We start from the raw sequence: 56,045 nt of genomic DNA on the forward strand, positions 1-56,045 counted from the left end.
TGCAAAAAATGGCACTTTTTGCAGTTTGGTGGTTCAAGCGCCTATTTATCAAACAAAACGCCCCGCATAAGCGGGGGCGTCAACGAGCAGGGGTGCGGATTTGCTACCTTTTTGACCAGAATTCCCGGGCAAAGGCGCGTACCTTTTCCCAATCGGTGAATTCGACGTCCTTGCTGGTATCCGTACTGCCGCCGGTGATCGTCATGATCAGCTGGATGATGTGGGTCTGCCACCAGTTGTAGCGGGAATATCGCAGTGCGCCGGCAAATACCCCCAGCGTCTTCGGCTTCCACGGCGAGAGACGCAGAAACTTCTTCATATAGGCATTGGTCTGCGGTGTCTGCTTCTCCGGCTTGCGCGCCGTCAGGTTGACACAGAAGAAGGCTGCGTTGGCCACTTCCAGCTGTTCATGGTGTGCATGTATAAAGCTGAGCAGGCTGGGGTGGAAGTTGCCATAGCGGATGGAGGCGCCGATCAATACCTTGGCATACTTGCTGAGATTGCACATCGGCAGGGTGTGCAGATCCTGCATCACCACTTCGCATCCTGATATCTCCTCCAGCATGACATCCACAATTTTCCGCGTTTGCCCGTCCCGGGAAGAATAAAGCACCAAAATCTTGTCCATACCAACCTCAACTACGCCAGAATGCAGGAGTAAACAGTACCAGAAGTGTGAATATTTCCAATCGACCAAACAGCATGGCAACCACCAGGATCCACTGTGCCGTCGCCGAGATATTGCCAAAGTTGCTGGAAACCTCACCCAACCCGGGCCCCACGTTGGTGAAGGCGGCCGCCACCGCAGTGAACGCTGTCACCTCGTTCAACCCTGTCATCAGCAACAACAGCATGAAGATGAAGAACAGGATGATGTAGGTGGCGAAGTAACCCCACACCGCCTCGACGATCCGCTCCGGCACCGCGCGCCGCCCCAGCTTCAGGGTATAGATGGCCCGTGGGTGCACCAGTCGCTTGAGCTCGCGCATCCCCTGCAGGAACAGGATCATGAAGCGCATCACCTTGATGCCGCCCCCCGTGCTGCCGGCACAACAGCCAATAAAGGCCGAGAACATCAGCAACATGGGCAGGAAGGAGGGCCAGTCGGCATAGCTGGTCGTGCTGTAACCCGTGGTCGTGCCAAGGGAGACCGCCTGGAACAGGCCGTGGTTGAGCGCCTCCTGCCAGGTGGCGTAGTGACCATGGAACAGCAGGGAGACGAAGCAGATCAGCACCAGCACGCCCTGGATGGCCAGGAACACCTTCAATTCGGAGTCCCGCAGATAGCTGCTCAACCGCACGGGCTTGTGGGCGAACACCATGAAATGCAGGGCGAAGTTGACGCTGGCCAGCAGCAGGAACAGCACGGTGATCAGGTTGATGACCGGGCTGTTGAAGAAACCTATGCTGGCATCGTGGGTCGAGAAGCCTCCCACCGACAAGGTGGAGAAGGAGTGGCAGATGGCATCGAACAGCGTCATCCCCGCCATCCAGTACGCCAGGGCACAGAGGGTGGTCAGCAACAGGTAGATGAACCAGAGTGCCTTGGCCGTCTCTGCGATGCGCGGGGTCACCTTGTTGTCCTTGACCGGCCCCGGGATCTCGGCGCGATAGAGCTGCATGCCCCCGATACCCAGCAACGGCAGAACGGCCACGGCCAGCACTATGATCCCCATGCCCCCCAGCCATTGCAGCAGCTGGCGGTAGAACAGAAACGCCTTGGGCAGATCGTCCAGCCCGGTCAGCACTGTCGCACCTGTGGTCGTCAAGCCGGAGAATGATTCGAAGAAGGCCTCTGAGACCGACATATTCGGCACGTCGCTGATGATGAAGGGGACGGCCCCTACGCTGCCCAGCACCACCCAGAACAGCACCACTATGAGGAAGCCTTCCTTGGATCTGAGGTCTTTCTTCTGATGGCGATTGGGGAACCAGAGCAGGGTACCGAGCAGGAGGGCGATGAAGAAGGAGTTCACAAACTCGGCACCGCCACCATCGCGATACCCAAAAGCGACTATCGCTGGCAGCAACATGGTCGAGCTGAACAGCGCAACCAGCAGACCAACGATACGAATGATGCTCAGAATCTGCATTCCGGCTCCCCCTTCAGGCTAAAAGAGCGGTGGATTCTAGCCATCTAAGGGGCGAAGAGATACCCGGCCGTGGGTTCGATCTGTCATTTCCTGATCCACCTGACTCCAGATGGCCGCATCCCAGGCCACCTGAAGACGGACCTGCTGACCATAATCGGCGGCCAGCAACTGACCCTGATGGGCCGAGATCAGAGCTTCCACCGCCCCCATGTCGCCATAGTCGCAGCAGATCAGGGAAGGGGTTTGCTGGCGCTTGATGCGGGTCTCGAGCCGTTTGAGTGCAGCCCCCACCCCGCCGCCATAGGCCTTGACCAGACCGCCGGTTCCGAGCAGGACGCCACCGTAGTAACGCACCACCACGGCCGCGACCTCGCCAATGCCAGCCCCCATCAGCTGGGCCAGCATGGGCTTGCCCGCAGTGCCAGAGGGTTCACCGTCATCGCTGAAGCCATAGACCTGACTGTCTTGCGGAGCCCCGGCGACGAAGGCCCAGCAATGGTGCCGGGCCGTCGGGTGCTGCCGCTTCACCTCGCCGATCCAGGCCTTGGCGGCCTCGACCGTCGGCGCATGGGCTATCAGGGTGATGAAGCGACTCTTCTTGATCTCCTCGCAAAGCTCCAGCGGCGCGGCCGGTATGGCATAGTCTGCGGCCATCAGAGCCCTGCTTGCCTGGTGAGGTTCTCCACCCCGTCCCCATGCAGGACGACGTTGTCCTCGATCCGGATGCCGCCGAACGGACGCAGCGCCTCGACCTTGTTCCAGTTGACCCGCTTGCCCTGCTCGCTCTGACGCAGCGGCTCCAGCAGACTGTCGATGAAGTAGAGGCCGGGTTCTATGGTGAACACCTGCCCCACCTCCATCACCCGGGTGCAGCGCAGGTAGGGAAACTGTTCGGGCGCCGCCAGGTGGGTACCCCGCTCATCCTGCATGAAGCCACCGGCATCGTGCACCTGCAGACCGAGGAAGTGCCCCAGGCCATGGGGGAAGAACACATTGGTGACACCGGTGTGGATCATCTCGTCAACCGACATGTCCACCAGCTCGGTAGCCTGCAGCAAGCGCGCCAGTCTGTGGTGCATCTGCAGATGCAGCTCGCTGTAACGGCGACCGGGTTTGATCTCCGCGATGATCTCCTGCTGCTGCACATCCAGCGCCGCGATGAGATCGGCAAACTCGCCCCGGCGCCAGGCCCAGGTGCGGGTAATGTCGGAGGCATAGCCGTGATAATCCGCCCCAGCATCGATCAGGAAGGAGTGGCGCTCCGCATCCGGCACACGCTGGGTCGACAGATGGGTGTAATGGAGGATGGCCGCGTTGCGGTTGATGGCGACGATATTGCCATAGGGTGCCTCATTGGCCCCCTGCCCGACCGCCTTCATGTAGGCCAGGTTGATCTCGAACTCGCTCGCCCCCGCCATGAAGGAGTCCTTGGCCGCGATGTGGCCACGCACCCCGAGTCGATTCGCCGCCCGCAGACACTCCAGCTCATAGGGCGTCTTGTAGGCACGGTGGTAGTGCAGGTAATTGAGCACCGCCTCCGGATTGGGCTGCCCCAATCCCACCAGCTGGGCCACTTCCAGATGGCCGCCCAGATAGGCCCACTCCTGCTTGTCGGCTGGCAAGTGATCCGCCACCTGCTCCGGCTTGGTCAGGAAGCGGATGTCGAAGAAGTCGACCCAGAAGGCATTGGGCAGGTCCGCCACCTTGTGCCAGAAATCCACCGGCCGGTAGAACAGCAGCACCGGTTTGTTCACGCCGTCCACCAGCAGCCAGCAGTGAGGATTGTCCAGTACCGGCAACCAGGCCTTGAAGTGAGGATTGACCTTGAAGGGGTAATCCTGATCGTCGAGGAAGATGCGGTGGGTCTGGCCGGAGTGGATGGCCAGTCCGCTGAGCCCCTGTTGTTGCAGAATGTCGCGGGTGCGCTGCTGCAGGGTGTCGAGGTGCTGGGCAAAAAGTTGGCTGTAGCTGCTCATGGCGTCCTGCTCCGAGGTGAATGTGATAGCAGCATAACACCAAGCTCGGGGCGGCTCGACCCGTCAAGCTGCCGCTTCGTGAGGTAACGCATACGTTACAAAGTGTTTGTTATCAACAGAAAACCAACCATTAACAAATCAAAAACAATTCAATACACTGCCGGTAGACAGTAGATATCAGCAGTCAGGAACGATTCATGCAAAACCTTTGTCTGTGGACACCGGATCAGGACAGGATGCAGCACTCCAACCTCCATAGGTTCATGGCCGAGGTCAACCACTTCCACGGCCTGCAACTGCGCAGCTACACCGACCTCTATCAATGGTCGGTGGAGAAGACCACCCGTTTCTGGCCGCTGGTGTGGCAGCACTGCGGCGTCAAGGGAGAACTGGGCGACATAGTGGCGGAGAACCGCCAGGAGATGCAGCGTGCTCGCTGGTTCCCCGACAGCCGGCTCAACTTCGCCGAGAACCTGTTGCGCCGCCAGGACGAGAGCCCGGCCATCATCTCCCGTCTCGAAGGGGGCGAGAGCCAGACCCTGAGCTGGCATGAGCTCGGCGATCAGGTTGCCCGACTGGCCCAGTGGCTGCGCAGCCAGGGCATAGGCCGTGGCGACGTGGTCGCCGCCTACCTGCCCAACATACCGCACACAGTGGTCGCCATGCTGGCCGCCACCAGCCTGGGCGCTATCTGGACTTCCACCAGTCCCGACTTCGGTGAAGCCAGCGTGGTGGAGCGCTTCGGCCAGACCCGGCCCCGGGTACTGTTCGCGGTGGATGGCTACCGCTATGGCGGCAAGGCCATCGACATTCAGGCCAAGGTCGCCAGCGTGGTGAGCCAGTTAGACAGCATAGAGCAGACGGTGATGATCCCCCTGCTGGGCAACCCCTTGCAGCTCGGTCACGACTGGCATCAGGTGCTGGCGAGCCAGCCCGGGGCCCAGCTCGCCTTCGAGTCCATGGCCTTCAACGACCCGCTCTACATCCTCTACTCCTCCGGCACTACCGGCAAACCCAAGTGCATAGTCCACGGCATAGGCGGCACCCTGTTGCAGCACCTGAAAGAGCACCAGCTGCACTGCGACATCAAGCCGGGGGAACGGGTGTTCTACTTCACCACCTGTGGCTGGATGATGTGGAACTGGCTGGTGAGCGCCCTCGCCTCCGGCGCCACCCTGGTGCTCTATGACGGCTCCCCCTTCTACCCGGACGGCAACGCGCTCTGGGATCTCGCCCGGGATGAAGAGGTCTCACTCTTTGGTACCTCCGCCAAGTATCTGGATGCCCTGCACAAGCAGGGTTATACCCCCATCACCACCCACCAGCTGCCAGCCCTGCGGCTTATCTGCAGCACCGGATCTGTGCTCTCGCCGGAGGGGTTTGACTATGTCTATCAGGGGATCAAACAGGATGTGCAGCTGAGCTCCATCTCCGGCGGCACCGACATCTGCTCCTGCTTCGTCATCGGCAACCCCTTGAGCCCCGTCTATCGCGGCGAGAGCCAGGGCCGCGGCCTTGGCCTCGCGGTGCAGGTGTTCAACGAGGCCGGCCAACCGGTACAGGGGGAGAAGGGAGAGCTGGTCTGCACCAAGCCCTTCCCGGCCCAGCCCATCTACTTCTGGGGCGACGAGAACGGCGACAAGTACCACGCCGCCTACTTCGAGCGGTTCGACAACATCTGGTGCCACGGGGACTGGATAGAGCTGACCCCGACCGGCGGCATCCTCTTCTACGGCCGATCCGATGCTACCCTCAACCCGGGGGGCGTGCGCATCGGCACCAGCGAAATCTACCGCTACGTGGAGCAGCTGGACGAGGTGGAGGAGAGCATCGTCATAGGCCAGCAGTGGCAGCAGGACGAGCGGGTGGTGCTCTTCGTCAAGCTCAAGCCCGGCCTGAAACTGGACGAGCCCCTGCGCGAGCGCATTCGCCAGCAAGTAAGGCAGCACAGCACCGCCCGCCACGTGCCCGCCCGCATACTGCAGGTGGATGCAATCCCCCGCACCAAGTCCGGCAAGATAGTCGAGCTGGCGGTGCGGGAGGTGGTGCACAACAGGCCGGTCAACAACACCCATGCCCTCGCCGATCCCGAGGTGCTGAATCAGTATCGCAACAGGCCCGAGCTGGCCAGTTGATAAAGGACTCATATCAAGAGCAGGCGCCACAAGGCGCCTCTCTTTTGCCCGTTTTGTGATGAGGAGCTTTTACTTGATAACTGTTAAACAAATGTTTTAAATAGGTGTTGAAAATGTCTCCTTTTGGATCAATAGTGAGCCTCGCCCCCTGCTGGGGAGAAAGGAGCAAAGCCCCCCACCGCGTGGGAACAAGGAGACACTCTCATGATCTACCAAGGCGAAACCCTGTCGGTCAGCTACCTCGAACACGGCATTGCCGAGCTGAGGTTTGATGCCCCGGGTTCAGTCAACAAGCTGGATCGCGCTACCCTGCTCTCGCTGAGCGAAGCGATCGCCGCATTAAAACAAGAACGTGAACTAAAAGGTCTGATCCTCACCTCCGGCAAAGACGCCTTTATCGTCGGCGCCGACATCACCGAATTCCTGGAACTGTTCGATCTGCCGCAAGAAGATCTGCTCGGCTGGCTGAAAAAGGCCAACGACATCTTCAGCGCCATCGAAGATCTGCCGGTGCCGACCCTGTCCGCCATCAAGGGCCACGCCCTGGGCGGCGGCTGCGAGACCATACTCTCCACCGATTTCCGTCTGGCCGACACCACCGCCAAGATCGGCCTGCCCGAGACCAAACTCGGCATCATGCCGGGCTTTGGCGGCACAGTCCGTCTGCCGCGCCTGATCGGTGCCGACAACGCGCTCGAGTGGATCACCACCGGCAAGGATTACCGTGCCGATGATGCCCTCAAGGTAGGCGCCATCGACGCCGTGGTCGCCCCCGCTGCACTGCAGAGCGCCGCCGTACAGATGATGAAAGACGCCATCGCGGGCAAGCTGGACTGGCAGAGCCGTCGCGCCGCCAAGAAGGCCCCGCTGCGTCTCTCCAAGCTGGAAGCCATGATGAGCTTCACCACCGCCGCCGGCATGGTTGCCGCCGTGGCGGGCAAGCACTATCCGGCGCCCATGACCGCAGTCAAAACCGTCGAGGCCGCCGCCGGCATGAGCCGCGACGAGGCGCTCAACGTCGAGGCGCAAGGTTTCATCAAGCTGGCCAAGACCGACGTGGCCAAGGCGCTGGTCGGCATCTTCCTCAACGATCAGCACATCAAGGCGCTGGCCAAGAAGGCGGCCAAGCAGGCTGCCAAGGCCACCAGCCACGCCGCCGTACTGGGTGCCGGCATCATGGGGGGCGGCATCGCCTACCAGTCTGCCAGCAAGGGCATTCCGGCGGTGATGAAGGATATCAACGAGAAGGCGCTGGCACTTGGCATGGGCGAAGCCACCAAGCTGCTCAACGGCCAGCTCGAGAAGGGCCGCATCGACGGCATCAAGATGGGCCAGGTGCTCTCCGCCATCACCCCTACCCTGAGCTACGACAGCGTGAAGGGCGTGGATCTGGTGGTCGAAGCCGTGGTCGAGAACCCGAAAGTGAAGGCCGCCGTGCTGGGCGAAGTGGAAGCCGTTATCGGTGACGACGCCGTGCTCGCCAGCAACACCTCCACCATTCCCATCTCCCTGCTGGCCAAGGGGCTGAAGCGCCCCGAGAACTTCTGCGGCATGCACTTCTTCAACCCGGTGCACCGCATGCCCCTGGTGGAGATCATCCGCGGCGAGCAGACCAGCGATGACACCATAAACCGCGTGGTGGCCTACGCCGCCGCCATGGGCAAGTCCCCGGTGGTGGTCAACGACTGCCCGGGCTTCTTCGTCAACCGCGTGCTCTTCCCCTACTTCTTCGGCTTCAACAAGCTGGTCGCCGATGGCGCCGACTTTGCCGCCGTCGACAAGGTGATGGAGAAAGAGTTCGGCTGGCCCATGGGCCCCGCCTATCTGCTGGACGTGGTCGGCATCGACACCGGCCACCACGCCGGTGACGTGATGGCGCAGGGCTTCCCGGCGCGCATGAGCAAGGAAGGCCGTACCGCCATCGACGTGATGTACGAAGTGAGCCGCTTCGGTCAGAAGAATGGCAAGGGCTTCTACGCCTACGAGCAGGACAAGAAGGGCAAACCGAAGAAGGTAGCCGATGTGGCCGCTTACGAGCTGCTGGCCCCCATTGCCAAGCCGAAACAGGATTTCGACAAGGACGCCATCATCGCCCGCATGATGATCCCGATGATCAACGAGGTGGTGCTCTGTCTGGAAGAGGGCATAGTCGCCACGCCGGCCGAAGCCGACATAGCGCTGGTCTACGGCCTGGGCTTCCCTCCCTTCCGCGGCGGCGTATTCCGCTATCTGGACACCATTGGCCTGGATCGCTACGTGGCCATGGCCGACCAGTATGCCGACTTGGGCCCGCTCTACCGCGTCAGCGACAAGCTGCGTGAGATGGCCGCCCAGGGCCAAACCTTCTACTGATTGCGGAAAGGAGATCCATTCATGAAAGACGTAGTCATTGTCGACTGTATCCGGACCCCCATGGGCCGGTCCAAGGGCGGCGCCTTCCGCAACGTGCGTGCAGAAGATCTGTCCGCGCACCTGATGAGCTCCATCCTGTTGCGCAACCCCAACCTCGACCCTAACGAGATCGAGGACATCTACTGGGGCTGCGTGCAGCAGACCCTGGAGCAGGGCTTCAACATAGCCCGCAACGCCGCCCTGCTGGCCGGTATTCCGAAGCAGGTCGGCGCCGTCACCGTCAACCGTCTGTGCGGATCCTCCATGCAGGCGCTGCATGACGCCTCCCGCGCCATTCAGGTGGGTGATGGGGACATCTTCATCATCGGCGGGGTCGAGCACATGGGCCACGTGCCCATGAGCCACGGGGTGGACTTCCACCCCGGCATGGCCAAGTCGGTGGCGAAAGCCTCCGGCATGATGGGGCTGACCGCCGAGATGCTGGGCAAGCTGTACGGCATCAGCCGTCAGCAGCAGGACGAGTTTGCCGCCCGCTCCCACCGCCGCGCCTATGCCGCGACCGTGGAAGGACGCTTTGCCAGGGAGATCGTCGGGCTGGAAGGCCACGACGCCAGCGGCGCCCGCTTCTTCTACGACTACGACGAGGTGATCCGCCCGGAGACCACGGTCGATACCCTGAGCCAGCTGCGCCCTGTGTTCGACCCGGTCAACGGCACTGTCACCGCCGGCACCTCCTCGGCCCTGTCCGACGGCGCCGCCGCCATGCTGGTGATGAGCGCGGATCGCGCCAAGGCGCTGGGCCTCACCCCCCGTGCCCGGGTGCGCGCCATGGCCATCGCCGGCTGTGACGCCGCCATCATGGGTTACGGCCCTGTGCCGGCCACCCAGAAGGCGCTCAAGCGTGCCGGTCTGACCGTGGGCGACATCGATCTGTTCGAGCTGAACGAGGCCTTCGCCGCCCAGTCCCTACCCTGCGTCAAGGATCTGGGGCTGCAGGATCTGGTGGACGAGAAGGTGAACCTGAACGGCGGCGCCATCGCCCTGGGCCACCCCCTCGGCTGCTCCGGTGCCCGTATCTCCACCACCCTGATCAACCTGATGGAAGAGAAGGATGCCACCCTGGGGGTCGCCACCATGTGCATCGGCCTGGGCCAGGGCATAGCCACTGTGTTCGAGCGGGTGTGATCTAAGCGGCTCACACCAAGCGTGAGCCTGCATTGTCATTTTGGGGTCGGCCCGTCCGGCCCATTGTCGAGTCTGTGGAGCGCGCCACACGGGGTGCGCTCCTGCCGTCGGAATCTGCGTGTTGGCCGGCCCGTTTGGGTCGGCCTTTTTTATTCCGTTATCCCGATCAGGGCCGATTCGGGGGCTATATTGCCCATAACTTCACATTAGAGGGGGGCCTTGCTTGCTTTTTGCTCCCCCGACAGGTTCAATCTGCACAAAAAAATGGGTGGATGCACATACATATGTCAACGAGCAAACAACTGCTTATCGTCGACGACGATCAGGAGATCCGCGAGCTGCTCAACGAATACCTGACCCGGGCGGGTTTTCAGGTACTGACGGCGGCCGAGGGCAACGAGATGCGCCAGCAACTCGCCCTGCACAGCCCGGACCTTATCATTCTCGATATCATGATGCCCGGCGACGACGGCTTTACCCTGTGCCAGCAGATCCGTCGCGACTCCCAGGTGCCCATCATCATGCTGACCGCTGCCTCCGATGAGGCGGATCGGGTGATCGGCCTCGAACTCGGTGCCGACGACTACATCGCCAAGCCGTTCAGCCCGCGCGAGCTGCAGGCCCGCATCAAGGCGCTGCTGCGCCGTGCCGAATTCCGCCAGCCGGAGAAAGAAAAAGAGCCGAGCCGCCGCCTGCGCTTCGCCGACTGGACCCTGGACACCTTGAGCCACCAGCTGACCCACGACGACGGCAGTCTGCTGGATCTCTCCGGCAGCGACGCCCTGCTGCTCGGCATGTTCCTGCAACAGCCCGGCGTGGTGCTGGACAGGGACACCATCTCCGATGCCACCCGGGGCCGCGAGAGCCTGCCCATGGAGCGCGGCATCGATGTGCAGATCAGCCGTCTGCGCCAGAAGCTGGGTGACAACGGCAAGAGCCCGCGCATCATCAAGACCATACGCGGCAGCGGCTATATGCTGATCGCGGAAGTGTACGAGATCCCGTGAAAGATGAAAGGCAAACAACGCGGCTCCGCCCTGGCGACGGCATGCTGACTGACAAGAGGCACGAGATCCCATGAGAGGTCGGCGATTCTGGCAGGCACTGGTACCCCGCTCCCTGCTGTCGCGGATGCTGCTGCTGTTGCTGCTCGCCATCCTGCTCTCCCAGACCATACTCACCGGCATCTGGATGCAGCAGATCCAGAAACGGGAGCTGGAGGGCATGCTCAGCACCACCCGCAACCTGGCGCTCTCCGCCGCCTCCACCGTCAACTTCTTCAAGTCTCTGCCGCTGCAGTACCGCCACATCGCCCTGGACCAGCTGCGCAACATGGGAGGCAGCCGCTTCTTCGTCTCCCTGAATGAAGAAGAGATCCACATCAGCGCCATCCCGGACAGCGAGCGCAAGACGCTGGTGCTGAAGGAGGTGCAGGAGGTGCTGACCCGCAAGCTCTCCGACGCCATGGCCATCAAGGTGGACTTCTCGCGGCCCGAGGAGCTGCACGTCTTCAACAACGACACCCTGCTGGCAGACCTGCCCTCCTCCTGGGCCCGCTACACCCTGTCGCTGGAGCCCATCAATCCGCCGGTGCTGGTGACCCAGATCGAGATAGAGCCGGGTGAGTGGCTCTATCTGGCGGCCCTGCTGCCAGCCCCCTACATGACGCTGGATGACACCGTCATGCCGAGCAACCAGGTGCGCTTCATCGCCCTGATGACTGTCTTCCTCTGCTTCTTCACCTTCATGCTGGTGCGCTGGCAGACCCGGCCCCTGCGCCGCCTCGCCAAGGCGGCGGTCAACCTTGGCAAGGACATCGACCAGCCCTCCCTCAAGGAGGAGGGTGCCTCAGAGATAGTGGCGGCGACCCGCGCCTTCAACATCATGCAGCAGCGCATCCGCCGCTTCATAGACGATCGGGAGCGGCTGTTCAGCTCCATCTCCCACGATCTCAAGACCCCCATCACCCGGCTGCGGCTGCGGGTCGAGCTGCTCGACGACGAAGCCCAGATAGCCAAGTTCAACAAGGATCTGGACGAGCTGGAGCTGATGGTGAAGGGGGCGCTGCAGACGGTGAAAGAGACCGACATTCACGAGAACCTCGAGCTCATCGACATCAATGCCCTGCTGGAGCAGATGGCGGAGGCCATGAACCTGCATGAGGATCTGCTCACCATAGAGGGGCACTGCAAGTGGCCCTATCGCGGCAAGCTGCTGGCCCTCAAGCGCTGCATCGGCAACCTGGTGGACAACGGCATCAAGTACGGCCGCCGGGTGCGCGTCATCCTGATGGATGACGAGGAGATGCTGATCCTCTTCATCATGGACGAGGGTCCCGGCCTGCCGGAGGATCAGTTCGAGCGCATCTTCGAGCCCTACTACCGCCTCAGTACGGATTCCTCCGGAACCGGGCTGGGTCTTGGCATAGCCCGCAACATAGCCCACGCCCACGGCGGCGATCTGGTGCTGGAAAATCGCCCCCAGGGCGGCCTGCAGGCCACCCTCTCCCTACCAAGGCAGTAAAGCTTATGAAGTGGTTGTCGTTCTCTGTCATCGCCCTGCTGTCTCTGCCCGTCGGCGCCTCCCAGCGCGTCGGGATGCTGCACGGATGGCGTGCGGTCGGCACCGGCCACTCTCCTTCAATCAAGGCAGTCACAGTATGAAGTTGTTCCCGTTTGCCATTGTCGCCCTGCTCTCCCTGCCCGTCGCAGCCTCCCAGGTGGAGGTGTTGCACTGGTGGACATCCGGCGGCGAGGCCAAGGCGGTGGAAGTGCTCAAGTCGGAATGGGCCGAGCAGGGCAACCAGTGGAACGACTTCGCGGTGCAGGGCGGCGGCGGCAAGAGCGCCATGACGGTGCTGAAAAGCCGGGCGCTGGCGGCCAATCCGCCGGAGGCGGCGCACCTCAAGGGCTATGAGCTGCACGAGTGGGCCAGCCTGGGTTTCCTGCGCGACCTCAGCCCCATGGCCGATCACCTGGGCTGGTACCCGCAACTCTCACCCATGGTCCGTGACACCCTCAGCCAGAACGGCGCCCTGATGGCAGTGCCCACCGGCATCCACAGGGTCAACTGGCTGTGGCTCAACCGCAAGCTGTTCGAGCGGCTGGGGCTGACGCCCCCCACCGACTGGGCCCAGTTCGTGGCGGTGGCGGAGCAGCTCAAGGCGCAGGGCGTCACCCCGCTGGCCATCGGCAACGAGCCCTGGCAGCTGGCGGTACTGTTCGAGACGGTGGCACTCGGTGAAGGGGGCAAGGCCTTCTATCGCAAGGCCTTCCTGGAGCAGGACAGCGCCACCCTGACCGGCCCCGACATGGTGCGGGTGCTGACCCGCTTCCAGCAGCTGCGCGCCTATGTGCCGGAAAAATACGCCGGCCTGAAGTGGCACCAGGCCACCAACCTGCTGGAGAGCGGCGGCGCCGCCATGCAGATCATGGGGGACTGGGTGAAGGGGGAGCTGAGCGCCGGCAACTACAGACCCGGAGAGGACATCGACTGCCTGCCAAGCCCGGGAAGCCAAGGCCTCTTCAGCTACAACCTGGACTCCATCGCCATGTTCAAGCAGCGGGATCCGGCCCAGCTGCAAGCCCAGGGCGAGCTGGCCCGCCTGCTGATGACGCCACGGTTCCAGGAGGAGTTCAACCGGGTGAAGGGCTCAATCCCAGCCCTCACCCAGCCTGACATGAGCAAGTTCGATCGCTGCGCCATCCGCTCCTACCATGACTTCCAGCGGGCGGAGCGGGACGGCAACCTGCTGCCCAGCATGGCGGAGGGCATGGCCGTGCCGACCAACATGCGCCAGGGGATCATGGATGTGCTGAGCAGCTTCTTCAACGACCCCAGGGCCAATCCCGAGCAGACGGCGCAGCAGCTGGAGCGGGCCATGCGCTCGACCCGCTCCGGCGCGGAACAGAAATGACAAAGGCGGACATCGTCCGCCTTTGTGGGTGAATCGTCATCCGATTCAGGATTGATCGTTCTCGTCCTCATCCTCGTCGTAGTAGTCGCTGAGCTCGATCCAGAGCCCCAGCCCTATCATCACCATGGACCCGAACCAGGTGCCGGTGTTTCCGATCGGGCTGCCCAGCACTATCATGGCGAACGACAGGAACCCCATGCCTGCGTAGGCTTGCAATCTGCCGTAGGAGACCTGCATATTCACACCTCCTTGTTGAATATGGTTCAATTTTTATATTACTCATCGGGCAAGGTCTGGATAGAGCAGGATCACACTTTGGTTACATATGCTGCTCGAAGACCCTGAGATTTGATTATTTTTTCGCCTTGAGTATCATTGGCAGCTGAATTGGTTGAAGGTTGATTATTGATGAGTGCTTTATTCTGCGACGCAACTCATGAGTTGGACGCAATCGGGCTTCGTTTCCCCGAACCCGTGACGATAGCGCGCAAGAAGGTGCGGCTGAAGGTTGATTATTCATGAGTACTTTATTCTGCAATGCGACTCACGAGTTGGACGCAATCGGGCTTCGTTGCCCCGAGCCTGTGATGATGGTGCGCAAGAAAGTGCGGCTGATGGCCGAAGGCGAGACCCTGCTGGTCAGTGCCGACGACCCTTCCACCACCCGCGACATCCCGAGTTTCTGCCGCTTCATGGATCACACCCTGATCGCCAGCGAGACAGAGCAGGCCCCCTATCGCTATCTGATCCGCAAGGGTCAATAAGCCCCCCCTCCCCAGGAGCGCACCATGACGATTACCCGAATCGGCACCACGGCCCGCTGGTCTGATGTTGTCATCCACAACGGCACCCTCTACGTGGTGGAAGTCCCCGCCACCGACGAGGCCGACATTCACCAGCAGACCCGCGAAGTGCTGACCAGCCTGCAACGCCTGCTGGAAGCCAACGGTTCCGGGGTCGACAAGATCCTGATGGCCAACATCTATCTCAAGGACATTGGCGACATAGCCGCCTTCAACGCCCAGTGGGACGCCTGGATACCGGCCGGTACAGCGCCCGTTCGCGCCTGCGTGCAGGCCCGCCTGGCCCACGAAGGCTACAAGGTGGAAGTGCAGCTGACCGCGGCGGTCTGAGTCGCCCGCCCAGCCTGAGATAGCAAAAGGCCCCGCCATCACTGGCGGGGCCTTTTCGTTACCACAAACCAGGCGACTTAGGCAGTCGGGGTCAGGGTAATGGTCACCCGACGGTTCTGGGCCTTGCCTTCGGCGGTGCTGTTGGTGGCAACCGGCTGATCCGGGCCCACACCGCTGGTGGAGATGCGGCTGCCGGTCACGCCCTGACCTATCAACTGGGCGGCGACGGCATCGGCGCGCTGGGCGGAGAGCTTCATGTTCAGCTCGCGGGAGCCGGTGCTGTCGGTGTGACCGACCACGTTCAGGCGGGTCTTGTCGAACTCGGCCACCACCATGGCCACGCCGGACAGGGTGTTGGCACCGGCGGCTTTGAGCTGGGCGCTGGAGCTGTCGAAGGTGACGTTGTTCGGCATGTTGAGGATCAGCTGGTCGCCGTTGCGGGTCACGCTGACGCCGGTGCCCTGCAGCTTCTCGCGCAGCTTGGCTTCCTGCACGTCCATGTAGTAACCGATACCGCCGCCCAGGGCGGCGCCAGCGGCCACGCCGGTCAGTATGCCCTTCTTACGATCACCCTTGCTGGAGGAGAGCGCGCCCACGGCAGCGCCGGTGGCGGCACCGGCCAGTGCGCCCCAGGCACCCTTGGAGGTCTGGGATTCACCGGTATAGGGGTTGGTGGTGCAGCCAGTGATGGCGATGGTCAGGGCAAGTGCAGGAACCAGTTTCTTGAAATGCATGAAAAAACCTCTGAAAAAGAACGACTCTAGCCGATGGCCGCGCATTCTAACCCAGAGAGGCGCCAGAGTGTGACGCGCGCATTGCGGATATGAACAAGGGGGCCAAAGCCCCCCTGTGTCATGCCGTGAACGGCATGAGTACTGCCTGCCCGGGCAGGCCGGACATCAATATTTGATGTCACGCGCCTCGTCACGCCCTTCCTGCTTGTTGTCGCGATGCTCCTGACGGCAATCGGCATTGCCCACCAGGCCTTCGCGGCACTCCTGCTTGGCGTCGCGGGATTCCTGACGGGTATCCTGACGCACATCGCGCGCCTCGCGGCGCTCCTGGGCCTGTTTGGTTGCCTGTGCAGGCAGGGCAGCCAACAAGGCGGTGGCTGCAAGCAGCGCGAATACGGTCTTCTTCATGGTGGCTCCTTGGCTAAATGAAATACACCGGCTTGGGATGTCTGAATTATACACTGGGGTCAAGATCACCGCGGGACGGGCCCGGCATGGCGACCCGACAGGGAGGCCGCTTGTCGGGATCAATATTTGACGTCGCGAGCCTCGTCGCGGTTCTCTTGCTTGTTGTCGCGGTTGTCCTGACGGCAATCGGCATTGCCGACCAGGCCCTCACGGCACTCCTGCTTGGCGTCACGGGATTCCTGACGACCGTCCTGGCGGATGTCGCGGGCGTCCTGGCGCTGCTCACCCTGATTGGTGGCTTGAGCCGGCACGGCGGCGAACAGGGTGCAGGCGGTCAGCAGGACGGCGCTCAGGCGGGATACGGAAATAGTCATAAGGACTCCAATGTAAGTTAATGCGGCAACCTGGTTCGGCTGCCGTCATGGAAGATGGGGCCGGCGAGCCCCTGCTCTCGAATCAATATTTGATATCGCGAGCCGCGTCGCGCGCCTCTTGCTTGTTGTGGCGGTGTTCCTGTCGGCAGTCGGCGTTACCCAGGAACTCCTCCTGGCGGCAATCCCGCTTCTGTTCGCGGGACTCCTGACGGACATCCTGACGCAGATCCCGAGCCTGTCGGCGCTGCTGGGCTTGTTCGGTTGCCTGGGCCGGCAGGGCCACCGACAGGGTACAGCCGACCAGCAAGGCTGACAGCAAGGCGCTGCGAGCCGAGTGAGGAGTTGAAAAGTTCATAACGAGGCTCCCTGGTTGATCGAGCTGAGGTCTGTGGTACTGGATCAGTATTTGACGTCGCGGGACTTCTCACGCACGTCCTGTTTCACTTCACGCTTGTCCTGACGGCACTCGTAGTTGTCCTTATTGTTGGCCTGACGACAATCTACCTTGGCCTCATGGATCTCGGGACGGACTTCCTGACGCACGTCGCGGGCATCCTGGCGATCGGCCGCCTGGGCGGGCAGGGTCGCCAGCAGGGAGCAACCCGCCAGGATCAGGGTGCCGAGGGTGCGGTGACGAAATGAATTCAGTGACATGGGACTGCCTCGTTGATGGGGACTTCGATTTGGATACAGCAATCTTGAACAGGAATGACTGTATCCCGGCTGTACCAGGCGCCGAAAAGCGGGCCCCAGGCCCCGCTGGCAGGGGGCCTGTCGGCGCGGGCTTCGAGATGATCGTTCACCAGGCCCAGGGCCCGCATGGCGGCGCGGCAGAGGAGGCTGCCGGCCAAGGTGAAACCGAGTCGCTGGAGCGCCTTCACCCTGGCGTCAGATCCTGGCGAGATGGTCGCTGCCTTCAAGGCCAGAAAGGAAGAAGGGAGGCTGTGGCCTCCCTTCTTGTTCCGCTCCCGATTTAGCCTTGCTGGCAGGCGGCGTGACAGGGGCAGGTCACCAGATGATCGTTCACCATGCCCACCGCCTGCATGAAGGCGTAGCAGATGGTGCTGCCGACGAACGTAAAACCCAGCTTCTTGAGCGCCTTGGCCATGGCATCAGACTCTGGCGAGGTGGCGGGAATATCGCCGTTGCCCTGGCGCTGATTGACCACGGGGGCGCCGCCGACGAAGCCCCACAGATAATCGACAAAGTCGACGCCTTCGGCCTCCAGCGCCAGATAGGCGCGAGCGTTTTTGATGATCGACTGCACCTTGAGCCGGTTGCGGATGATGCCGGTATCCTGCATCAGCCGCTCCACGTCCTGTTCGTCGAACTGCGCAATGCGTACCGGATCGAAGTCCGCATAGGCGCGGTAATAGCTGTCGGTGCGCTTCAAAATGGTGATCCAGGAGAGCCCCGCCTGCTGGCCATCGAGGCAGAGCTTGGCAAACAGCTCGCGGGAGTCGCGCACCGGCCGCCCCCACTGATTGTCATGGTATTCGATATATTCCGGGTCCTTGGTCACCCAGGCGCAGCGCAGTTCCATTCCTCGTCTCCTGTTATTTTTCTCTGTCCGACTCTCTGTCCGACAAGGGGATTTCATCGGCGATATGACGGTGCTTCCATCCCGGGCCAACCAGGCCCGGCGTAGCCCCGCCCCATGAATCCCCTACAATTTCGCCTATTATCCGACCATGCCAGACGGTATACTCCTTCGGTTCACATTCAGCAAATCTTGCTCTGATTTCACTTCGCGCGAAAAACACTATGCAAAAATTCGATGTCAAAACCTTTCAGGGCCTGATCCTGCAGCTGCAGGACTATTGGTCCCGCCAGGGCTGTACCATCATTCAGCCGCTGGATATGGAAGTGGGTGCCGGTACCTCCCACCCCATGACCTGCCTGCGCGCCCTGGGCCCGGAGCCCATCGCCTGCGCCTACGTGCAACCGTCCCGCCGTCCCACCGACGGCCGCTACGGTGAGAACCCGAACCGCCTGCAGCACTATTACCAGTTCCAGGTGATCATCAAGCCGTCCCCCGACAACATCCAGGAACTCTACCTCGGCTCCCTGAAAGAGCTGGGCATGGATCCCGAGATCCACGACATCCGCTTCGTGGAAGACAACTGGGAAAACCCGACTCTGGGTGCCTGGGGTCTGGGCTGGGAAGTCTGGCTCAACGGCATGGAAGTGACTCAATTCACCTACTTCCAGCAGGTTGGCGGCCTCGAGTGCAAGCCGGTCACCGGCGAGATCACCTATGGTCTCGAGCGTCTGGCCATGTACATCCAGGGCGTGGACAGCGTCTATGACCTGGTCTGGTCCGATGGCCCCCTGGGCAAGACCACCTACGGCGACGTCTTCCACCAGAACGAGGTGGAGCAATCTACCTACAACTTCGAGCACGCCGATGTGGACTTCCTGTTCCACTGCTTCGAGCAGTACGAGAAGGAAGCCCAGCACCTGCTGGCACTGGAAAAACCACTGCCCCTGCCCGCCTATGAGCGCATCCTCAAGGCCGCGCACTCCTTCAACCTGCTGGATGCCCGCAAGGCCATCTCGGTCACCGAGCGTCAGCGCTACATCCTGCGCATTCGCACCCTGACCAAGGCCGTGGCCGAGGCTTACTACGCCTCCCGCGAGGCGCTGGGCTTCCCCATGTGTCAGCGCACTGAGAACAAGCAAGGTTAAGGAACGGACATGGCACAACATACATTTCTGGTAGAGATCGGCACCGCCGAGCTGCCACCCAAGGCGCTGCGCTCCCTGGCCGAAGCCTTTGCCGATAACTTCAAAGCCGAGCTGACCAAGGCCGATCTGGCCTTCGGCGACGTCGAATGGTTCGCCTCACCGCGCCGTCTGGCGCTGAAGGTGAGCAACCTGGCCGGCGAGCAGCCGAGCAAGAGCGTCGAGAAGCGCGGCCCGGCCGTGTCCCAGGCGTTCGATGCCGATGGCAAGCCGACCAAGGCCGCCGAAGGCTGGGCCCGTGGCAACGGCATCACGGTGGAACAGGCCGAGCGTCTGGTCACCGACAAGGGGGAGTGGCTGGTTCACACCGCCAAGGTCGAAGGTCGTCCGGCGCGCGAGCTGCTGGGTGAACTGGTTAGCCAGGCTCTGGCCAAGCTGCCCATCCCCAAGATGATGCGCTGGGGCGACAAGAGCATCCAGTTCGTGCGTCCGGTCTTCACCGTGACCCTGCTGCTGGATGGCGAGCTGGTTCTTGCTCACATTCTGGGTATCGACTCTGCCCGCACCCTGCGCGGTCACCGCTTTATGGGCGAGAGCGAGATCACCATCGACAACGCCAGCCAGTACCCGCAGATCCTGCTGGAGCGCGGCATGGTGATGGCCGATTTTATGGCCCGCAAGGCCAAGATCAAGGCTGACGTCGAAGCGGCCGCGGCCGCCTTCGGTGGGGTCGCCGATCTGGACGATGCCCTGCTGGAAGAAGTCACCGCCCTGGTCGAATGGCCGGTGGTGCTGACCGCCAACTTCGAAGAGAAGTTCCTGGCCGTGCCGGCCGAGGCGCTGGTGCACACCATGAAGGGCGACCAGAAGTACTTCCCGGTCTACGACAAGAGCGGCAAGCTGCTGCCGAAGTTCATCTTCGTCACCAACATAGAGTCCAAGGACCCGAGCCAGATCATCAGCGGCAACGAGAAGGTGGTTCGCCCCCGTCTGTCTGACGCCGAGTTCTTCTTCAAGACCGATCTGAAGCAGACCCTGGCCTCCCGCCTGCCGCGCCTCGAGACAGTGCTGTTCCAGCAGCAGCTCGGCACCGTCAAGGCCAAGGTCGAGCGCATCGAGACCGTCGCCGGCTTTATCGCCGAGCGCATCGGCGCCGACGTGGCTCAGGCCAAGCGCGCCGGCCTGCTCTCCAAGTGCGACCTCATGACCAACATGGTCGGCGAGTTCGCCAGCACCCAGGGTGTCATGGGGATGCACTACGCCCGTCACGACGGCGAAGACGAAGTGGTGGCCGTGGCCCTGAACGAGCAGTACATGCCGCGCTTCGCCGGTGATGCCCTGCCGTCCGCTCTGGAAGCCTGCGCCGTGGCGCTGGCGGACAAGCTCGACACCCTGGCCGGCATCTTCGGCATCGGCATGCTGCCCAAAGGCGACAAGGATCCCTTCGCCCTGCGCCGCGCCGCCATCGGTGCCCTGCGCATCATGACCGAGAAGCAGCTGGACCTGGATCTGGTTGAACTGGTGGAAGAAGCGGTACGCGTCTACGGCGACAAGCTGACCAACAAGACCGTCGTCACCGACGTGGTCGACTTCATGCTGGGCCGCTTCCGCGCCGCCTATCAGGACGAAGGCATAGGTGCCGATGTGGTGCTGGCCGTACTGGCCCGCCGCCCGACCCGTCCGCTGGACTTCGATCGCCGCGTCAAGGCCGTCAGCCACTTCCGCAGTCTGGATGCCGCCCTGGCCCTGGCCGCCGCCAACAAGCGCGTGAGCAACATTCTGGCCAAGGTCGAAGGCGAACTGCCGACTGTCGTCAAACCGGAACTGTTGCAGGATGCCGCCGAGAAAGCTCTGGCCACCCAGGTTGCAGCACTGCAATCCGAGCTGGCGCCGCTGTTCGCCGCCGGTGACTATCAGGCCGCCCTCACCCGTCTGGCCGCCCTGCGCGAGCCGGTCGATACCTTCTTCAACGAAGTCATGGTGATGGCCGACGACGAGGCCCTCAAGGCCAACCGTCTGGCGCTGCTGAACAACCTGCGCAACCTGTTCCTGCAAGTGGCGGATATCTCCCTGCTGCAGTGATATTGGTTGGGTTGAGTGAAATTAAAAACGGCGCCGTTAAGGCGCCGTTTTTAATCGAAAAAGATTTACCACATAATATTTCTCTCTAAGCAACCTTGATCGCATCATACAATATATATATAGCAGCCAATTGGAACAGCCTTGCTTTATCCCTTCTCTCTTCAATTGATTCAATACTCTCATCATTAGAGAATGAATTCCCATGCGCTATAGAATGACGAATCTTGTTCGTTTCATCCAAAAACTCACTCCATAATGTCCTAGCTTGATATTTCTTTGGAGATAGTTTTAAACGTATACTACTGGTTTCACAAGGATATTCTTTTAATTTTTTTCTTGTATGCCAAGACATAACCCTCAGTAATTGCTGCAATTTTGCCCTGGCACTAAATGCCTCGTCAAAAATAGACTCATGAAGGTGTTTGAATATATCTTTTACACCAAATCTTTCAAAAACAGTTTTTATTGAATCTGGCTTAGGGTTTCTGTTCTTATCAAATATAAATGGGGTATCACATACTTTTATATCTTGACTTTTTTCTAAATCAGAGATCATATCATTAATTATGACATTGTAATTTGCAAAAACACTCTCATCAAATCCAATAAATTTTTTACAATAAGTTCTTTTTACCGCTGCGGGCATATCCTTAAATTTTACCTGACAATTTAAATCTCTTATTGCACACTTTGTTAATCCCTTCACAAAGCCCTCTAGATGAGCAACTATTAGTAATGAAGATGACCTACATAAAACATCGTACAGCTCTTCTTTACTCTGAGCTTGCGCATTCCTGGCCTCATTTATAAGCAGATCCACTTCACACCATTGCTCATCCAACTGATTCAAGAATTCATATGCAAATGTGGACATATAAAATCCTTATCTAACCAGCTCAGCAGCTTTATTTATACGCGTAGTTATTTTTGAAATATCGTTGACACTACCTTCACATGAGCTGAAGAATTCATCATCATAGAATAGCCCTCTAATTTCTTGGAGATCTATTTTCTTGTCATTTGCAATTGCCAATTTACTAAGATACATAACCGCATCAAAAACAGCAGCGTTGAAATTAGACATAAATCCCAATTTACCATCTACATTTTTATATTTGGAAAAGGGTTTATCTCCTTTTGAAAAATCTTTAACAAAAGATATAACCTCTCTAAATTCCATTTCCATTAATTTCAATTGAACATCATTAAAGTTATTAAAATCGACCATCTTTGATGTTAAGAACTTCTTGAAACCAGACTTATATTCTTTATATCCATCATTATGTGACAAAGAAAAATATCTTAAAACGAGTTCTTCATCCTCCATTTTTTTCTCTCTGGCCTCAGAGAGTGATATTAGTTCTCTGTAATCATCTATTTTGCTAAGTACTTTGATTAGATCATTGAACTTACCTCGACATGTGGCATTTCTAAGTTCTTGGGCCTCTAACTTCACTGACCCTGAATTCAGCCTTTCGAAGATGTCATATTTTACTTGCTGGTCTACTGTAGAATCTATTCTCAGGCAGCGAATACTCCTTTCTTCCAGGCGTCGAACGAGAAATGGAGGCAGATCTTTATAGTATGAATCATTTAGTTTTTCCAAAACTTCCAAACCAGTTAATGGATACTTATTTTCAAAAAAATCAAATATTGCCGTTAACCGTTGCTGCCCATCAATAACTGAGTATCTAGCATGACCATCCTCAATCTCCTCATCCACATCAATATCTTGAGAAATGTATACAAATGGGATAGGGATGTTAAGAATCAGACTTTCAATAAGGCGAGAGGAAATCTCATTACTCCAACGATGCCTTCTCTGATAGTCAGGATTGAGTTTTATTACTTCTCTTTTAATTTTTTTCACTAACGTTTCTAGATCATATTCTATTGTTTGCGTTTTAACTGTTCTTTCTTTTGCAAGACTCTGTAACTCTTCTAAACTAGTTTTCAATGTACTCATGACAACACCCTTAAGAATATAAATATATGGTTTCTATAACCTTATAATGCCACATAACGTTCTACTCTACCTCCACCTAAATCTTTTCTGAAGCTTTAAGGGCAAGGATTTTGTATCAAGTAAGGGCTGGGACACCCACCTAGCCCCAGCTTTGACAACACACTCCCCCTCCACTTTTCTTAAACCGTGAGACCCAAGGAGAGAGCCGCCATGACCATCGCCCGTTCGCGCCAGATCAGCCTCGCCGATACGCCTTACTATCACGTGGTCAGCCGCTGTGTCCGGCGCGCCTTTCTCTGTGGCCAGGATGATCACTCCGGCCAAAGCTACGAGCACAGGCGCCAATGGGTTGCCGACAAGTTGGGCCAGCTGTCGCAGGTCTTTGCCATCGGCATCTGCGCCTATGCCGTGATGAGCAATCACTATCATCTGGTACTCAAGGTGCAGGCCAGCATTGCCCATGAATGGAGTGAACGGGAGGTGGCCGAACGCTGGTCCCGCCTGTTTCAGTGGCCCTTGCTGGTACGGCGCTGGTATCAGGGGGAGAAACTGATAGCACCCGAGCTGGACGTTGTGCACCAGCTGATCGCCCAGTGGCGGGAGCGCCTCCATTCCATCAGTTGGCTGGTGCGCTTGCTGAACGAGTCGCTGGCCCGCCAGGCCAATCAGGAAGATGGCTGCAAGGGCCACTTCTGGGAGGGACGCTTCAAAAGCCAGGCCCTGCTCACCGAGTCGGCACTGCTGGCCTGCATGACCTATGTCGACCTCAATCCCATTCGGGCTGGCACCGCGACCACACCGGAGGAGAGCGACTTCACCAGCATCCAGCAACGTATCGAGCAAACCGCTGATTTAGCCACACAGCTCCCCTCGCTGTTGCCTTTTGCAAGAGAAGGGAAGCCAGAGGCACTTCCCTGCTATTTTGCCGACTACCTGGTTCTGGTGGATTGGACAGGGCGGGCCATTCGCCTCGATAAGCATGGCCATATCCCGCACCATCTCGCACCAGTGCTCCAGCGCCTGGGCATAGAAGAGGGGCAATGGTTGGGGCAAGTCACCCTGTTTCGGCGCCACGGTATCAGAGCGATAGGTGACAAGCTTTGCTGCCAGCGCTACGCCGCCCATTGTGGCCAGACGCGATGTTATCAGCCCAGTCCTTGATATCTGCAAGTCTCGTGAGTTCACCACCAATAGATCGATGACAGCAGCCCTCGTTGACGCTGCACGGGCACTGATTGCCAACTGGCAGCCACTGACGCTCGCTAAAGCTCATGGATCGCACTACCACCACCGTTTCATGCCTTCGAATCAGTCTGCACACGAATGGGTCTTTCAGATTACCCACCATTTCCCATCAGGTGGGTGTCCCAATTAAGCCACGCACACGAATGGGTCTTTCAGATTGCCCACCATTTCCCATCAGGTGGGTGTCCCAATTAAGAGACCAATTCAGGGAGGAGAGATGCCGATCTGCAGGTGTCTTTCGATGGGGTTATGTCTTGGAAGGGATGGATTGGACGGCAAGGCAATAATGCTTTCTGTACCTTCATTCAGCCCCGGTTAATATCTGAAAGCCAGGGGTCTATATAATGGCGAAATATCTGTCATTGGATTGACCGGAATAGCTGCCGGGCCAAGTGATAGAACAACATATTGGCAGCATACTCAATATGCATCACTGCAGAGGGCATTTTCATGAAACGTTACCTTATCCTTCTTGTCACCATTATGGTACTGAGTGCTTGCTCCTCCACTCCCAGCAGTGAATATACGAAAGCGGGCGCCTCTGAAGCCCAGAGAACAGATGCCTTATCCGAGTGCCAATATCAGGTCAAACTCAACAAGATAGAGGACGAAGAGCAGGCCGAGCTGATCAATCTGTGCATGCAAGGTAAAGGCTTCCGTCTGACCCCGGTGGAATAGCTCCCGATGACCGCCTGAAACAGTATCTGCCCAAGATAGAAAGCCCCACATGATGACCATGTTTGGGGTTTTCTATCCTTAGGCCGCAATGAAGAGGCTGTGATCAATCAAGCTGCGGCCGAGATCCCGACTCTCACCTCGCTGTTGCCACCATACTTCCGGCAAGACCATGGCGCCTCAAAGCACGATGCCGAGCTGCCGTTGTAACTGCCGCTGCCCCTTGGGGGTCAGGGTCAGTTCACGGCTCTCCAGCGCGCGCACCAGCCACCCCTTGTCCAGCATATGGTCGAGCAGGCGGGCCCCCAGCTGGCCGCCAAGATGCATGCGTCGCTCGCTCCAGTCGAGACAATGGCAGGCAAAGGGGCGTTTGCCAGTCGCCATGCAGTCGATGCCAAGCTGACCGAGATGCTGCTCCCCCTGCGGGGTCAGCCCATAGCCCTCAGCCTCCAGCCAGCCTTGGCTCATCAGGCCGTCATGAAGCCTCACCCCCAGCTCGCCCGCCAGATGGTCATAACAGCTACGGGCAAAGCGCAGCCGCTCCGGGGTCTTGCTCCTGAGCATCCCCGTGCCCATATCCACCAGCCCCATCAATTGCTCCACCACCAGCGCCACCTCATGGCTCGCGATGCGGTAGTAGCGATGCTTGCCCTGCCGGACGCAGGCCGTCAGCCCCTGCTGCTGAAGCCGGGCCAGGTGGCTGCTGGCGGTTGACGCCGACACCTCGGCCATCAGGCTCAGCTCGGTCGCCGTCCAGGCACGCCCATCCATCAGGGCGCACAACATGCGGGCGCGGCTGCCATCGGCGATGGCGGCCGCCACCTGCGCCAATCCTTGTTCCAGGCTCTCCTGTTTGCTCATCTCGCTACTCTCTGCTTGCCCCTGTCATTGCCACTCTGCCGTGACCCTGCGGGCCTTGTCGATGTCGTCGGTAACCAGGATCAGCTGGTTGGCATGGTCGCTGTACAGGGTGATGATGTTGACCGAGGCTTCCCCCAGAGCGCTGCAGATGGCCCCCAGCTGCCCCGGCACCTCCTGCTTGAGGCGGCGCACCAGCACCTCGCGCACGGCGATCACCTCCAGCCCCCCTTGCTCGGCGGCCCGGGCCGCAGCGGCGCCATCTTCCACCAGAAAGTGGGCATGACCTGCGCCCCCCAGGGTGAACATGCCACCTCCTTCCAGGCTGACGCCGGCCCACCCCATCAAGCTCCCGAACTGCCCCAGTGTGCCCGGGTTATCGGGCAGCATCACGTGAATATCGTACATCCCTGCTTCTCCTTGGTGACTCGAATTCGCAGAGTAATGCCATGACCGGAGCAACGCTTCGATGGCGGGCGAAGTGTCCACCCCTTCTGCCCGTGATGACCCAAGCAAAACGGCGCCCGAAGGCGCCGCTTTTTCTGCATCGGATCGCAAGGTATGCCGATCAGCCGGTATAGGCAGGCAGCAGCCCCGCCATGTTGAGCAGGTGGAAGGCGGCGGTCAGCACCCCGAACAGGATCACCAGCCCTATCATCAGGATACCGCCGGGAGCGCGGAAGCCCGCGCTGCCATCAGGCGCCGCCTTGCGCACCTTCCAGGCCAGCAGCGGCGGTATGATGCAGGTCCACAGGGTGGCCACGGCGCCCGCATAGCCGATGGCCATCAGGAAGCCGAACGGGAACAGCAGGGAGAGCACCAGAGGCGGCAGGAAGGTGACGCCCCAGGACTTGGCGCGGCCGCCCCGGCTGTTGTCGAACTTGAACAGATCCGCCAGATAGTCGAACACCCCCAGGCCCACCCCGATGAAGGAGGAGAGAATGGCCGCCATGGAGAAGGCGTTGAGGGCATTGGCCACCGCCTTGGATTCGATCACCGAGCCCAGGGCCTTGAGCAGGGCATCCACGTTGCCCCCCTGCTCGATCACCGGGCCAAACTCGCTGCGGGGCAGGTTGCCGAACACGCTCACCAGCCAGATGAGGTAGAAGGTGAGGGCGATGACGGTCCCTCCCAGAATGGCACGGCTGGCGCGGCGCTCCTCCCCGTAGTAGGCCCGCATGGACGACACCGAGTGGTGATAGCCGAAGGAGGTGAGTGCCACCGGCAGCATCACCAGGGCATAGGGGGCGTAGTGGGTCTCACTGCCGACTCTGTCGAGCAGCAGGTCGAGACGGATGTTCATCGACAGACCAGAGATGCCGAAGGCAAAGCTCAGCCCCATCAGGATCACCAGCAGCACGGAGATGCGGTCCACCGCCCGGGTGGAGTGCCACACCAGCACCGAGAAGACCAGGGTGAACAGCACGGAAGCCCAGTGGCTGCCCATCCCCGTCATGCCATCTATGATGAGACCGGCCGAGGTGATGTAGGCGTAGAGCAGTATGCCGCCGACGAAATAGACGCTGAGGTTGTTGAGGGCATTGACCTTGTTCCCCAGCAGATCCCGGGTCACGGTATCGAAGGAGACGCGCAGCGGATAGCCCTTGTAGGATTCGAGCAGCATCCAGCCAGAGACCGTCATCACCACCATGGTCAGCGCCACCGCGAGCATGGACCATAGGCTCCAGGCACCCGCGCCCGCACTCGGCAGTCCCAGCATACCGGCTCCCACACAGACGCCGGCAATGATGCATGCCCCGCCCACCAACGATGGTTTCTGTTCCATTACTCCCCCAAACGGATTGTTGACTGGTCACGGCGCGCCGCCGTGCTTCTCCTGCGTTCGCCAATGCTGGCGCGGGGGGACTTTACCCTTCATGCCTTCGGGTATCAAATCCGGGGGCGAATTGATGGGAAATGGGGGCTATTTCGGGCCATTGCTCCCCTGTTCGGGGTGGTTCAGGCCCCCGACACCACAGGGGGCGCCCGCAGACGCCCCCTGTCGGCTTGCCGGAGGGCTGAGGTCAACCGGTATAGATGGGCAACATGCCCGCCATGGCCATCAGGTGGAAGATGGCCGTCAGCACCCCGAACAGGATGACGGCCACCACCATGGGCTGACCGCCGGGGGCCTTGAAGCCGCCCCCTTGTGGCGCCAGCTCCCGGGATTTCTTCGCCAGCAGGGCGGGGATGATGCAGGCCCAGACGGTCGCCGCCGCCCCGGCATAGCCGATGGCCACCACGAAGCCGAAGGGGAACAGCAAGGAGAGCACCAGAGGCGGCAGGAAGGTGACGCCCCATGACTTGGCGCGGCCGGCGCGGCTGTTGTCGAACTTGAACAGATCCGCCAGATAGTCGAACACCCCCAGGCCCACCCCGATGAAGGAGGAGAGGATGGCCGCCATGGAGAAGAGGTTGATGGCGTTGGATACCCGCTTGGACTCGATCACCGAGGCCAGCGCCCCGAGCAGCACATCGACGTCGCCCCCCTTGGCGATGATGGGGCCGAAGGCATTGCGAGGCAGGTTGCCGAAGATGCTCAGCAGCCACAGCAGGTAGAGCGCCAGCGCGATCAGGGTGCCCCCCAGGATCGCCTGCTTGGCCTTCTGCTCCTCGCCGTAATAGGCCCGCATCGACGCCACCGAGTGGTGGTAGCCGAAGGAGGTGAGCGCCACCGGCAGCATGGCCAGGGCATAGGGCGCCTGGCCCAGCTCCTCGGTGAGGGAGTGGAACAGCATGGTCGCGTCTATGTTGGCGGCAAGGCCCGACACCCCGAACACGAAGCTCAGTACCATAAAGGCGATCAGCACCACAGAGATGCGATCCACCGCCCGGGTCGAATGCCAGACGAAGCAGGAGAACACCAGCACGAACAGCACCGAGGCCAGCTGGCTATTGATGCCGAGCAGGCCGCTCAGGATCAGACCCGAGGAGGTGATATAGGCATACAGCAGAATCCCGCCGACGAAATAGACGGTCAGATTGTTGAAGATATTTATCTTGTGACCGAGCAGATCCTTGGTCACCGAATTGAAGGAGGCGGTCAATTCATAGGGTTTGAAGGCTTCCAGCAGCATCCAGCCGGAGACCGTCATGATGATCATGGTGAGAATAATGGCCAGCGAGGACCAGCTGGTCCAGGCGCCCGCCCCCGCACTCGGCAACCCCAGCATGCCGGCGCCGACACAAACGCTGGCAATAATGCAGGCCCCTCCCGTCACGGATGGTTTCGATGTCATGTGTTGTCACTCCCGAAATTTCACAGAGCTGTGAAAAAAAAGGGGCACCTGATTAAGTGCCCCTGACTCGTTATGCTTCTATTAATTTTTCACTCTTCTTGCTGACCGCCTGACCCTGGGGCTCGACCTCCTTCAATCTGGCGGTGAAGTGGCGCAGCACCGCCGGCTCATAGATAAAGTCGAGCCCCTTCACGTTCCTGGCGTTCTTCTTCACCTCGCCAAAGGCCTCGATGACGAAGTCCATGTGGGTTTGGGTATAGGTAGCGCGCGGTATGGTGAGGCGCAGCAGCTCCGCCGGGCAGGGGTGCTGCTTGCCGGTGGCGGGATCCCGTCCCAGCAGCAATGAGCCTATCTCCACCGCCCGGATGCCGGCCACCTTGTAGAGCTCGCACGCCAGGGCGTGGGCCGGGAACTGATCCGCCGGGATGTGGGGCAGCAGCTTGCCCGCATCCACGAAGGCCGCGTGGCCCCCCGCCTGCTGGCACACCACGCCTATGGCCTCCAGGCCGTCCACCAGGTACTGCACCTGGCCGATGCGGTAGGCCAGCCAGTCCTGGCGCATGCCGTCCCGCAGTCCCACCGCGAGCCGCTCCATGGCGCCCCCCTCCAGACCCCCGTAGGTCGGGAAGCCCTCCTGCACCACGCAGAGGGTGCGGCACTCTGTGTAGACGTCCAGCATGCTGTCGTCCTTGAAGCAGAGCAGGCCCCCCATCTGCACCATGGCATCCTTCTTCGCCGACATGGCGAGGCCGTCCGCGTACTTGTAGGACTCCTTGGTGATCGCCTCTATGCTCCAGTCGGCGTAGCCGGGCTCGCGCTGCTGGATGAAGTAGGCGTTCTCGGCGAAGCGGGCCGAATCCATGATGACAGGAATGTCGTATTTCCGGGCGATCTCGTAGACCGCTTTGAGGTTGGCAATCGACACCGGCTGGCCCCCGGCGGAGTTGCAGGTGATGGTGCTGACGATGTAGGGCACGTTGGCCGGGCCCGCCTCCAGGATGGCCTCCTCCAGCTTGACCAGATCGAAGTTGCCCTTGAAGTCGGCGGTGACAGAGGTGTCGAACGCCTCCTTGGTGTAGACGTTCTTCGCCACGCAGCAGTTGATCTGGGTGTGGCCCTGGGTGGTGTCGAAGAAGTAGTTGGAGAGCGCCACCATCTTCTTGCGATCCAGCCCCTTCTCCTGCTCCCGCTTCTTGATGAGCACGGGAATGTAGATCTGCTCGGCGCCGCGCCCCTGGTGGGTAGGAATGGTCAGCGAATAGCCGAAGATCTCCTGCACCGCCTTCTGCAGGGCGTAGTAGCTGCGGCTGCCGCTGTAGGCCTCGTCGCCGCGCAGCATGGCGGCCTGCATGTCCTGGGTGATGGCGCCGGTGCCGCTGTCGGTCAGCAGGTCGATGAAGACGTCCTCGCTGTCCAGCAGGAAGGGGTTCATGCCCGCCCTTATGATGGCCTCCTCCCGGTAGGCGCGGGTGGTGCGCTTGACCGGCTCGATGACACGAATGCGGAACGGTTCGGGAAGATGCTTGAAGTTTTCCATGAATAGACACCCTTTTTTAAATATTCAGGATGAGTCTCATCACCCGCCATCAATAATGGTTGGCAGCTGGCAAATAATGAGATCGGGTGCACGACATCGCCTCGCCAATAAATAAGGCGAGCGCCAGTGCAGATTATTTCAGATCAGGAATCAAGACGGCCTCGTTGCATCCATATAAATACAAGAGCACCGCGGGGGATATTACAGCGGGAAGAAGAACGCGATTTTATGATCCAGGGTAAACCACTTGGGTGAGGTGATCATGATATTCATGTTGTTGCTCATCTGGTTGAAATTAACAACGACCAATAACGCAATCCATTATGGGGGGCCCCGCCCCAGGATCAATTGCGACATGAGCAATTTGGGATGGCGCTAACAGTTTGGCGGGGGATTTTTATACACCCCCGCCGACGGCTCAATGATTCAACCAGGGCAGCCGTTGCAGCAACTCGTAGCGGTCGGCGAGCGGCGTCTGGCTGACCCAGAACTCCAGCAGGCCGTAAGCGAGTAGCGGCAGCACCAGCAGCAACAGGCAGAGCAGGCCCAGCAGCCAACCGGGCTCCAGCCTGCGTGCCTTGCTGCCCAGGTGCAGCGCATCGGCGCTTTTGGGGCAGGCGGCCACGCAGCTCAGGCAGCTGCTGCACTCGAGGCTCTGCACCGCGATCAGCTGGTGCACCTGGATGCGGGAAGGACAGGCCCGGCTGCACTTGTCGCAGTCATGGCCAGCACTTCGCAGGCAGCGCGCCGGGTCACGGCGAATGCGCAGCGGTGTCAGCAGACCGAGTAAAGAGAGCCAGGCGCCGTAGGGGCAGAGGTAGCGACAGAATCCCTGTCGGAAGGTGACGGTGAGCAGCAGCACCCAGCCGAGGCAGAGGCCGGAGATGAGGGTCAGGTTGAAGAAGAAGGCCCCCATCTTCATGTCAGCGGCCTGATGGTAGGGGCTGGCGAGGTAGCCGGGCAGGGCGGCGCCTGGCACCGCGATCAGCACGATAAACAGCAGGAAAGCCAGCACCAGGAATTTCTGGGAACGCAGCACGACATCCAGCCAGCGGGGCGGCACCCACTCCCCCGGCAACAGGCGTGAGCGCAGGCCGTGCAGCCACTCCCCCACCAGCCCGAGGGGACAGAACCAGGCGCAGAAGGCCCGCCCCAGCAGCAGGGCCGACAGGCAGAGCACCAGCACAGTGATGGTGGCCGCCGGATGATGGGGATCCACTATGCCCTGACTGAGCCAGGCCCGCAGCCCCAGCCCGCCGGCGATGGGCAGGAAGCCGTCCACCACGTCCGGGCGCACCAGCCAGGGGGGTATCCCCTGCCCCAGCTGCCAGATATGGATGCCGTACTGCAGCGTCACCAACCCCCAGCAGAGCAGCAGCAGCTGGCGGGTCCAGGCCCGCAGCCACTGGCTGTTGATCCCGCCGAGTGCCGGCAGCGGCCGGTATCTGTGCCACAGGGCAAGGGGGACGAGCACCAGCCCCAGCGCGAACCAGAGCAGACTGTCCGCCGCCACCAGCCAGATTAGGCCCAGCAGGCCGAGGGCAAGACGCCACTGCCAGCCCGATCGCGCCTGCCACGCCAGCAGCACCAGATAGACCAGGCCAGCCACCATGGTCATCGCTTCAATCAGGCTCATGCATCTCCCTCATAGCACTCATTCGGATAAGGGGGGAGGATAACGAACATCTGAATTGATTATTTTGATCTGCATGGGCAGAGGGGCCATTCATCAGGATGGCTCCCACCGGCGCTCACCCCTTGCGACTGTTGAACAGCGGCTGGTCCGACGAACCCTGCTCGGCCCAGAAGTGGATGTTGAAGCGGGCATCCTCCGACAGCTCGACCCTGTGCCAGTACTGGGGCGGGCTGGTGGCAAACTCCCCGGCCCGGATCACCAGACTCAGCTCCGGCTCTTCGGCCTGCTCGTCGGCAAAGCCGTGATAGGTGACGGTGCCCTCCATCACGCAGAGCTGGCCGAACACCCCGGCCGCCGTGTTGTGGTGGCTGAGCAGGGCCTGGGGCACGTTGTCACGAGTGAAGAAGGGGGTGGAACGACGCACCACCCAGTGAGACGGTATCAGTTGCATGGACATATCAATTCTCCTCAGGTGGCCGGGTCAACCCGGCCTGGCGTTATCGATGAATCAACAGGGCAGCTGGCGCAGCAGCGGGAAGGCGGCGCTCATCTGATCGCCCCCCACCACGAAGCCGCACAGCTCACCATCTTCGCCGTGCGCCTCGGCCACCATGCCGTGGCTGTTCCAGCGGCACTGCCAGGCGAGATCCTCGCCCTTGGTGCGGCCCGCCAGCTGCAGCGGGTAGCGCGGCGTCTTCACCTTCACCAGCATGGGGGGCAGGATCAGCGGGGTCGGGGTGCCGAGCAGGGTGCGCGCCAGCGCATTGGCCCCCAGCACTATGGGTTGCAGGAAGGGGAGCAGCTGACCCCGCCACTGCACGCAATCCCCCAGCGCGAAGATATGGGGATCGCTGGTCTGCAACATGTCGTCGACCAGGATGCCGCGCTCCACGTCCAGCCCGGCCCCCCGGGCCAGGGCCAGATTCGGCCGCAGGCCGATCGCGGCGATCACCAGATCCTGCTCGCTGACGCGCCCGTCACTCAGGGTGACGCGCCAGCCGTCGCCGGGCTGGGTGTCCACGCTGGCGAGACCCGTCCCGAATTGCAGGCTGACGCCCTGGCAGCACAGCGCCTGTTGCAGCGGCTGGGTCAGGGTGGCGGGCAGCAGGGCGCTGAGCGGGCTGCCCGCCAGATCCAGCAGGGTGACCTCGCGGCCGTCGCTCGCCATGTCCATCGCCAGCTCGCAGCCAATCAGCCCGGCCCCCAATATCATGATGCGCCTGGCCTGCTGGATCAGCCCCTCGGCGGCGGCGTACTCCTGCTGGCTGTTGAGGGTCACCAGATGCTCGCTGCCCGGTATCTCGGGGCGCGCCGCGCTGGCGCCGGTAGCCAGCACCAGCTGGCCATAGGGGAAGCTGCCCTGCGAGGTCAACAGGGTGCGCCGGGCGGGATCTATGCCCAGCACAGAGCAGTGGGGCAGCAGCGCGATGCGCTGCTGCTCGGCAAAGTCGCTGCCGCTCTGGCGGGTCATGGCTGCGGCGGCGCAGCCCCGGCTCACCACGTGGCTCAAGTCCGGCTTGTTGTATTCGTCGCCGCTGTCGGCGGTGATGAGGCGGATAGGCTGCTCCCCATCCAGCTTGCGCAGGCTCTTGACCAGCTGCTGGGCGGCGAAGCCACTGCCGATCACCACTATTTCCCGGCTGATGTCGGCGTCACTCTGAGTTGCTGCGTTCATACACAGGCCTCCAGGGCGCAGGGTTCGAACACCTCCTTGCCGATGCCGCAGCCGGGGCAAAGGAAGCTGTCAGGCACCTGAGCCCAGGGGGTGCCCGGCGCCACCAGCTGATCCGGCTCGCCCTGGGCCGGGTCATATACCCACTGGCAGACGGTGCAGAGCATCGCCTGATCGTCGTCCCATTGAGCGGCGGCCGGTGCGGCTTGCAGCGCCTTGGCTATCAAGGGGGCAGGCGTCACTGCCGCCTGGGTTGTGGTGATCGGGCGGGACACCTCGAGCGGATGCAGGGCCCACTGGCGGGCGAGCTGACGACCGTGCTCGCGGCACAGGGCCAGCGCCGAGCCATCCGGGCGCCACTTGGCCTTGAGGGAGAGGCTGATGTCGAAACCCGCATCCATCAGGCGGGTCTGGATCCGGTCAACGGCGCCGCCGGTCCAGCCGTAGCTGCCGAAGGCCGAGGCACGCTTGTTGCGAAAACGCAGGCCGGTGATCTCCTCCAGCATGCCCGCCACCTTGGGCATCATGACGTTGTTCATGGTGGAGGAGCCCACCAGTATCCCCTTGGAGCGGAACACCTGGGTCAGGATCTCGTTCTTGTCGTGGCGGGCCACGTTGTAGATCTTCACCGCCACGCCCGGGTCCACCTCGTGGATGCCCTGGGCGATGGCGTCCGCCATCATGCGGGTGTTGTTGGACATGGAGTCGTAGAACAGGGTGATGCGGTCTTCCTGGTAGTGGTCGGCCCACTCCAGGTATTTCAGGATGATCTGGGTGGGATCCTCGCGCCAGACGATGCCGTGGGAGGTGGCCACCATGCTCACCGGCAGGTTGAAGCCCAGCACCTCCTTGATCTTGGCGGTCACCAGCGGGCTGAAGGGGGTGAGTATGTTGGCGTAGTAGCGCTGGCACTGCTCCATCAGCTCGGTCTGATCCACCTCGTCGTTGAACAGGTGCTCGTCGCAGTAGTGCTGGCCGAAGGCATCGTTGGAGAAGAGCACCGCATCCTCTGTCATATAGGTCATCATGCTGTCGGGCCAGTGCAGCATGGGAGTCTCGATGAAGACCAGCTGCTTGCCGTTGCCGATATCCAGGCTGTCACCGGTCTTCACCGGCTGGAAGTTCCACTCCGGGTGGTGATGATGGCCGGTGATGGAGTCGATGGCGTTGTGGGTGCAGTAGATGGGGGTGCCGGGGATGCGAGCCATCAGCTCGGTCAGGGCGCCGGCGTGATCCTCCTCGGCGTGGTTGATCACCACATAGTCGATGGCGGCGAGATCGATCTCGGCCGCCAGGTTCTGCACGAACTCGCGGCTGAACTTGTGATCGACGGTATCGATCAGCACGTTCTTCCCTTCGCGGATGAGGTAGCTGTTGTAGCTGGTGCCCTTGTGGGTCTTGTACTCGGTGCCGTGGAAGTCGCGCACCTCCCAGTCCCGTTGGCCGACCCAGTGGATGTTGTTCTTGACGTGAATGCTCATCAGGCAGTTCCTCAGCAGGCAATAGTGAATGTGTGACTGAACTCCCTATTGCAGCGGACGTGCCAACCTGTAACTAATTGTTTTTAATCGAAAATAATATCTGTCATTGTCATTTAGACAGCCACTCTCTATAGTCAAAATCACAAATTCACTGTCATTTGGACAATTCTCGTGATCTCGACCGACAGCCTGGCGCGCATCGCCCTCGACCTGCAACTCGGCATCTCCCACCAGGACAGGTTCCACCGCCTGATCCAGAGCGTGCGCAGCCTGCTGCACTCGGACGCCTCTGCCCTGCTGCGCTACGAGGGGGGCCAGTTCATCCCGCTCGCCATCGATGGCCTGATGCAGGACGTGCTGGGCCGCCGCTTCGCCCTCAAGGATCACCCGCGCATGGAGGCCATAGCCCGGGCCGGCGACGTGGTGCGCTTCCCCGCCGACAGCTCCCTGCCCGACCCCTATGACGGCCTGATCCCGGATCACGACGACTTCAAGGTGCACGCCTGCGTCGGCCTGCCGCTCTTCTCGGATCAGACCCTCATCGGCGCCCTGACCATAGACGGCATGAACCCGACCCAGTTCGACGACATCAGCGACGAGGAGTTGCGGCTGGTGGGCGCCCTGGCCGCCGCCGCCCTCAGCAACGCCCTGCTGCTGGAACGCCTAGCCCGCCAGAGCAGCGAGCCCCTCGCCTCTGCCCCCCATGCCGAGGGCCAGCCGGAGATGATAGGCCACTCCCCCGCCATGGCCCGGCTGCGCCATGAGATAGAGGTAGTCGCCAACTCGGAGCTGAACGTGCTGATTTTGGGGGAGACGGGGGTCGGCAAGGAGCTGATCGCCAAGGCGGTGCATCAGGGCTCACCCCGCGCCAGCGCCCCCCTGGTTTATCTCAACTGCGCCGCCCTGCCGGAATCCGTGGCCGAAAGCGAGCTGTTCGGCCACGTGAAGGGGGCCTTCACCGGCGCCATCCACAACAGGGCGGGCAAGTTCGAGCTGGCCGACAGGGGCACCCTCTTTCTCGACGAGATTGGCGAGCTCTCCCTGCCGCTGCAGGCCAAGCTGCTGCGAGTGCTGCAATACGGGGATCTGCAGCGCATCGGTGATGACACCCCCCTCAAGGTCAATGTGCGCATCCTGGCGGCCACCAACCGGGATCTGAAGCAGGGGGTGGTCGAGGGGCAGTTCAGGGCCGATCTCTATCACCGGTTGAGCGTCTTCCCGATCCAGGCCCCGGCGCTGCGGGAGCGCCCCGGCGACATCCCCCTGCTGGCCGGTTATTTTTGCGAACGCTGCCGGGTCAGCCTGGGGCTGGAGCGGCTGCGCATCCTGCCCGGGGTGCTGGCACTGCTCGAGGGTCACGACTGGCCGGGCAACGTGCGCGAACTCGAGCACGCCATCCACAGAGCCGCCGTGCTGGCCCGGGCCGAGCAGGGCAGCCAGTCCCCGGCCCTGGACGCTCACCACTTCAATCTGGGGGCGGCTGTCTCGCCGCCGCCTGCCGCCAGCACGGCTGCCCCGCCCATCGCCACCGGCCTCGGCCTGCGCGCCGCCACCGACGCCTTCCAGCTCCAGCTGATAGAGCAGACCCTGGCGGCCCAGGAGGGCAACTGGGCCGCCACCGCCCGGGCGCTGGCGCTGGACGGCGGCAACCTGCACCGGCTCGCCAGGCGGCTCGGCCTCAAGGCCTGAGGGGCGGCGCCGAGCCCCAAAAACAAAAACCCCCTCGCGAGGGAGGGGGTTTTTCGTGGTGCCTGAGGCCGGGGGATCAGCGCAGGGACTTGACCGAGCGACGAACGATCAGCTCCGGCTGGACCGTCATGGACTCGACTTCCAGCTCCTTGTTGCGGATCCGGCTCACCAGTTGCTGCACCGCCAGCAGACCGAGTTCGGCCTTGGGGTGGCGAATGGTGGTGAGCGGCGGGCTGGAGAAGCGCGCCATCTCCACGTCGTCATAGCCGATCATGGAGATGTCGTCCGGCACCTTGACCCCGGCTTCCCAGGCGGCGCAGATGGCACCGATGGCCATGGGATCGTCGAAGGCAAAGACAGCGGTCGGCCGCGGCGTCAGGGCCAGGATCCGCTGCATGGCGTCGTAGCCGCTCTGGCTCTCGTAATCCCCTTCGAAGATCTGCTCGTCCTTCAGGGTCAGACCCTGCTCGCCCAGGGCATCACGCACCCCGTCCAGCCGCTGCTGGGTGGTCGGCTTGTCGATCTGGCCGGTGATGCAGACGATCTCGGTGTGACCCTGCTCCAGCAGATGACGCACGGCCAGGCGTGCACCTATGCGGGCGTTGTCGTTGATCACGTTGGCAAAGTCACACTCGGTTCCCCAGTCCAGCACCACTTGCGGCACATTCTTGTGGATCCGCAGCATGTCCCGCAGCGGGGTATCGATGTCGGTCCCCAGCACCAGCAAGCCGTCGACCCGCTTCTCCATCAGCATCCGCAGATAGTGCTGCTGACGGGGGGGCTGGTTCTCGGTGTTGCACAGGATCAGGCTGTAACCCTGTTCGAAGCAGTAGGCTTCCACCCCTTGCACCACTTCCGCGAAGAAGGGGTTGGCACTGGTGGTGACCAGCATGCCGATGGTCTTGGTCGAGTTGATCTTGAGGCTGCGCGCTACCGAATTGGGCGCGTAGTTGAGTTCTGCCACCGCCTCAAGCACTTTCTGGGTTGCATCTTCGCTGACCCGACGGGTGTGATTGAGTACATGTGAGACGGTGGAGATGGATACGCCTGCCCTGGAGGCGACATCCTTGATAGTGGCCATCTCTGTCTCCTGAATAACAAAGGCGGAACAGTAGCAGATTTCCCGAATAAAGGCTTGGTTTTAACGAGAGCTGCCAGCGAATTGTCAATCTTGGCTAATCTAGGCGGTCATTTCTTTTTGCGCAAACGGAATTTGGTCAAAATGAGAGCGGACGCAGAATGAAATATCGTCAGTTTTTTACTCTGACTTTTGCCACACACACCCGTTGTTGTGAAGATGTTAATCGACAAAAACAAAATTAAACTCCAGTAAGGGTAAAATAGCAGGGTGTTTGTTTCATAAAACGGCTTGCCACCCCCGCATGGTTAGTATCTTTAACATCTTGTTATTGCACGGTGAGGAATGATAGAACCTTATCTATTGCCGGGCTGGCGGGACACAGGCTCGGAATGACACACGGAAAATGAAACAATCCACTGATTAAGGGACGAATCAATGAATAACTTGAGCAAAATGGCAGTCAGGGCAGTGGTTTCTTTGGCTCTGTTTGGATCAGTCTCCATGGCCAATGCGGCCGATACCATCAAGATCGGCATCGCCGGCCCCCTGACCGGCCCGGTCGCCCAGTACGGTGACATGCAGTTCACCGGCGGCAAGATGGCGGTCGAGCAGATCAACAAGGCGGGCGGCATCAAGGGCAAACAGATCGAAGCCGTCATCTATGACGACGCCTGCGATCCCAAGCAGGCCGTGGCCATCGCCAACAAGGTGATCAACGACGGCGTCAAGTTCGTGGTCGGTCACCTCTGCTCAGACAACACCCTGCCCGCCTCCGACATCTATGAAGATGAAGGGGTGCTGATGGTGACCCCGGCCTCCACCAACCCCAAGATCACCGAGCGTGGCTACCAGCTGACCATGCGCACCATTGGCCTGGACAGCGATCAGGGCCCGACCGCCGCCAAGTACATCATCGAGCAGGTCAAACCCCAGCGCGTGGCCGTCATCCACGACAAGAAGCAGTACGGTGAAGGCATCGCCTCCAGCGTCAAGGCGGCGCTGGACAAGGCTGGCGTCAAGGTAGTGGCCTTTGAAGGCATCACCGCCGGGGACAAGGACTTCTCCGCCCTGATCGCCAAGCTGCAGAAAGAGAACGTGGACTTCGTCTACTACGGCGGCTACCACCCGGAGCTGGGTCTGATCCTGCGCCAGGCTGGCGAGAAGGGCCTGAAGGCCAAGTTCATGGGTCCGGAAGGTGTGGGTAACAAGGACATCTCCGCCATCGGCGGCCCGGCGTCCGAAGGCCTGCTGGTGACCCTGCCGAACAAGTACGATCTGCTGCCAGCCAACGCCTCCATCGTGGAAGCCTTCAAGGCCAAGGGTCAGGACTCCTCGGGTCCCTTCGTCTGGACCACCTACGCCGCGGTGCAAACCCTGGCGGCCGGTATCGCCAAGGCGGGCGAAGATGATCCCGCTGCCGTGGCTGCCGCCATCAAGGCTGCACCGATCGACACCGTCATGGGCCCCCTGAGCTGGGCACCGAACGGTGACCTCAAAGGCTTCGAATTCGGTGTCTTCCAATGGCACGCCGACGGTACCTCCACTCAAGTCAAATAATCTGCCGGTCGGGGTGACATGAGTCACCCCTCCTTTCTTTGCGGGCAAGTACAGGGAACGCGGTATGTCCGAACACCTTCTTTATCTGGTTCAGCAGCTGCTGAACGGATTGACCATAGGCAGCACCTATGCGTTGATCGCCATCGGCTACACCATGGTCTACGGCATCATAGGCATGATCAACTTCGCCCACGGCGAGGTCTACATGATCGGCTCCTATGTCGCCTTCATGGTGATGGCCGGGCTCATGATGATGGGCATCGACAGCACAGTGCTGCTGCTGGGCGGCGCCTTTCTGATCAGTATCCTCATCACCGGCAGCTATGGCTGGACCATAGAGCGGGTCGCCTATCGCCCGCTGCGGGGCGGCAATCGCCTCATTCCCCTCATCTCCGCCATCGGCATGTCGATCTTCTTGCAGAACATGATGCGGATGGCACAGGGCTCGCGCGATATCGCCATGCCCACCCTGATCTCCGGGGGCTGGACCCTGGGCGGTGAGGACGGCTTCCAGGCCAGCCTCTCCTACATGCAACTCATCATCTTCGTGGTGACCTTCATCACCATGCTGGCGCTGACCCAGTTCATCAACCGCTCCCGCATGGGCCGCGCCTGTCGCGCCTGTTCGGAAGACATCAAGATGGCCAACCTGCTGGGCATAGACACCCACGTGGTCATCTCCATCACCTTCGTGCTGGGGGCCGCCCTGGCCGCCATCGCGGGCGTGCTGCTCGGCATGTATTACGGCGTCATCAACCCCTACCTCGGCTTTATGGCCGGTCTCAAGGCGTTTACGGCAGCGGTATTGGGCGGCATCGGCAGCATTCCTGGCGCCGTGATCGGCGGCCTGCTGCTCGGCGTGGTCGAGGCGCTCACCGCCGGTTACCTCAGCACCGAGTACAAGGATGTGATGGCCTTCGCCCTGCTCATCTTCGTGTTGCTCTTCATGCCCACCGGCATTCTCGGCCGTCCGGAAGTGGAGAAAGTCTGATGAAACGTCAATTTATCCATGCCTGCATCGCCAGCCTGATGCTGCTGGTGCTCTCCTTCTGGCTGCTCGGCTTCAAGCTGGAGACCGATGGCTCCAGCCTGCTGGTGGTGAGCCGGCTCGATGTCTCCCTGGCCTGGCTGCTGGGGGGCGCCACCATCGTCTTCTGGTTCCAGATGCTGCGCGGCCAGATCAGTCGCCTGTTCCAGGCCTCCATCAGCGGCTTCTCGGTCGGCTTCACCAAGCTGGTGCTGCCGAGCCCGGAGGAGGCGCCCAAGCTCTACAACCTCACCGCCATCCTGGTGCTGTTGTTTGCAATCAGCTGGCCCTTCATGGCGTCCCGCGGTGCCATCGATCTCGCCACCCTGGCGCTGATCTACATCATGCTGGGGCTGGGGCTGAACGTGGTGGTGGGCCTCGCCGGCCTGCTGGATCTCGGTTACGTCGGCTTCTACGCGGTCGGAGCCTACAGCTACGCCCTGCTCAACACCTACTTCGGCCTGAGCTTCTGGGAGTGTCTACCCATCGCCGGCCTGATGGCGGCCACCTTCGGCTTCCTGCTCGGCTTCCCGGTGCTGCGGCTGCGGGGGGACTATCTGGCCATAGTCACCCTGGGCTTTGGCGAGATCATCCGCATCCTGCTCAACAACATGACCACCCTGACCGGCGGCCCGAACGGGATCTCCGGCATTCCCAAGCCGACTCTGGGTGGCCTGGAGTTCAACCGCACCGTCAAGGACGGGGGCTTTGGCACCTTCCACGACTTCTTCGGCATCGCCTACAACGCCAACCACAAGGTGATCTTCCTCTACCTGATGGCGCTGGTGCTGGTGGTGGCGACCCTGTTCGTCATCAACCGCCTGCTGCGCATGCCGCTGGGCCGCGCCTGGGAAGCGCTGCGGGAAGACGAGATCGCCTGCAAGTCCCTGGGGCTCAACCCCACCATCATCAAGCTGACCGCCTTCACCATAGGCGCCTGCTTCGCGGGCTTCGCGGGCAGCTTCTTCGCCTCGCGCCAGGGCTTCATCAGCCCGGAGTCTTTCGTCTTCATCGAATCGGCCATCGTCCTCGCGATCGTGGTGCTGGGGGGCATGGGCTCCCAGATCGGGGTGGTGCTGGCAGCCATCGTCATGACGGTGTTGCCGGAGCTGGCCCGCGAATTCAACGAGTACCGCATGCTGATGTTCGGTCTCTTGATGGTGTTCATGATGATCTGGCGGCCGCAGGGACTGCTGCCCATGAGCCGACCCCATATGGAGCTGCGCAAATGAGCAAGCTGAACAATACCAACACCAAATTGCTCGACGTCTCTGACCTGTCGATGCGCTTCGGCGGCCTGCTGGCGGTCAACGGCGTCAAGCTGGACGTGGACAAGGGCGAGGTGATCTCCATCATTGGCCCCAACGGGGCGGGCAAGACCACCATCTTCAACTGCCTGACTGGCTTCTACCGTCCGACCGGCGGCACCATCCGCTACCGTGGCGAGGAGATCCAGGGACTGCCCGGCCACCTCATCGCCCGCAAGGGCATAGTGCGCACCTTCCAGCACGTGCGCCTGTTCAAGGAGATGACGGCGGTGGAGAACCTGCTGGTGGCCCAGCACAGGCATCTCAACACCGGCTTCATCGCCGGTCTGTTCAAGACCCCGGCCTTCCGCCGCGCCGAGAAAGAGGGGCTGGAGCAGTCCGCCTTCTGGCTGGAGAAGGTGGGTCTCAAGGATCTCGCCAACCGCCCCGCCGGCAACCTGGCCTACGGTCAGCAGCGTCGCCTCGAAATCGCTCGCTGCATGGCGACCCGGCCCGAGCTGCTGATGCTGGATGAGCCGGCCGCCGGCCTCAACCCGCACGAGACCGACGAGCTCAACGACCTCATCTCCAACCTGAGGGACGAGTTCGGGGTGTCAGTGTTGTTGATAGAGCACGATATGAAGCTGGTGATGGAGATCTCCAACCGCATCTTCGTGGTGAATCAGGGCACCCCGCTGGCCCATGGCAAACCGATCGATATCCGCAACAACCCGGCCGTGATCAAGGCCTATCTGGGCGAGTCGTAAGGAAATCAAGATGTTAGAACTTCGCAACGTATCGACCCACTACGGCAAGATCCAGGCGCTGCACGACGTCAGCGTCGAGATAAAAGAGGGGGAAATCGTCACCCTGATCGGCGCCAACGGCGCCGGCAAGACCACCTTGCTGATGACGCTCTGCGGCGAACCCAAGCCCAGCAGCGGCAGCATCTGGTTCGAGGGGGAGCAGATAGACTCCCTCAGCACCGCCCGCATCATGCGCAAGGACATCGCAGTGGTGCCTGAGGGGCGCCGCATCTTCGCCCGCCTGACGGTGCAGGAGAACCTGCTGATGGGGGCCTTCTTCGTCGACAAGGCGGAGCAACCGGCCCTGCTGGATCAGGTGTTCACTCTGTTCCCCCGGTTGCACGAGCGGCTGGAGCAGCGGGCGGGGACCATGTCCGGCGGCGAACAGCAGATGCTGGCCATAGGCCGGGCCCTGATGAGCAAGCCGCGCCTGCTGCTGCTGGACGAACCCTCTCTGGGGCTGGCCCCCATCATCATCCAGCAGATCTTCGACACCATAGAGCAGCTGCGCCAGAAGGGGATGACCATCTTCCTGGTGGAGCAGAACGCCAACCAGGCGCTCAAGCTGGCGGATCGGGGCTATGTGCTGGAAAACGGCCGGGTGGTGCTGCAAGACACGGGGGCGGCCCTGCTCGCCAACCCGGCAGTGCGCCAGGCCTATCTCGGCGGCTGATCATGAGCAGGACAGAGGCAGGGCCGGACAGACACAGCTTCTGGCACGACCCTGCCCTGCCCTTCATCGAGGCGCGGGCGGTGCAGGATGGCCGCCACGTCTGCTACGACAAGCACAGCCACGCCCACTTCTCCATCGGCGCCATCACCGGCGGCCACAGTCACTACCTCAACCAGCGCAGCAGGCAGGAGGTCGGCCCCGGTTCCCTGGTGCTGATGAACCCGGAAGAGGTGCACGCCTGCAATCCCATCGCCGACCAGCCCTGGTCCTATCTGATGTTCTACCTCGATACCGACTGGCTGCGCAGCCAGCAGCAGGAGGCCGGCCTCGGCAGCGAGTTTAGGCCCTTCGACATGACGGCGAGCCGGGATCCCTTGCTGTACCACGGCTTGCAGCACCTCCATCACCAGTTGTTGCAGGCGCCGGATCCCTTGGCCCGCGAGGTGGCCTGCCACCTGTTCAGTCGCCAGTTGCTGGCCAGGCTGACCCCGGCACGCTGGGATGATCGCCCGCCCCAGCACCTGCAGCGGGCCGCCGAGCTGATGCAGGACGACTGCGCCAGCCCCCTCAGCCTGTCACAACTGAGCGCCGTGGCCGGGCTCACCCCCTCCCACTTCGTGCGTGCCTTCAGCCACTATTACGGCATGACCCCCCACGCCTACCTGCTCGATCAACGCATCCGCCACGCCCGCACCCTGCTCAGGCAGGGGCAGCCCCTGGCCGAGGTCGCCCTGGCCAGCGGCTTCGCGGATCAGGCCCACTTCCAGCGCCAGTTCAAACGCCGGGTCGCCGCCACCCCGGGCCAGTACAGGACCCAGCTCGCCCGTCAGGCTGAACGCACCAGATAGGCGGCGCTGAGCAGCAGCAAGAGCGCCATGGCCCGGTTGAACCAGCGCAGTCGGCGAGGCACCAGCAGCAACCCCTGCATGCAACTGCCGGCATAGGCCCAGCAGGCGATGGAGCCGAGGCAGATCACCAGATAGACAGAGGTAAAGAGGGCGATCTGCCCCAGCCCGCCCGCGACCCCGTAGGCCCCCATCCCCATGCTGGCCGCCAGCCAGGCCTTGGGGTTGAGCCACTGCATCAGCGCCCCGTACCAGAAGGCGGGTGGCGCCCCCTCGACCCGCTCCAGTTGCCCCCTGTCCACCAGCAGCTGCCAGGCCATGTAACAGAGAAAGAGCACGCCGCCCCAGTGGATGGCGCCCGCCGCGACCGGCCAGCGGGACAGGGCACCGCCGAGGCCCAGCCCCATCAGCAGGAGCAGCAGGATGAAGCCCAGGGTCGCCCCCACCACGTGGCGCAGACTGGCCGGAAAGCCATAACGAGCGCCGGTGCCGAGGGCGACCAGGTTGACCGGACCGGGGGAGATGGACATGGCCAGGGCAAACCCGGACATGGACAACAACAGACTGATTTCCATGGATGATGCTCACGCAAAGGATTGAGCCACCAGCCTATCCGGCCCGCTCGGGCCGATATTGAAGGAAATTGCGATCCCGCGGCACATGGCAAGGCACATTGTGGACTTAGCGCTAGCCACGGCTTGCGGTAAACTGGCCCTCAATCATCTATTTGCAGGACATCTCAATGGACCAGTTTGCCCATATCAGCGCCCAGGATGCCCACCAGAAGCTGGAGGCCGGTGAGGCCCGTCTCGTGGACATTCGCGATCCCCAATCCTTCGAGACGGCCCACGCGGTCGGCGCCTTCCACCTCACCAACGGTTCCCTGGTTCGCTTCATGAACGAGGTGGACTTCGATACCCCGGTGATAGTGATGTGCTATCACGGCAACAGCAGCCAGGGCGCCGCCCAGTACCTGCTGCAACAGGGCTATGACGCCGTCTACAGCCTGGACGGCGGCTTCGAGGCCTGGCGCAGGGAGTTCCCGATCCAGGCAGGCGACGCATGACAGGGACGAGCCACTCCTCCCCGGCCGGCATGATCCAGCTGCTGGTGCTGGGCGACGCCCGCATGGCCCAGGCGCTGGTGGATTACCTCGCCACCCTCGGCATCCCGTGCGAGCTGACCCAGTCCGAGCTCGGCGTCTCGGTCTGGCTGGCGGACGAGCTGCGCCTCGCCCAGGCCCAGCAGGAGGTGAAACGCTTCCTGGCCGAGCCCAATCACCCCCGCTACATGGAGGCCTCCTGGCAATCCGGCCGGGCGGATGCCCGCATCGACTACAGCAAGGGGATGACGGATCCCGTCACCGATTTCCTCCATCAGGCGGGCCCCCTGACCCTGGTGGTCATCATCGCCTGCCTGGCCATCTATGCCCTCGACGCCATAGGCCTGCCGATCTTCGACGAGCTGGCGTTCCACCCGACCCTGGCCCAGTTCACCGACTGGCAGGCCTGGCGCTACGTCACCCCGGCCTTTATCCACTTCTCGGTGCTGCACCTGGTGTTCAACCTGCTGTGGTGGTGGTATCTCGGCGGCCAGATCGAGCAGCGGCTCGGCAGCGGCAAGCTGTTTATCCTGCTGCTGGTCGGGGCCGCGCTGCCCAATATCGCCGAGTTCTTCGTGAGCGGCCCGCGCTTTGGCGGCCTCTCCGGGGTGGTCTATGCCCTGCTCGGCTACAGCTGGCTGCGTGCCAGACTGCAACCGGCCTGCGGCCTCACCATGCCGCCGGCCCTGATGGGCTTCATGCTGATCTGGCTGGTGCTCGGCTTCTTCGACATGCTCGGCACCCCCACCGCCAACATGGCCCATCTGATCGGTCTGCTGGTCGGCCTGCTGCAAGGCTGGCTGGACAGACATCACAGACCAGCGTGAGACCTGGTTGTCGGCAAGTCTTTCGACCTGCTCGGCAGCCAGAGCGACCGCCAACATGGTCCTTTGGGCCGGTCTGCTGATCGGCCTGCTGCAAGGCTGGCTGGACAGACACCACAGGCCCGCCTGACGCACTTCCTAGCAGGCACCATCACCAGAAACGAAAACGCCGCCCCTAGGGGCGGCGTTTTTATTGGCCGACAGGCTTACTGCTTGAGCAGGCTGGCGTCGGTCACCTTGACCGCGGTACCGTCGCTTGCGAAGAAGCTGCCGAACTGGGTCTGCATCTCTGAGGTGACGGCGCCGGTCGGATCGAAGTTCTCGTCCGGTGCCAGCAGCGAGCTGTGACCACCGGCCACGAAGCGGGTGGCATGGTGGTTGGCCGCCCCGGTGGCGCTCAGGGGTTGCAGGGCCAGCACCTTGAACAGCGGCTCGGTGCCACCCAGGGGAGCGGTGGCAATGCTGTTCGGGATCACCCGATCCGACAGGCTCAGGGCGCCGTCGCCGACGACTTCAGTGGCAAATAGCGGGAAGTCTGTCGCTATGCCGCGACCCAGGTTGATCGGGTCCGCCGAATCCAGCACCGACTGGGCCGCGAAGCTGTAGCTCTGCAGGGTACCGGCCGCGCTCGCCTGGGTGGCGGCGTCCAGGCTAGGCAGGAACTCGTTGACGAAGCAGGTCGGCGCCGCCGTCTTGCAGTTCGGCGCATAGGCGGTGAAGGCCGTCTTCAGGGCGGCACTGCCACCGGTCAGCACGCTCATCTGAATGGTCGGGCCGAAGGTCGGCGAGTTCAGCAGCAGCGGGGCTATGCCGCCACCCGGCATGGCCAGGCCGCCTGTGGTGAATTTGAACAGGGCATCCGCCTGGGCGTTGCCGATGGGCTGGTTGGCCACCGCCAGCAGGTTGGCCCCCGCGATGGCGCCCAGGGAGTGACCCAGGAAGTGCACCTTGAGGCCCTTCTGACCGATAGCACCCTTGGCATTGGCCAAGCCCACCGCCAGACGCAGGCCCAGCAGATCCGCCACGCTCTGTTTCAGGTTGTCCCGCGCCACCGTCAGGTAGCTCAGGTTCAGGTAGGGGGTCGGGTTGTCGGAGGTGGTCACCGAGTCCAGGCTGCCGGTCAGGGCGAAGCCACGCTCACCGTGCAACGGATGATCGATCACCACCACGGCCACGTTCTTGCTCGCCTGGGCGCCGGCACCGATCTGGCCAAGGGCCAGGGCGTAGGCGTTCTCCTTCACCGAGGTGACGCCGTGCTGATAGATGATCACGTCTGTGATGTTCGCCAGCGGCGCGGCGGCAAAGATCCGCATCGGCACCGACTGCACCTCTTCCAGCGCCGGCAGCGGGTTGAAGCGGCCTATGTTCATCTCGGGATCCAGCGCCTTGCCGCCGGAGGTGAGGGTCACCCCGATCAGCTTGCTCGCCTCCGCCAGCAACTCGGCCTGACGGCTCGGATCGGCGATGAGCTCGCCCAGCAGGGCCGGATCCACACCGGCGCCCACCAGGCCGCCGATCACCTCGGCATCCTGGGCCTTCAGTGCATTGGCGATGGCGTAGAGGCTGGGGATGGCGCCGTGCCAGGACTGGGTCCTGGCCTTGTCCCAGGAGCCGGCAGTGGCCGGTGAGGAGAGGAAGTAGGGCAGCTTGACCGTACCGGTATAGACCTGGGTCATGCCGGCAAGACCTTTCAATTGCGGGTTAGCTTCAACGGCGGCGGCAATGGCATCTTTCTGCTCCTGGGGCAGGAAGTTCTCGGCGTCCAGCTGAGTCAGGAAGGTGTTGCTGCCGGTCACGGCCAGGGTATAGGTGCCGGGCAGGCTGGTGTTGCCCAGGGCGTCCTGCTTCCACAGGGCGGCAGCGTCCAGGGTCGGGCTCTTGAGCACGGAAGCGGCCGCGCCTTTCACCGCCACCAGCACGTCGGCGCCAGACTGGGTACCGAACCAGTCGGAGAAGATCACGTGGTCGCTGGTGATGCCGGTGGCCGCTTTGAACAGCCCTTCCTGCAGCGCGATCAGGCCGCTGATGGTCTGCTCCTGGGCATTGCTGCCGGTGGTGCTCTTGTAGTTGCTGTAGTCGCTACCCGCCCGCAGGGGGTTGCCGCTGCTGTCTTTGAGTGAATCGGTCGCCACTATCATGTAGTAGGAGGAGGGATTAAGCGGCTTGAGCGGCACCAGGTTCAGCTTGCCCGCCGACTCGGCGACCACGAAGTCCACCCCGTAGGTCAGCACCTTCTTCACGCCACTCGGGCGCAGGGCGGCGCTGTCGAACTCCAGCTCCAGCAGGTAGAGCGGGGCCACTGAGGCACCGAATTCGGCGGCGGACGGCGCCTTGACGGTGATGCCCGAGGCAGTCACCGGCACTATCTGGATCGCCTGGGTTGTGGACCAGCCATCCAGGGTGGAGAGGGCTGAGACTGGATTGGAGAGATCGGCCGTTTCGGTCGAGAACTTCAGGGTGCCGTCACTGGCACGGGCGGCCAGGGCGCTGGGGCGCGCCGCATTGGTGCCGCTCAGCAGATAATCGAGATAGCTTGAGGTATCGCCTTTGTTGTCGTCACTGCCACCACAACCGCTCAGCAGCGCACTGACGACGGCCGCGTAAATTAGCTTTTTTTTCATATCCTTATCTCTTTTATGTTGTTATCCATGATGAGCCTGACGGGGTAGGGTCCAAACCCGACCGAGCCATATTAACAGCAACGCAACAATTAATAAGCCTCTGGTCGGTCATCTGATCTGATTTTTTTGTGTACAACATCAAGGAACTGGAATTGAACCCCGACGAGAAAGGGTAGCAGCCTTCCATTTATCGCCAGACCCGACCAGAGCCTTTCAGGGCCAGTGGCGCAAAAAGCCACCCCGATCTCGGCAAAGGGGAGGATTTGTCGGTAGAATGGCGCATTGCTTAAGGAGAACCTCATGATCGACCCGAAAAAACTGGAAGAGATCGCCAAACAGATACACAACGCCCTGCCGCCCGGCATTCGCAGCATGGGTGAAGAGGTGGAGAAGAAGACCCGTCAGGTGCTGCAGGCCCAGCTGAACAAGCTGGATCTGGTGAGCCGCGAAGAGTTTGACGTGCAGACCAAGGTGCTGCTGCGTACCCGGGAGAAGCTGACCGCCCTCGAGGCCAAACTGGCCCAGCTGGAACAGCAACTCGGCGCCAAGGGCGAGTAATACGGCTCGACGTCCCGTCGGCACATAAAACAAACCCCAGCCAGGCTGGGGTTTGTTGTTTCTGATGCCCAAGGGGGGGGCGATACGGGCTGGCAAACCAAGTTGCTCACCCCCTCATCCCCACCCCTTCTCCCGCGAGGGGAGAAGGGAGCAGATCGGCGCTCCTCGGGTAGACGGTGATCAGATGAACTCGTAGGCGTCGCCGAAGATGCGCTCTGGCTCGGCACCCAGCACCTTGAACTCCTCGCGGGCGGCACCCGCCATCTCGAAGCGACCGGCCACATAGATGTCGTAGTCATGCAGGCTGACGAAGTCATCCATGATGGCCTTGTGCACCAGGCCGGTCTTGCCGGTCCAGTCCGCTTGTGGCTCCTGCACCACCGGGATGAAGGTCAGCGGCGCATAGTCGCGCTCCCACTGCTGCATCTGCCCCTGCTCATAGAGCCAATGCGCCTGGCGCACGCCCCAGTAGAGGAACACCGGGCGCTTGCTGCCGGTATCGATCAGATACTCCAGGATGGCGCGGGCGTAGGAGAAGCCGGTGCCGCCTGCCATCAGGATCAGGGGGCGCGGCGATTCGTCACGCAGGAAGGCCTTGCCGGCGGCCAGTTCGATCTCGATCTCCCCCTGCTCGCGCATGCGGGCCAGCACCTGACCGGCGTAGGCGTTCTCCGGGGTGGCACCGATCTGCAGCTCCAGCACACCGGAGCGGGTCGGCGAGTTGGCGATGGAGAAGGGGCGCTTGTCCGAATCGCTCATCACCACCAGCAGATACTGGCCAGGCTTGAAGCTCACCGCTTGTTGCGGCGTCAGGGCCACGTGCCAGATGGTGTCGACATATTCGCGCAGTTCCTCTACGCGGCACTTGATACGTTGCATTCTTGTCCTTGTGAGGGGCCTGCCCGGCCCGCTTCGCTCATGGTTTCACTGTTTTCTGGCGACCAGCTTGTGGTCAAGTCAGTCGAGCATACCCAATTCGGCACGGCAATACCGCACTTTTGCGTCGGGATGACCGCCAGCCCGGAGGGGTCGCTCAGTCGAGGATCTTCAACTCGTCCCAGATCCCGTCGATCTTCTGCTTCACCGCCTCGTCCTGGACTATGGGCTGACCCCACTCCCGGTTGCTCTCCCCCGGCCACTTGTTGGTGGCATCCAGCCCCATCTTGGAACCGAGCCCCGAGACCGGCGAGGCGAAGTCGAGGTAGTCGATGGGCGTGTGCTCGATCAGGGTGGTGTCCCGCGCCGGGTCCATCCGGGTGGTGATGGCCCAGATCACGTCCTTCCAGTCCCGGGCGTTGATGTCATCGTCGCAGACGATCACGAACTTGGTGTACATGAACTGGCGCAGGAAGGACCAGACCCCCAGCATCACCCGCTTGGCATGGCCGGGATAACGCTTCTTGATGGTTACCACCGCCATCCGGTAGGAGCAGCCTTCCGGTGGCAGGTAGAAGTCCACGATTTCGGGGAACTGCTTCTGCAGCAGCGGCACGAACACCTCGTTGAGCGCCACTCCGAGCACCGCCGGCTCATCGGGCGGGCGGCCGGTGTAGGTGCTGTGATAGATGGCATCGCGGCGCATTGTCATGTGGGTGATGGTGAACACCGGGAACTCGTCCACCTCGTTGTAGTAGCCGGTGTGATCCCCGTAGGGACCCTCTGGTGCCATCTCCCCCGGCTCCAGATAGCCTTCCAGCACGATTTCGGCGCTGGCGGGCACCTCGAGATCGCAGCTCAGGGCCTTCACCACCTCGGTGCGGCTACCCCGCAGCAGGCCGGCGAAGGCGTACTCGGAGAGGCTGTCCGGCACAGGCGTCACGGCGCCGAGTATGGTCGCAGGATCGGCGCCGAGCGCCACTGCCACCGGGAAACGCTCACCCGGATGGGCCTCCTGCCACTCGCGAAAATCGATGGCGCCGCCGCGGTGATCCAGCCAGCGCATGATCAGCTTGTTCTTGCCGATCTTCTGCTGACGGTAGATGCCGAGGTTCTGCCGCTTCTTGTAGGGACCGCGGGTAATGGTCAGCCCCCAGGTCACCAGGGGCGCCACATCACCGGGCCAGCAGTGCTGGATGGGGATCTGGTCCAGATCCACCGCATCCCCCTCCAGTACCACCTGCTGACAGGGGGCGGAGGAGAGCCGCTTGGTCGGCATGTTGAGCACCTGCTTGAAGATGGGCAGCTTCTCCATCAGCTCCTTGAGGCCGCGGGGCGGCTCGGGCTCTTTCAGGTAGGAGAGCCAGACCCCGACCTGGCGCAGGGCACCGACGTTGGGCTGGCCCATGCCCATGGCGACCCGATCCGGGGTGCCGAACAGGTTGGTCAGCACCGGCATGGAGTAGCCTTTGGGATTCTCGAACAGCAGGGCCGGGCCGCCCGCACGCAGGGTGCGGTCGCTGATCTCGGTCATCTCCAGATAGGGGTCTATCTCGCGGCTGATGCGCTTGAGCTGTCCGGTTTGTTCCAGCTGCGCGATGAAATCACGCAAGTCCTTGTATTTCATGCAGGTACCCTAGCGGGGTCAGGAGGTTCCGCATTATAACCCCGGCCGCGCATCCGGTGTACCCGTATCGGGCAGCATGACGGACGAGGCGTGACGTCGCTCCTGTCGGGTGAGCCTGTCCGCCAGCTGGCCCAGCAGCCTGGGCTCGTCCATCTGCAGCAAGAGACCGGCCACCAGGCCGCCATACTGGTGCTTGCCGAGCTCCGCCAGCAGATACTGCTGGGCACCGTCCGGCAGCGGCGAGAGCCGGCTGAGCTGCTGCAGGGCGGGGATCATCAGCCGCCCGTTGCGACTGGCGGCGATCAGCAGATCGCTCGCCTCCGGGCCGGTATGGAAGCGGGGAATGGTGTGCAGGGCCGCCAGGCTGTCGTGATCCACAGGCTGGCGCCACAGCTTCAGGTACAGCGCGGTATCGCCGGTCCGCTCGATGAGGTGCAGCAGCAGCTGGTTGTCCGGCAGGAAGAGGTTGAGGGAGGCGAGCCGGTCGGCCTCGCGCCGCAGCACCTGGGTGGGCTGCTCATCGAGCACTGTCAGCAGCGCCTGCTGCTGCCGGGCCAGCTCAGGGTTGCGGCTGTAGTAGAGCTGCTTGTAGTCGAAGCTGTTCCGCTCCAGCAGTTGACGGTAGTTGTCCTGCCAGGCCAGCTGCTGCCAGTGGTTGAGCACCAGCCGGGCCTCGGCGGCAAAGTCATAGGCGGGCAGCTGGACCAGGAAACCGTCCACTTCCCCCTCCACCAGCCATTGCGGCGCCTTGGCGGCCTGCTTGCGCACCCAGGCCAGCAGGGCGGGGCTGGGGGTGTCCGACGATTTGAGCCCGCTCAGCAGCTGATGCAGCAAATACTCCCGCTGCCCCACCGCCAGCGTCTCCAGCAGCGAGTCCATGGCATCAAACTGCCCCAATGCCATGCGGCTATCCAGGTACGCCCGGTGCCCCTCCAATCCCTCGTCCGCCACCAGCGGCGCCCGCAGCTGCGGCGGGGTATCGGCCTGCACCGGGGCGGCCAGCATCCAGCAGAGTCCTATAAGAAATACCAGCGTCATGACGTCCCTTTCCTTGTGACATCGAGGCTACATACTACTAAGCCAGTCGTGAAATAGATAAACAAAAACCGCGACCTGGGCCGCGGTTCTGTCATTCCAAGATGCAGTTATTTCTGCTGACGCTTCATGGAGTCGAAGAACTCGTCATTGGTCTTGGTGGCTGCCAGCTTGTCGATGAGGAACTCGATGCTGTCGATCTCGCCCATGGGGTGAATGATCTTGCGCAGTATCCACATCTTCTGCAGCTCGTCCGGCGCGGTCAGCAGCTCTTCCTTGCGGGTGCCGGAGCGGGTGATGTCGATGGCTGGGTAGACGCGCTTCTCGGCAATCTTGCGCGAGAGGTGCAGTTCCATGTTGCCGGTACCCTTGAACTCTTCGTAGATGACTTCATCCATCTTGGAGCCGGTATCGATCAGCGCGGTGGCGATGATGGTCAGGCTGCCGCCTTCCTCGACGTTACGGGCCGCACCGAAGAAGCGCTTCGGACGATGCAGGGCGTTGGCATCCACACCACCGGTCAACACCTTGCCGGATGACGGGATGACGGTGTTGTAGGCACGGGCCAGACGGGTGATGGAGTCCAGCAGGATCACCACATCCTTCTTGTGCTCGACCAGGCGCTTGGCCTTCTCGATCACCATCTCGGCAACCTGGACGTGACGGGAGGCAGGCTCGTCGAAGGTGGAGGCGATCACCTCCCCCTTCACCATGCGCTGCATCTCGGTCACTTCTTCCGGACGCTCGTCGATCAGCAGTACGATCAGTTCACAGTCCGGGTGGTTGTAAGCGATGCTCTGGGCGATGTTCTGCAGCAGCATTGTCTTACCGGCCTTGGGCGGTGCGACGATCAGGCCACGCTGGCCCTTGCCTATCGGGGACGCCAGATCCAGCACGCGGGCGGTGATGTCTTCGGTAGAACCGTTGCCACGCTCCATGCGCAGCCGCTCGTTGGCGTGCAGGGGGGTCAGGTTTTCGAACAGGATCTTGTTGCGGGAGTTTTCCGGACGGTCGTAGTTGACGTCGTTGACCTTGAGCAGGGCGAAGTAGCGTTCACCCTCTTTCGGTGGCCGGATCTTGCCGGAGATGGTATCGCCGGTCCGCAGGTTGAAGCGGCGGATCTGGCTCGGGGAGACATAGATGTCATCCGGACCTGCCAGATAGGAGCCGTCTGCGCTGCGCAGGAAGCCAAAGCCGTCGGTCAGGATTTCCAGCACACCGTCGCCAAAGATATCCTCGCCACCCTTGGCGTGCGCCTTGAGGATCGCGAAGATGATGTCTTTCTTGTGCGCCCGAGCCAGATTTTCCAACCCCATGGATTCGCCAAGCTGTACCAGCTCGGACACAGGAGTGTTCTTTAATTCAGTCAGATTCATAGTGGTGAAAGTCTGTAAGCAAGGATTGAAATGAGGAGACAGTCTGCTGGATTGATGCTGATCGGATTTGACTTGCCAGGCTGCTGTTAAGCAAGGAGTCAGGCAAAAAGGTTAGCAAACGAGCGATAAACTAGCACCAATCGGGATGAGCGTCTAGGTGATAAAACACAAGGAGCGCATTATTGCAATGCGCTCCTTCTTGATTATTACAGGTTACCGTCCAGGAACTCTTTCAGCTGCGTCTTGGACAGGGCGCCGACCTTGGTCGCTGCCACTTCGCCATTCTTGAACAGCAGCAGGGTCGGGATACCGCGAATGCCGTATTTGGGCGGAGTGTCGGCGTTATGATCGATGTTCAATTTCGCCACTGTCACGCGACCGGCATATTCTTGGGCGACTTCGTTCAGGATCGGGGCAATCATCTTGCACGGACCGCACCATTCAGCCCAGAAATCGACCAGAACGGGGCTGTCGGCTTTGATTACATCGGCCTCGAAGCTGGCATCGCTCAGCTGAACAATCTTGTCACTCATCTCCAACTCCAGTCAGTAATTAAGGCTTTATTGATGGTTCAACAAAGGCAATAGTTGCCCTATTTGAAATGATCCTGTTTATTATTGCAAGCCTAACCTGATAACCTACCGCCATGAGCAAAACACATCTAACGACCGAAAAATTCGCCCAAATGGGCCTCGAACCCGAAGTTCTGGCTGGTCTGGAATCAAAGGGATTTCACTATTGCACGCCCATCCAGGCACTGTCTCTGCCCCTGCTGGTAGAAGGCCATGACCTCGCCGGTCAGGCCCAGACGGGAACCGGCAAGACCCTTGCCTTCCTGGCCGCGACCTTCAACTATTTATTGACCCATCCGCTGACCAGGCCGCGCCTCGTCAACCAGCCCCGCGCCATCATCATGGCCCCGACCCGGGAGCTGGCGGTCCAGATCTACAACGATGCGGAAGGCATGTCTGCCTCCACCGGGCTCAAGCTCGGTCTCGCCTATGGTGGCGAAGGCTATGACAAGCAGCTGGCCGTGCTGGAACAGGGCGTCGACATCCTGATCGGTACCACTGGCCGCATCATCGACTACTTCAAGTCCAAGGTGATCGATCTGGGCAACATCCAGGTCGTGGTGCTGGATGAAGCGGATCGCATGTTCGATCTCGGCTTCATCAAGGACATCCGCTTCCTGTTCCGCCGTATGCCACCTGCCACCGAGCGTCTGAGCATGCTGTTCTCCGCCACCCTCTCCCTGCGGGTGCAGGAGCTGGCCTACGAGCACATGAACCACCCGGAACACGTGCAAATAGAGCCGGAACAGATGACCGGGGTGCGCATCAAGGAGGAGCTGTTCTACCCCTCCAACGAAGACAAGATGCTGCTGCTGCTCTCCCTGATGGAAGAGGAGTGGCCGGAAAAAGCCATCGTCTTCGCCAACACCAAGCATGTCTGCGAAGACGTGCATGCGTGGCTGGAGAACGACGGCCACCGTGTCGGCCTGCTGACCGGTGACGTGCCGCAGAAGAAGCGGATGAAGATCCTGGAAGACTTCACCAAGGGCACCCTGGACATCCTGGTCGCCACCGACGTGGCTGCCCGTGGTCTGCACATCCCGGACGTGACCCACGTCTTCAACTACGACCTGCCCGACGACGCCGAAGACTATGTACACCGTATCGGTCGTACCGGTCGTGCCGGCAAGAGTGGTCACTCCATCAG

55 protein-coding genes (1 of these 55 running past the window's edge) are annotated in these 56,045 nt (G+C 61.5%); 23 read left to right on the forward strand and 32 right to left on the reverse strand.

The window, feature by feature from the left end; translation table 11 throughout:
* Positions 1–103: 103 nt before the first annotated feature.
* Genes hemG through pepQ form a run of 4 tightly spaced genes read right to left on the reverse strand, consistent with a single transcriptional unit; the run spans position 104 to position 4,069 of the window.
* A complete protein-coding gene (gene hemG / locus WIR04_RS20320) occupies positions 104–628 on the reverse strand; it encodes a menaquinone-dependent protoporphyrinogen IX dehydrogenase (protein ID WP_338889369.1) in 525 nt (174 codons plus the stop codon).
* A 7-nt stretch (positions 629–635) separates the two neighbouring features.
* Positions 636–2,093 carry a TrkH family potassium uptake protein gene (locus tag WIR04_RS20325; RefSeq protein WP_338889371.1) on the reverse strand — a complete coding sequence of 486 codons (1,458 nt, stop codon included), beginning with the start codon at positions 2,091–2,093 and terminating at the stop codon, positions 636–638.
* A 36-nt stretch (positions 2,094–2,129) separates the two neighbouring features.
* On the reverse strand, positions 2,130–2,747 hold the full coding sequence (locus WIR04_RS20330) for a YigZ family protein (RefSeq protein ID WP_338889373.1): 618 nt from the start codon (positions 2,745–2,747) through the stop codon (positions 2,130–2,132).
* Positions 2,747–4,069: a Xaa-Pro dipeptidase gene (pepQ, locus tag WIR04_RS20335; protein ID WP_338889375.1), complete on the reverse strand. Its 1,323-nt coding sequence runs from the start codon at positions 4,067–4,069 to the stop codon at positions 2,747–2,749. The genes WIR04_RS20330 and pepQ overlap by 1 nt, the downstream gene beginning before the upstream one ends.
* A 197-nt stretch (positions 4,070–4,266) precedes the next feature.
* Here pepQ and WIR04_RS20340 point away from each other — a divergent pair, with 197 nt between their 5' ends.
* From WIR04_RS20340 to WIR04_RS20365, 6 genes are all read left to right on the forward strand, one after another.
* A complete protein-coding gene (locus WIR04_RS20340) occupies positions 4,267–6,204 on the forward strand; it encodes an acetoacetate--CoA ligase (protein ID WP_338889378.1) in 1,938 nt (645 codons plus the stop codon).
* Positions 6,205–6,408: 204 nt separating this feature from the next.
* Positions 6,409–8,556: a fatty acid oxidation complex subunit alpha FadB gene (gene fadB / locus WIR04_RS20345; RefSeq protein WP_338889380.1), complete on the forward strand. Its 2,148-nt coding sequence runs from the start codon at positions 6,409–6,411 to the stop codon at positions 8,554–8,556.
* 21 nt (positions 8,557–8,577) lie between these two features.
* Positions 8,578–9,741: an acetyl-CoA C-acyltransferase FadA gene (fadA, locus tag WIR04_RS20350; protein WP_420883439.1), complete on the forward strand. Its 1,164-nt coding sequence runs from the start codon at positions 8,578–8,580 to the stop codon at positions 9,739–9,741.
* A gap of 284 nt (positions 9,742–10,025) precedes the next feature.
* Positions 10,026–10,748: a response regulator transcription factor gene (locus WIR04_RS20355; RefSeq protein ID WP_338889385.1), complete on the forward strand. Its 723-nt coding sequence runs from the start codon at positions 10,026–10,028 to the stop codon at positions 10,746–10,748.
* 70 nt (positions 10,749–10,818) lie between these two features.
* The gene (locus WIR04_RS20360; RefSeq protein WP_307766467.1) at positions 10,819–12,264 is read left to right on the forward strand and encodes an ATP-binding protein; all 1,446 of its coding nucleotides are present in this window, start codon (positions 10,819–10,821) and stop codon (positions 12,262–12,264) included.
* Between the two features lie 136 nt (positions 12,265–12,400).
* Positions 12,401–13,657: an ABC transporter substrate-binding protein gene (locus WIR04_RS20365; protein WP_338889389.1), complete on the forward strand. Its 1,257-nt coding sequence runs from the start codon at positions 12,401–12,403 to the stop codon at positions 13,655–13,657.
* A 45-nt stretch (positions 13,658–13,702) separates the two neighbouring features.
* On the opposite strand, the gene WIR04_RS20370 is transcribed toward WIR04_RS20365, so the two are convergent.
* Complete coding sequence (locus tag WIR04_RS20370; RefSeq protein WP_025328793.1) at positions 13,703–13,894, reverse strand: hypothetical protein; 192 nt, start codon at positions 13,892–13,894, stop codon at positions 13,703–13,705.
* A gap of 281 nt (positions 13,895–14,175) precedes the next feature.
* On the opposite strand from WIR04_RS20370, the gene tusA reads away from it, so the two are divergent.
* Positions 14,176–14,421, forward strand: coding sequence for a sulfurtransferase TusA (gene tusA / locus WIR04_RS20380; protein ID WP_025328794.1), 246 nt, complete (start codon positions 14,176–14,178; stop codon positions 14,419–14,421).
* Between the two features lie 24 nt (positions 14,422–14,445).
* Positions 14,446–14,790: a RidA family protein gene (locus WIR04_RS20385; protein WP_106885435.1), complete on the forward strand. Its 345-nt coding sequence runs from the start codon at positions 14,446–14,448 to the stop codon at positions 14,788–14,790.
* Between the two features lie 77 nt (positions 14,791–14,867).
* On the opposite strand, the gene WIR04_RS20390 is transcribed toward WIR04_RS20385, so the two are convergent.
* The 7 genes from WIR04_RS20390 to WIR04_RS20420 form a co-directional block, all read right to left on the reverse strand.
* Positions 14,868–15,524, reverse strand: coding sequence for an OmpA family lipoprotein (locus WIR04_RS20390; protein WP_338889398.1), 657 nt, complete (start codon positions 15,522–15,524; stop codon positions 14,868–14,870).
* Between the two features lie 165 nt (positions 15,525–15,689).
* Positions 15,690–15,932 carry a hypothetical protein gene (locus tag WIR04_RS20395; RefSeq protein WP_005323913.1) on the reverse strand — a complete coding sequence of 81 codons (243 nt, stop codon included), beginning with the start codon at positions 15,930–15,932 and terminating at the stop codon, positions 15,690–15,692.
* Between the two features lie 119 nt (positions 15,933–16,051).
* Positions 16,052–16,306 carry a hypothetical protein gene (locus WIR04_RS20400; protein ID WP_307766464.1) on the reverse strand — a complete coding sequence of 85 codons (255 nt, stop codon included), beginning with the start codon at positions 16,304–16,306 and terminating at the stop codon, positions 16,052–16,054.
* 82 nt (positions 16,307–16,388) lie between these two features.
* Positions 16,389–16,661 carry a hypothetical protein gene (locus WIR04_RS20405; protein WP_338889402.1) on the reverse strand — a complete coding sequence of 91 codons (273 nt, stop codon included), beginning with the start codon at positions 16,659–16,661 and terminating at the stop codon, positions 16,389–16,391.
* 44 nt (positions 16,662–16,705) lie between these two features.
* Positions 16,706–16,960 carry a hypothetical protein gene (locus WIR04_RS20410; RefSeq protein WP_202048031.1) on the reverse strand — a complete coding sequence of 85 codons (255 nt, stop codon included), beginning with the start codon at positions 16,958–16,960 and terminating at the stop codon, positions 16,706–16,708.
* Entirely contained in the window at positions 16,951–17,187 is a 237-nt protein-coding gene (locus WIR04_RS20965) for a hypothetical protein (protein ID WP_420883440.1), read from the reverse strand. The genes WIR04_RS20410 and WIR04_RS20965 overlap by 10 nt, the downstream gene beginning before the upstream one ends.
* Positions 17,188–17,279: 92 nt before the next feature.
* Positions 17,280–17,849, reverse strand: coding sequence for a DNA-3-methyladenine glycosylase I (locus tag WIR04_RS20420; protein ID WP_338889406.1), 570 nt, complete (start codon positions 17,847–17,849; stop codon positions 17,280–17,282).
* A 221-nt stretch (positions 17,850–18,070) separates the two neighbouring features.
* Here WIR04_RS20420 and glyQ point away from each other — a divergent pair, with 221 nt between their 5' ends.
* Positions 18,071–18,994 carry a glycine--tRNA ligase subunit alpha gene (gene glyQ / locus WIR04_RS20425; protein ID WP_025328800.1) on the forward strand — a complete coding sequence of 308 codons (924 nt, stop codon included), beginning with the start codon at positions 18,071–18,073 and terminating at the stop codon, positions 18,992–18,994.
* A 9-nt stretch (positions 18,995–19,003) separates the two neighbouring features.
* Positions 19,004–21,073, forward strand: a complete 2,070-nt coding sequence (glyS, locus tag WIR04_RS20430) for a glycine--tRNA ligase subunit beta (protein ID WP_338889409.1) — start codon at positions 19,004–19,006, stop codon at positions 21,071–21,073.
* 85 nt (positions 21,074–21,158) lie between these two features.
* Here glyS and WIR04_RS20435 read toward each other — a convergent pair whose 3' ends face one another.
* Both WIR04_RS20435 and WIR04_RS20440 read right to left on the reverse strand, forming a co-directional pair.
* Positions 21,159–21,947 (reverse strand): HEPN domain-containing protein, encoded by a 789-nt coding sequence (locus WIR04_RS20435; RefSeq protein ID WP_289981181.1) that lies wholly within the window; start codon positions 21,945–21,947, stop codon positions 21,159–21,161.
* 9 nt (positions 21,948–21,956) lie between these two features.
* Positions 21,957–23,039 carry a DUF262 domain-containing protein gene (locus tag WIR04_RS20440; RefSeq protein WP_289981178.1) on the reverse strand — a complete coding sequence of 361 codons (1,083 nt, stop codon included), beginning with the start codon at positions 23,037–23,039 and terminating at the stop codon, positions 21,957–21,959.
* A gap of 210 nt (positions 23,040–23,249) precedes the next feature.
* Between WIR04_RS20440 and WIR04_RS20445 the strand changes: the two genes are divergently transcribed.
* Together WIR04_RS20445 and WIR04_RS20450 are read left to right on the forward strand one after the other, a co-directional pair.
* A complete protein-coding gene (locus WIR04_RS20445) occupies positions 23,250–24,200 on the forward strand; it encodes a transposase (RefSeq protein ID WP_338889417.1) in 951 nt (316 codons plus the stop codon).
* A 534-nt stretch (positions 24,201–24,734) separates the two neighbouring features.
* Positions 24,735–24,962 (forward strand): hypothetical protein, encoded by a 228-nt coding sequence (locus WIR04_RS20450; protein ID WP_338889419.1) that lies wholly within the window; start codon positions 24,735–24,737, stop codon positions 24,960–24,962.
* A 177-nt stretch (positions 24,963–25,139) separates the two neighbouring features.
* Here the strand turns inward: WIR04_RS20450 and WIR04_RS20455 are convergent, their stop codons facing one another.
* The 10 genes from WIR04_RS20455 to norV form a co-directional block, all read right to left on the reverse strand.
* Entirely contained in the window at positions 25,140–25,820 is a 681-nt protein-coding gene (locus tag WIR04_RS20455; protein ID WP_338889421.1) for a metalloregulator ArsR/SmtB family transcription factor, read from the reverse strand.
* 24 nt (positions 25,821–25,844) lie between these two features.
* The gene (locus tag WIR04_RS20460; RefSeq protein WP_338889423.1) at positions 25,845–26,225 is read right to left on the reverse strand and encodes an amino acid-binding protein; all 381 of its coding nucleotides are present in this window, start codon (positions 26,223–26,225) and stop codon (positions 25,845–25,847) included.
* A 160-nt stretch (positions 26,226–26,385) separates the two neighbouring features.
* Positions 26,386–27,603, reverse strand: a complete 1,218-nt coding sequence (locus WIR04_RS20465) for an aromatic amino acid transporter (RefSeq protein WP_338889425.1) — start codon at positions 27,601–27,603, stop codon at positions 26,386–26,388.
* A 238-nt stretch (positions 27,604–27,841) separates the two neighbouring features.
* Positions 27,842–29,056, reverse strand: coding sequence for an aromatic amino acid transporter (locus WIR04_RS20470; RefSeq protein ID WP_338889427.1), 1,215 nt, complete (start codon positions 29,054–29,056; stop codon positions 27,842–27,844).
* 70 nt (positions 29,057–29,126) lie between these two features.
* Positions 29,127–30,593: a tryptophanase gene (gene tnaA, locus WIR04_RS20475; protein WP_338889429.1), complete on the reverse strand. Its 1,467-nt coding sequence runs from the start codon at positions 30,591–30,593 to the stop codon at positions 29,127–29,129.
* Positions 30,594–30,794: 201 nt separating this feature from the next.
* Positions 30,795–30,878 (reverse strand): tryptophanase leader peptide, encoded by an 84-nt coding sequence (gene tnaC / locus WIR04_RS20970; protein ID WP_080675260.1) that lies wholly within the window; start codon positions 30,876–30,878, stop codon positions 30,795–30,797.
* A gap of 133 nt (positions 30,879–31,011) precedes the next feature.
* Positions 31,012–32,229, reverse strand: coding sequence for a 4Fe-4S binding protein (locus WIR04_RS20480; RefSeq protein WP_338889431.1), 1,218 nt, complete (start codon positions 32,227–32,229; stop codon positions 31,012–31,014).
* Positions 32,230–32,344: 115 nt separating this feature from the next.
* Positions 32,345–32,686 carry a DUF1971 domain-containing protein gene (locus tag WIR04_RS20485; RefSeq protein ID WP_338889433.1) on the reverse strand — a complete coding sequence of 114 codons (342 nt, stop codon included), beginning with the start codon at positions 32,684–32,686 and terminating at the stop codon, positions 32,345–32,347.
* Positions 32,687–32,737: 51 nt separating this feature from the next.
* Positions 32,738–33,904, reverse strand: a complete 1,167-nt coding sequence (gene norW / locus WIR04_RS20490) for an NADH:flavorubredoxin reductase NorW (RefSeq protein WP_338889435.1) — start codon at positions 33,902–33,904, stop codon at positions 32,738–32,740.
* Positions 33,901–35,382 carry an anaerobic nitric oxide reductase flavorubredoxin gene (gene norV, locus WIR04_RS20495; protein ID WP_338889437.1) on the reverse strand — a complete coding sequence of 494 codons (1,482 nt, stop codon included), beginning with the start codon at positions 35,380–35,382 and terminating at the stop codon, positions 33,901–33,903. Before norV ends, norW begins: the two co-directional genes overlap by 4 nt.
* Positions 35,383–35,553: 171 nt before the next feature.
* Here norV and norR point away from each other — a divergent pair, with 171 nt between their 5' ends.
* A complete protein-coding gene (norR, locus tag WIR04_RS20500; protein WP_338889439.1) occupies positions 35,554–37,071 on the forward strand; it encodes a nitric oxide reductase transcriptional regulator NorR in 1,518 nt (505 codons plus the stop codon).
* Between the two features lie 76 nt (positions 37,072–37,147).
* Here the strand turns inward: norR and WIR04_RS20505 are convergent, their stop codons facing one another.
* On the reverse strand, positions 37,148–38,152 hold the full coding sequence (locus WIR04_RS20505) for a substrate-binding domain-containing protein (protein ID WP_307766448.1): 1,005 nt from the start codon (positions 38,150–38,152) through the stop codon (positions 37,148–37,150).
* 435 nt (positions 38,153–38,587) lie between these two features.
* Between WIR04_RS20505 and WIR04_RS20510 the strand changes: the two genes are divergently transcribed.
* From WIR04_RS20510 to WIR04_RS20535, 6 genes are all read left to right on the forward strand, one after another.
* A complete protein-coding gene (locus WIR04_RS20510; RefSeq protein ID WP_338889442.1) occupies positions 38,588–39,709 on the forward strand; it encodes a branched-chain amino acid ABC transporter substrate-binding protein in 1,122 nt (373 codons plus the stop codon).
* Positions 39,710–39,773: 64 nt separating this feature from the next.
* Positions 39,774–40,700, forward strand: a complete 927-nt coding sequence (gene livH, locus WIR04_RS20515) for a high-affinity branched-chain amino acid ABC transporter permease LivH (RefSeq protein WP_025328816.1) — start codon at positions 39,774–39,776, stop codon at positions 40,698–40,700.
* Positions 40,700–41,968 carry a high-affinity branched-chain amino acid ABC transporter permease LivM gene (locus tag WIR04_RS20520; RefSeq protein WP_338889446.1) on the forward strand — a complete coding sequence of 423 codons (1,269 nt, stop codon included), beginning with the start codon at positions 40,700–40,702 and terminating at the stop codon, positions 41,966–41,968. Before livH ends, WIR04_RS20520 begins: the two co-directional genes overlap by 1 nt.
* A complete protein-coding gene (livG, locus tag WIR04_RS20525; RefSeq protein WP_041204405.1) occupies positions 41,965–42,750 on the forward strand; it encodes a high-affinity branched-chain amino acid ABC transporter ATP-binding protein LivG in 786 nt (261 codons plus the stop codon). The genes WIR04_RS20520 and livG overlap by 4 nt, the downstream gene beginning before the upstream one ends.
* Before the next feature lie 10 nt (positions 42,751–42,760).
* On the forward strand, positions 42,761–43,462 hold the full coding sequence (locus WIR04_RS20530) for an ABC transporter ATP-binding protein (RefSeq protein WP_025328819.1): 702 nt from the start codon (positions 42,761–42,763) through the stop codon (positions 43,460–43,462).
* Between the two features lie 2 nt (positions 43,463–43,464).
* Positions 43,465–44,310 carry an AraC family transcriptional regulator gene (locus WIR04_RS20535; RefSeq protein ID WP_338889450.1) on the forward strand — a complete coding sequence of 282 codons (846 nt, stop codon included), beginning with the start codon at positions 43,465–43,467 and terminating at the stop codon, positions 44,308–44,310.
* Here WIR04_RS20535 and WIR04_RS20540 read toward each other — a convergent pair.
* On the reverse strand, positions 44,289–44,882 hold the full coding sequence (locus tag WIR04_RS20540; protein ID WP_025328821.1) for a LysE family translocator: 594 nt from the start codon (positions 44,880–44,882) through the stop codon (positions 44,289–44,291). The genes WIR04_RS20535 and WIR04_RS20540 overlap by 22 nt on opposite strands.
* A 167-nt stretch (positions 44,883–45,049) precedes the next feature.
* Here WIR04_RS20540 and glpE point away from each other — a divergent pair, with 167 nt between their 5' ends.
* Both glpE and glpG read left to right on the forward strand, forming a co-directional pair.
* The gene (glpE, locus tag WIR04_RS20545) at positions 45,050–45,373 is read left to right on the forward strand and encodes a thiosulfate sulfurtransferase GlpE (RefSeq protein ID WP_025328822.1); all 324 of its coding nucleotides are present in this window, start codon (positions 45,050–45,052) and stop codon (positions 45,371–45,373) included.
* Between the two features lie 29 nt (positions 45,374–45,402).
* Positions 45,403–46,236: a rhomboid family intramembrane serine protease GlpG gene (glpG, locus tag WIR04_RS20550; RefSeq protein WP_338892656.1), complete on the forward strand. Its 834-nt coding sequence runs from the start codon at positions 45,403–45,405 to the stop codon at positions 46,234–46,236.
* 203 nt (positions 46,237–46,439) lie between these two features.
* Here the strand turns inward: glpG and WIR04_RS20555 are convergent, their stop codons facing one another.
* Entirely contained in the window at positions 46,440–48,854 is a 2,415-nt protein-coding gene (locus tag WIR04_RS20555) for a VolA/Pla-1 family phospholipase (RefSeq protein ID WP_338889457.1), read from the reverse strand.
* Positions 48,855–49,154: 300 nt separating this feature from the next.
* Between WIR04_RS20555 and ubiK the strand changes: the two genes are divergently transcribed.
* Complete coding sequence (ubiK, locus tag WIR04_RS20560; protein ID WP_025328825.1) at positions 49,155–49,412, forward strand: ubiquinone biosynthesis accessory factor UbiK; 258 nt, start codon at positions 49,155–49,157, stop codon at positions 49,410–49,412.
* A 180-nt stretch (positions 49,413–49,592) separates the two neighbouring features.
* On the opposite strand, the gene fre is transcribed toward ubiK, so the two are convergent.
* From fre to trxA, 5 genes are all read right to left on the reverse strand, one after another.
* Positions 49,593–50,291, reverse strand: a complete 699-nt coding sequence (gene fre / locus WIR04_RS20565; protein ID WP_042648685.1) for an NAD(P)H-flavin reductase — start codon at positions 50,289–50,291, stop codon at positions 49,593–49,595.
* Positions 50,292–50,445: 154 nt separating this feature from the next.
* A complete protein-coding gene (gene ubiD / locus WIR04_RS20570; protein WP_025328827.1) occupies positions 50,446–51,915 on the reverse strand; it encodes a 4-hydroxy-3-polyprenylbenzoate decarboxylase in 1,470 nt (489 codons plus the stop codon).
* Positions 51,916–51,948: 33 nt separating this feature from the next.
* Positions 51,949–52,953 carry a hypothetical protein gene (locus tag WIR04_RS20575; protein ID WP_338889458.1) on the reverse strand — a complete coding sequence of 335 codons (1,005 nt, stop codon included), beginning with the start codon at positions 52,951–52,953 and terminating at the stop codon, positions 51,949–51,951.
* A gap of 107 nt (positions 52,954–53,060) precedes the next feature.
* The gene (gene rho, locus WIR04_RS20580) at positions 53,061–54,326 is read right to left on the reverse strand and encodes a transcription termination factor Rho (protein WP_010672370.1); all 1,266 of its coding nucleotides are present in this window, start codon (positions 54,324–54,326) and stop codon (positions 53,061–53,063) included.
* Between the two features lie 206 nt (positions 54,327–54,532).
* Complete coding sequence (gene trxA, locus WIR04_RS20585) at positions 54,533–54,859, reverse strand: thioredoxin TrxA (RefSeq protein WP_025328829.1); 327 nt, start codon at positions 54,857–54,859, stop codon at positions 54,533–54,535.
* Between the two features lie 113 nt (positions 54,860–54,972).
* Here trxA and rhlB point away from each other — a divergent pair, with 113 nt between their 5' ends.
* Positions 54,973–56,045: the 5' portion of an ATP-dependent RNA helicase RhlB gene (gene rhlB, locus WIR04_RS20590; RefSeq protein WP_025328830.1), read on the forward strand. 217 nt of this gene lie beyond the right edge of the window; 1,073 of the gene's 1,290 nt are visible here — the first part of the coding sequence; it begins with the start codon at positions 54,973–54,975; its stop codon lies off the right edge, out of view.

It is taken from the genome of Aeromonas rivipollensis (assembly GCF_037811135.1).
Classification (GTDB): domain Bacteria; phylum Pseudomonadota; class Gammaproteobacteria; order Enterobacterales; family Aeromonadaceae; genus Aeromonas; species Aeromonas rivipollensis.

Coding starts and splice junctions, on each gene's coding strand:
- WIR04_RS20325 (WP_338889371.1), bottom strand. CDS start 2,093: ATGCAGATTCTGAGCATCATTCGTATCGTTGGTCTGCTGGTTGCGCTG.
- WIR04_RS20575 (WP_338889458.1), bottom strand. CDS start 52,953: ATGACGCTGGTATTTCTTATAGGACTCTGCTGGATGCTGGCCGCCCCG.
- WIR04_RS20555 (WP_338889457.1), bottom strand. CDS start 48,854: ATGAAAAAAAAGCTAATTTACGCGGCCGTCGTCAGTGCGCTGCTGAGC.
- WIR04_RS20365 (WP_338889389.1), top strand. CDS start 12,401: ATGAAGTTGTTCCCGTTTGCCATTGTCGCCCTGCTCTCCCTGCCCGTC.
- WIR04_RS20510 (WP_338889442.1), top strand. CDS start 38,588: ATGAATAACTTGAGCAAAATGGCAGTCAGGGCAGTGGTTTCTTTGGCT.
- WIR04_RS20340 (WP_338889378.1), top strand. CDS start 4,267: ATGCAAAACCTTTGTCTGTGGACACCGGATCAGGACAGGATGCAGCAC.
- WIR04_RS20400 (WP_307766464.1), bottom strand. CDS start 16,306: ATGACTATTTCCGTATCCCGCCTGAGCGCCGTCCTGCTGACCGCCTGC.
- WIR04_RS20485 (WP_338889433.1), bottom strand. CDS start 32,686: ATGTCCATGCAACTGATACCGTCTCACTGGGTGGTGCGTCGTTCCACC.
- ubiD (WP_025328827.1), bottom strand. CDS start 51,915: ATGAAATACAAGGACTTGCGTGATTTCATCGCGCAGCTGGAACAAACC.
- WIR04_RS20440 (WP_289981178.1), bottom strand. CDS start 23,039: ATGAGTACATTGAAAACTAGTTTAGAAGAGTTACAGAGTCTTGCAAAA.
- WIR04_RS20530 (WP_025328819.1), top strand. CDS start 42,761: ATGTTAGAACTTCGCAACGTATCGACCCACTACGGCAAGATCCAGGCG.
- livG (WP_041204405.1), top strand. CDS start 41,965: ATGAGCAAGCTGAACAATACCAACACCAAATTGCTCGACGTCTCTGAC.
- WIR04_RS20540 (WP_025328821.1), bottom strand. CDS start 44,882: ATGGAAATCAGTCTGTTGTTGTCCATGTCCGGGTTTGCCCTGGCCATG.
- glyS (WP_338889409.1), top strand. CDS start 19,004: ATGGCACAACATACATTTCTGGTAGAGATCGGCACCGCCGAGCTGCCA.
- WIR04_RS20520 (WP_338889446.1), top strand. CDS start 40,700: ATGAAACGTCAATTTATCCATGCCTGCATCGCCAGCCTGATGCTGCTG.
- WIR04_RS20390 (WP_338889398.1), bottom strand. CDS start 15,524: ATGCATTTCAAGAAACTGGTTCCTGCACTTGCCCTGACCATCGCCATC.
- glpG (WP_338892656.1), top strand. CDS start 45,403: ATGATCCAGCTGCTGGTGCTGGGCGACGCCCGCATGGCCCAGGCGCTG.
- trxA (WP_025328829.1), bottom strand. CDS start 54,859: ATGAGTGACAAGATTGTTCAGCTGAGCGATGCCAGCTTCGAGGCCGAT.
- rho (WP_010672370.1), bottom strand. CDS start 54,326: ATGAATCTGACTGAATTAAAGAACACTCCTGTGTCCGAGCTGGTACAG.
- WIR04_RS20385 (WP_106885435.1), top strand. CDS start 14,446: ATGACGATTACCCGAATCGGCACCACGGCCCGCTGGTCTGATGTTGTC.
- WIR04_RS20435 (WP_289981181.1), bottom strand. CDS start 21,947: ATGTCCACATTTGCATATGAATTCTTGAATCAGTTGGATGAGCAATGG.
- livH (WP_025328816.1), top strand. CDS start 39,774: ATGTCCGAACACCTTCTTTATCTGGTTCAGCAGCTGCTGAACGGATTG.
- tusA (WP_025328794.1), top strand. CDS start 14,176: ATGAGTACTTTATTCTGCAATGCGACTCACGAGTTGGACGCAATCGGG.
- WIR04_RS20460 (WP_338889423.1), bottom strand. CDS start 26,225: ATGTACGATATTCACGTGATGCTGCCCGATAACCCGGGCACACTGGGG.
- ubiK (WP_025328825.1), top strand. CDS start 49,155: ATGATCGACCCGAAAAAACTGGAAGAGATCGCCAAACAGATACACAAC.
- glyQ (WP_025328800.1), top strand. CDS start 18,071: ATGCAAAAATTCGATGTCAAAACCTTTCAGGGCCTGATCCTGCAGCTG.
- fadB (WP_338889380.1), top strand. CDS start 6,409: ATGATCTACCAAGGCGAAACCCTGTCGGTCAGCTACCTCGAACACGGC.
- WIR04_RS20480 (WP_338889431.1), bottom strand. CDS start 32,229: ATGAGCCTGATTGAAGCGATGACCATGGTGGCTGGCCTGGTCTATCTG.
- pepQ (WP_338889375.1), bottom strand. CDS start 4,069: ATGAGCAGCTACAGCCAACTTTTTGCCCAGCACCTCGACACCCTGCAG.
- WIR04_RS20360 (WP_307766467.1), top strand. CDS start 10,819: ATGAGAGGTCGGCGATTCTGGCAGGCACTGGTACCCCGCTCCCTGCTG.
- glpE (WP_025328822.1), top strand. CDS start 45,050: ATGGACCAGTTTGCCCATATCAGCGCCCAGGATGCCCACCAGAAGCTG.
- WIR04_RS20355 (WP_338889385.1), top strand. CDS start 10,026: ATGTCAACGAGCAAACAACTGCTTATCGTCGACGACGATCAGGAGATC.
- WIR04_RS20405 (WP_338889402.1), bottom strand. CDS start 16,661: ATGAACTTTTCAACTCCTCACTCGGCTCGCAGCGCCTTGCTGTCAGCC.
- WIR04_RS20470 (WP_338889427.1), bottom strand. CDS start 29,056: ATGACATCGAAACCATCCGTGACGGGAGGGGCCTGCATTATTGCCAGC.
- WIR04_RS20395 (WP_005323913.1), bottom strand. CDS start 15,932: ATGAAGAAGACCGTATTCGCGCTGCTTGCAGCCACCGCCTTGTTGGCT.
- tnaC (WP_080675260.1), bottom strand. CDS start 30,878: ATGAGCAACAACATGAATATCATGATCACCTCACCCAAGTGGTTTACC.
- WIR04_RS20370 (WP_025328793.1), bottom strand. CDS start 13,894: ATGCAGGTCTCCTACGGCAGATTGCAAGCCTACGCAGGCATGGGGTTC.
- WIR04_RS20535 (WP_338889450.1), top strand. CDS start 43,465: ATGAGCAGGACAGAGGCAGGGCCGGACAGACACAGCTTCTGGCACGAC.
- WIR04_RS20445 (WP_338889417.1), top strand. CDS start 23,250: ATGACCATCGCCCGTTCGCGCCAGATCAGCCTCGCCGATACGCCTTAC.
- hemG (WP_338889369.1), bottom strand. CDS start 628: ATGGACAAGATTTTGGTGCTTTATTCTTCCCGGGACGGGCAAACGCGG.
- norV (WP_338889437.1), bottom strand. CDS start 35,382: ATGAGCATTCACGTCAAGAACAACATCCACTGGGTCGGCCAACGGGAC.
- tnaA (WP_338889429.1), bottom strand. CDS start 30,593: ATGGAAAACTTCAAGCATCTTCCCGAACCGTTCCGCATTCGTGTCATC.
- WIR04_RS20450 (WP_338889419.1), top strand. CDS start 24,735: ATGAAACGTTACCTTATCCTTCTTGTCACCATTATGGTACTGAGTGCT.
- fre (WP_042648685.1), bottom strand. CDS start 50,291: ATGCAACGTATCAAGTGCCGCGTAGAGGAACTGCGCGAATATGTCGAC.
- WIR04_RS20465 (WP_338889425.1), bottom strand. CDS start 27,603: ATGGAACAGAAACCATCGTTGGTGGGCGGGGCATGCATCATTGCCGGC.
- WIR04_RS20410 (WP_202048031.1), bottom strand. CDS start 16,960: ATGTCACTGAATTCATTTCGTCACCGCACCCTCGGCACCCTGATCCTG.
- WIR04_RS20330 (WP_338889373.1), bottom strand. CDS start 2,747: ATGGCCGCAGACTATGCCATACCGGCCGCGCCGCTGGAGCTTTGCGAG.
- WIR04_RS20420 (WP_338889406.1), bottom strand. CDS start 17,849: ATGGAACTGCGCTGCGCCTGGGTGACCAAGGACCCGGAATATATCGAA.
- WIR04_RS20505 (WP_307766448.1), bottom strand. CDS start 38,152: ATGGCCACTATCAAGGATGTCGCCTCCAGGGCAGGCGTATCCATCTCC.
- fadA (WP_420883439.1), top strand. CDS start 8,578: ATGAAAGACGTAGTCATTGTCGACTGTATCCGGACCCCCATGGGCCGG.
- WIR04_RS20455 (WP_338889421.1), bottom strand. CDS start 25,820: ATGAGCAAACAGGAGAGCCTGGAACAAGGATTGGCGCAGGTGGCGGCC.
- norW (WP_338889435.1), bottom strand. CDS start 33,904: ATGAACGCAGCAACTCAGAGTGACGCCGACATCAGCCGGGAAATAGTG.